The organism is Streptomyces sp. MS19, assembly GCF_047200595.1.
GTDB lineage: Bacteria > Actinomycetota > Actinomycetes > Streptomycetales > Streptomycetaceae > Streptomyces.
The window spans coordinates 1-54,341 of record NZ_JBJZOH010000030.1; the positions used below are offsets into that span (position 1 = coordinate 1).

Sequence of the window (54,341 nt, forward strand, 5' to 3'; positions counted from 1 at the left end):
CGCACGCACCGGACTACGCGGCATCACCCAGGGCGTCCGCGGCCTCGGCCAGCTCCTGCGGAGCATGGCGAGGGGCGGGGACGACCTGATCTGCCGCACCGACCCCGTGGACATGGCCACCGGCGAAGTGGTCATGGACGCGACCGACATCGAACTCCCCGGCGTCCTCCCGCTGATCCTCACCCGGCACCACCGCAGCAGCATGCGGCAGGGCCGCTGGTTCGGCCCCTCCTGGACCTCGACGCTCGACCAGCGCCTCATCCTGGACGACACCGGCGCGCGCCTGGTCACCGAGGACGGCCGCGTCCTCGACTACCCGCGCCCGCTGCCCGGCGCGCCCGTCCTCCCCGTCGAAGGCCCGCGCTGGGAACTGACCTGGGACGGCAGCCCCGCCACCCCCCTGACCGTCCACCGCCACGACACCGGCCGCCTCCTGCGCTTCGCACCCGTCCCCGGCCGCAGGGGCGGCGAACTGCCCCTCACCGCCATAGCCGACCGCAACGGCAACGAGATACGCATCCGCCACGACGATCATGGCGCCCCCACCGACATCGTGCACCACGGCGGCCACCACATCGCCGTCACCACCACCGGCCGCCGCATCATCCGGCTGACGCTGCTCAGCGACCCGGCGCACCCCGTTCTCCTGCGCTACGCCTACGACACCCATGGCGACCTGTCCGACGTCACCAACACCTCCGGCCTCCCCCTCACCCTCACCTACGACGACCACCACCGCCTCACCGGCTGGCGCGACCGCAACAGCACCTGGTACCGCTACGCGTACGACGACGCCGGCCGCTGCGTGGCCACCACCGGCCAGGACGGCATCCTCTCCAGCCGCGTCGCCTACGACACCGACGCCCACCGCACCCTCTTCACCGACGCCCTGGGCAACACCACCACCTACCAGTTCGACGACTGCCACCAGCTCCGCACCGTCACCGACCCCCTCGGCAACACCACCCAGCACACCTGGGACCGGTACGACCGGCTCCTCACCCACACCGACGCCCTGGGCCACACCACCGCCTACCGCTACGACGAACACGGCTCGCTCGCCGCCGTCGTCCGCCCCGACGGGCACGAGGTCACCGTCCGCGCCGACGCACGCGGCCTGCCGGCCGAGGTGACCGACGCGGACGGCACGGTCTGGCGCCGGGCGTACGACGGGCGCGGCAACCGCACCGAACTGGTCAATCCGGCGGGCGACCGCACCGTGTACCGCCACGACGGACGCGGCGCCCTCCTCGCCGTCACCGACGCCGCCGGCGCCACGACGGCCGTGCGCTGCGACGCCGCGGGACTGCCGGTGGAGGTCACCGACCCGCTCGGCGCCGTCACCCGCTACCGGCGCGACGCGTTCGGCCGCCCCACGGAGATCACCGACCCCCTGGGCGCCGTCACCCGCCTGACCTGGACCCCCGAAGGCCTCCTCGCCCGCCACGAATCCCCGCTCGGCGCCACGATGGCCTGGGAGTGGGACGGCGAGGGCAACTGCACCGCGCACACGGACGAGACCGGCCGCACGACCCGCTTCACGTACGGCCCCTTCGACCTCGTCCGCACGCTCACCGAACCGGACGGCTCCGGCTGGGAGTTCCGGTACGACGCGGAGACCCGCCTCACGCAGGCGCGCGGCCCGCACGGCCTGACCTGGGAGTACACCTACGACGCGGCGGGCCGCCCGAGCGCCGAGACCGACTGGGACGGCCGCCGGGTCACCTACGAGACGGACGCAGCCGACCGGCTCGCGGCGCGCGTCAACGCGGCGGGCCAGCGCATCACGTACACGTGGGACAGCCTCGGGCGGCTCGTCGGCAAGACGGGCGACGGCGTGGACGCCGCGTTCACCTACGACCCCGCCGGGCGCCTGCTCGCCGCACGGCACGGTGGCGTCGGCCTCACCAGGACGTACGACCCGCTCGGCCGCACGCTCACCGAGACGGTCGACGGCCTGCGCACCACCCACACGTACGACCCCCTCGGCCGCCCCCTGACCCGCACGACGCCCAGTGGACACACCAGCGCCTGGCACCGCGACGCCGCCGGGCAGCCGGAGCGCCTCGTGACGGCGGGGCGGGTCGTCGCGTTCGACCACGACGCGGCGGGCCGCGAGACGCGGCGGCGCCTCCCGTTCCCGGCGGCCCTCGACCACGAGCTGGACGCGGCCGGCACCCTCACCGCCCAGACGCTCACCGGCCCCACCGGCTGGCGCCGCGCCCACGAGTACCGCGCGGACCGGCTCCTGACCGCCGTCCGCGACTCACGCGGCGGCGCCGCCTCGTTCACCCTCGACCCGGCGGGCCGTGTCACCGCCGTGGACGGACCGGCGGGCGCGGAGGGCTACCAGTACGGCACCGCGGGCCGCCTCACCTCCGCCACGCGCACCGCGCCCCCGCCCGGCGGCGGCGCCACCGACTACCGGCCCGTGACACTGACCGGTACCCGCGTGGAGCGCGCCGGAGCCGTGCACTACACGTACGACGCCGCGGGCCGCGTCACGCGCCGCCGCCGCAAACGCCTCTCCGGTGCCGACGAGACCTGGGCGTACGCCTGGGACGCCGAGGACCGCCTCACCTCCGTCACCACCCCGGACGGCACCGTCTGGCGCTACCTGTACGACGCCCTCGGCCGCCGCGTCGCCAAACACCGCCTCGCACCGGACGGCTCGGTCGCCGAGGAGACCCGCTTCACCTGGGACGACACGACACTCGTCGAGCAGACCACGGCGGACGGCGCCGAACGGACCTCGCTGACCTGGGACTACAGCGGCCACACGCCGCTGGCGCAGACCGAACGCGCCTCGCCCGACGACACCGACGGCCGTTTCTACGCCATCGTCACCGACCTGGTGGGCGCCCCCGTCGAACTGCTCGACGACGGCGGCGCGACCGTATGGCGTGCGCGGCGCACCCTGTGGGGCGCGGACGACGACGGCACGCCCTCACCCACCCCGCTGCGCTTCCCCGGCCAGTACGCGGACGCCGAGACGCAGTGGTTCTACAACCTGCACCGCCACTACGACCCGGACATCGCCGCCTACACCACGCCCGACCCGCTCGGCCTCATCGCCGCCCCCGACTGCTACGGCTACGTCCCCAACCCCACGGCGTGGACCGACGTCCTCGGGCTCATCCCCTGCAACCTGAACCGCTACGTCTCCCGCCTGTTCCACTACACGAACGAGACCAGCCTCCAGCGCATCCTCGCCAGCCGGCAGATGTGGCCCTCCCTGCGCGCCACGAACCCCAAGGACGCCCGCTACGGCGACGGCCAGTACCTCACCGACATCGTGCCCGGCACCCGTACGCTCGGGCAGTTGTCCTACGCGTTCCTGCGCGTTCCGTGGGCCGGCCGCAGGTTCACCCATTACGTCGAGATCGACGTGCGGAATCTCGACGTCATGCAGTCCACCGACCGTCCGGACGTCTTCGTGATTCTCAACCAGGGTAATCTCGACCTCACCGGCCGGATTCTCAGCAGTGGGAGGAGCACCTAGGGGTGCGGTACTGGAAGGTCTACTGGCACCACGACTTCACCGCGGAGCCGGTCGCCATCTACAGCGAGATCGGCCCCGACGACGGGGAATCGCGCCGGGTGGAGGAGTTCAGGGGCGGCCGTACGGGGTGGGCGGACGAGCGGCGCGAGCACGGCGGCACGTCGCTCGCGGACGTGCCGTTCGGGGACATCGAAGAAGTGCGGGCGCAAGCGGAGTTCACCGCTTTCGTCATTCTCCGCGAGGAATTCGAAGGCGCCTGGAAAAGGGCGATGGGAGAATCCGCGTGAGGCTCGCGGCATGACGGTCGAGGAACGCGCAGGCGATCTCTTCTCCGCCGCCACGCTCGCGGACGCCGACGCCCTCGCGCACGGTGTCAACTGCGCCGGAGCCATGGGCCGTGGCATCGCCGTCGCCTTCCGCGACCGCTGGCCCGCGATGTACGAGGACTACCGCGCCGCGTGCCGCGACGGCCGTCTCGTGCCCGGCGCCGTCCTCCCATGGCGGGCGCCGGACGGCCCGTTGGTCTACCACCTCGGCACCCAGAAGCACTGGCGTTCCCCGGCGCGGCTGCCCGACGTCCGCGCCGCCGTCGCCGCGATGGTGGCGCACGCGGCCGGGCACGGCGTGCGCCGGATCGCCCTGCCACGCGTGGCGGCAGGGCTCGGCGGCCTGCCGTGGGAGGACGTCCGCGCGGCTCTGCGCGAGGAGTCGGCCGCCGCGCCGGTCGTGCTGCTGGTCGTCACACCAGCGGGTCAGTAGACCCGCACGCGCCAGCGGTCGGCGGTGTGCCGGGCGCGGGTGGCGGAGTCGGTCATCGTGATGCGGTCGCCGTCCACGGAGGCCACCCAGCCGTAGACCGCGCGGTCCGGCAGATCGACGCGGACCACGTCCTCCTCGCCGATGTCCTGCTCGACGGGCCTCGTCCAGCGCGTGTCGCACTCGGCGCAGTGGTACGCGACCAGCGCCCGCCCGTTCCGTTCGACGGGCTCGCCGGGCGCCGGGTCGTGGCCCAGCCCGCCCCTGCACCGCGCCAGCCGGCGGCGCTCGCGCCATGTCCCCATGGGGCGACGGTACGGGGCGGCGGGACTCAGACGGAGAACGAGGCGTACATCCCGTGCCCGTCGCGCTCGGCGGCGCGCGCGATGGTGCGCAACTCGCCGATGACGCCCGCCAGTTCGTTCGGGTCCTCGGGCATCACCCAGTTCTCGGACGCCGCCCAGCGCGCGGCCAGGGGCAGCAGCGCGTCGTCGGCGAGGGCGGACAGGACGGTCACGTCCTCGCCGTGCAGCCGCAGCAGCGGCGCCGTGCCCTCCTCCGGCGGCTCGTCGTCGGCGTAACGGGCCACACCCTCCTCGGCCGTGAAGTCCCGCCCGCGCGCCAGCGCGCACAACTCGCCGAGCAGCACGACGGGATCGACCCACTTCACCTCGGTCTGCGGCACGCCGGTGCTCTCCGGGCCGTTCACGACGCAGGCGGCGGCCTCGTCGGGCGTGGCGGCGAAGTAGCGGAAGTACTGCCCCATTCCAACCTCCCAGCTCCCCGGGTGCGGCGGTTCCGCGCCGCGTTCACTTCTCCCGGGTGCCCGGAACAGGCGGATCTCACCGCGTCCGCGACCGGTTCCGCCACGCGGATCACGCGCCGGCGGTCACCGCGTCCAGCAGCGCGTCGACGCGGTCGGCCAGGTCGGGGCCGGGCACGAAGCCCCCGTCGCCGCCGAAGTACTCCGCGATGCCGGGGATCGACACGGTCGGCTCGGCCACCCGCAGTCCGACGCGGCCCAGCACCGGCCGCAGCATCTCCAGCGCCGGCGCGCCGCCGGACGGCCCCGCGCTGTAGCTGACCAGCCCGGCCGGCTTGTCGCGCCACTCGCCGTAGAGGGTGTCGATCGCGTTCTTCAGCGGCGCGGTGTAGCCGCCGTTGTACATCGGCATGACGATCACGAACGCGTCGGCCGCCGTCACCGTCGCGCTCCACTCCTTCGTGGAGGCGTGGACGTACCGGCCCTCGGAGGGCAGTTCCGGCTCGTCGAGGAGCGGCAGGTCGATGTCGCGCAGGTCGATCAGCTCGGGCGCCAGCTGCGGGCGGGCCTGCGCGAGGCCGGTGATCCAGCGGGCCAGCGGCCGTCCGGCCGATACGTGGCGGGTGCTGGCGGAGAGGACGTGCAGGGTGCGGACCATGGGGGGTTCCTTCACTTCTTCCGAGAGGGTCAGGCGGGTGCGGCGGGCGGCACGGTGAGGCGGCGCAGGGCGAGCTGCGTCAGCGGCCCGATGGCCAGCGCGAACAGCACGGTGCCGACGCCCACCGTCCCGCCCAGCAGCCACCCGGCGGCGACGACGGTGATCTCGATGCCCGTGCGCGCGGCCCGTACCGAGACGCCCCGCGCGGCGAGGCCGGTCATCAGCCCGTCGCGCGGCCCGGGGCCGAGGCCGGCGCCGACGTAGAGACCGGTCGCCACCGCGTTCAGCACGATGCCCGACAGCAGCAGCGGCGCGCGCACGGCGAGGGCGTCGGGCTCGGGGAGCAGGGCGAGCGCGGCGTCCGCGACGACGCCGACGACCAGCACGTTCGCGATCGTCCCGACGCCGGGCCGTACGCGCAGTGGTATCCACGCGAGGAGTACGAGCGCCCCCACCGCGTTGACGACCCAGCCGAACGGCACGCCGGTGCTGTCGGCGACGCCCTGGTGCAGGACGTCCCACGACGGGACCCCGAGCCCGGCCGACAGCATCAGCGCCACGCTGACGCCGAAGAGCACGAGCCCGCCGAACAGGCGCACTGTTTGTTGACGTGTCACGCAAACACCGTACGGCCGATATAGGTGACATGTCAACCAGGCCGGGCGTACGCTTGTCCCGTGACCTCATCCCCCCGCTGGCTGACCCCCGAGGAGCAGAGCGCCTGGCAGGCGTACCGCCGCATGACGCTGCTGCTCAACGCCCGCATCTCCCGCGAGCTCGCCGACGACTGCGGCCTCTCCGACCCCGACTACGACGTCCTGTCCACCCTGGGCGAGAGCGCCGACAGCCGCCGCAGGGTCAACGAGCTCGCCGACCGCATGCTGTGGTCCCGCAGCCGCCTCTCCCACCACCTGACCCGCATGCAGCAGCGCGGCCTCATCGCCCGCGAGCACTGCGTGGACGACGGCCGGGGCGCCCTCGTCGTCCTCACCGCCGAGGGCCGCCGGAAACTGGAGCAGGCCGCGACGGGCCACGTGGAGGCCGTCCGCCGCCACTTCATCGACCTCCTCACCCCCGAGGAGATCACGGCCTTCACCACGATCGGCAACAAGATCACCACCCACCTCACCACCCCCGAGACGACCTGACCCCCCACCGGGTCGGTACGTGGAGCCGGTCGCCGGACGGCGCCAGCCGGGTGTGCCAGGCCGTCAGAGCCGGCCGGCCGAGCGCGGTCCACCGAGCGGCGTGCCGTACCACGTCGTCGGCGAGCCGCCGCGCGCCGGACGACGGCAGGAGGACGCCGTCCGGCCGGAGGTAGACGGCGGCCGGCGGCTCCCCCGGGCTCGTGAGCGCGCACCCGGCGTGGGCGCCCCCGGCGCAGGTGGTCCTGCCGTCGTGGAGAGCGAGGTAGAGCCACAGGTCGATGTAACTGCTGTGCGGATCGAGTTCGGCGACGGTGCGCGCGGCGGCCGGGTCGGGCTCCGGCAGGGCCGTGCCGGTGGCCGAGGGGGAAGGGGCGGCGCGCTCGTACAGGGCGCCGGTGGCGGCCATGAAGTCGGCGGAGGCCAGGAGTACGGCCCGGGGCTGTCCGCGGTCGATGGTGACCCGGGTCAGGGGGTGCAGTCCGCCGAGAGCCAGCGGGGCGACGATGACGCCTCCGGGGGCGAGCTGCCGCAGCCAGGCCGTCGCGATCCCCGCCACTCCGCAGGTGACCACGATCCGGTCGTAGGGGCCGCCGTCCCGACGGCCGGCCAACCCGTCGCCGGTGTGGACGGTGACGCCGGTCGTGCCCGTCGCGGCCAGGGCGGACCTGGCCTCGTCGGCGACGACTGCCGACGCCTCGACCGTGACGACGGGCGCTCCGGTGATGTGGCGGACGAGGGCGGCGTTGTATCCCGTGCCGCTGCCGATCTCCAGGACCCGGTGACCGGGCTGGAGATCCGCCCTGTCCAGCATCCTGGTCACGACGGACGGTTGTGACGCGCTGGAGTACGTCCCGGCCGCGTCGCCCGGCAGGTGGGTCATGATGCCCCGGTTGGCGTAGGCCAGACCCAGCAACTCGGCGGTGGGGGCCGTCGGATCGGCGGCGATCCGCGTACCACCGGAGTAGTAACCGGGGATGAAGGCATGGCGCGGCACGGCGGCGACGGCCCGGCTCACCGCTTCGCTCCGCACGGCCCCCTCCCCGCGAAGGGAGGCGACGAGCGCGGCTGCGCGCGGACGCCAGCCATCGGTAACGGTCACATGTGCTCCCAAGGGTGATGAAAACGGATGGGTACATACATGCGGCGCGGATCGGCGGGCTCACCCGCAGGCTGTCCTTCCCCCTCGACCCACGCGTGCACCATCGCGGTTCCGGGACGGACGCCGACGACCAGCACGGGCACAGCGCCATATGCGGCGCGGCAGTACAGCAGGGCGGCGAGCGACCGGGGCAGGCAGGCGCTGGTGCCTCCCAGGGCCAGCCGGACAGTTACGACGGCCGCGACGGCATGCGCGGCCTGGCCCGATGTCGCGGGCCGGGCTCCTGCCATCACGGCGCGGACGACACGCTCCGGGTGTCGCGCACACCGGGTGGCCACGACAGCGGCCCCCCACGCGCGTAACCGCTGGCGGGGAGTGAGGCCGATACGGGGCGGCAGCGCGACCGGATGGCTCACCGGACCACCCCGGCTTGACGCAGGGGCGCCAGACAATGGGCGAGGTCCGCCCGCAACCGCTCACGGGGAACGTGCGGCCACCGGCGGAACAGCGCCTCCTCGGCGGCAGTTGCCGATCCCCCTTCCACGAGGGCGGCCAGTGCGGTGGCCGCCGGGGCGTTGAGCAGCCACACGGTGCCGTCGCCGGTCACCAGAGTGGCCCGCCCGCTGGCGGGGTCCGCGACCCATCGGACGTCGGCGGCGATCATCCGTCCTCCCGCGAATGGAGATGGCGGCCCAGGGCGCCGCGCGCCCAGACCTCGGCCTGGAGCGTCAGCGCGACCAGGAGGTCGTCAGGGCCGCCGGCGCCCCACTGCGCGAGGGGCGCTGTCAGCGGGCCGGGGTCCACCAGGCCCAGCTCCACTAGAACGCTGCTGCCTTCCAGCAGCTCAACGGCCGCACGCCGGTGCTGGCGCGCCGCAAGGTCGTCCCCGGCGCCGTAGCCGCCCTTGGTGCGACGGGTCAGGGATACGTCCGGCACGATGCCGCGCATCGCGGCCCGCAGCAGCGGGCGGACTTCGAACGGTGACGTGCGTTCTTCGGCACGGCAGCCCAGCACCGCCTCGATCACCTGGCGGTCGGCGAAGGGGTATCCGATCCGGAGGTCCGTTCTGGCGAGGGCGGCGGCGGCCTGGAGCCGGTTGAGCCTCGCCAGGGCACGGACCGCCGCTACGGCGGTGTGCTGGTGCGGCCGGTCGTGCAGGGGGAGAGGTCCCGCCTGGGCAAGGGCCTGTTGCAGCGCGTCGCGGCCCTGCTGGGACAGCCACCGGGGAAGCGTCGGCGGGGCCTCCCAGCCAGGCGTGCCCCTGCGCCGTGGGCTCAGCGACAGTGCGAGCCAGCGCTCGTAGGGTCCTGGGTGTGCCGCCTGCGCGCGGAGCCGGGCCGGGGGTGCGTTCCACAGCGCCGCCCAGCCCGCCAGATGCGCACGGGCAACCAGACGGTTGCGCCGCCGGGTGTGGTGCAGATACGGAAGCGCGGTCAGCATCACCTCGTCGCCGCCTTTTCCGCTCAGCAGCAAACGCGCACCGGTACGGGCGACTGTGCGCCACCAGCCCACCGACCGCCGAGGCGACAGCCCTGTCGGGCCTGGCGCATCCATCGGCAGTACGTCGCCGAGGCCGTCGAGAGGGGCGGCGATGGCCTCGGGACCTGCCAGGTGGTGCCGGGCCTCCGGCATTGCCGCAGCGGCGAGTTCCGCCCAGTGCACGTCGTCGGTCGGATCCGCTGCTGCGCCACGGGTGAACAGTTCCACGCGTGCACCGCACTGTCCGTAGGCGATCGAGGCGAGTGACGTGCTGTCCATGCCGCCCGACAGCTCGCATCCCACCGTTCCCCGGTCCGGTACCCGGACTGCGACCGCCCGTTTCAGGGCCGCCCGCAGAGCCGTAGCGGCCTCCCGCACAGGCAGTTCGTCGTCCGGAGGTGTCCACCACTTGCGGGAGGTGATCCGGCCGTCGCCGTCGATCCGCACCGACGACCCCGGCGGAACGCTGCTCACCCTGGTGAAAGCGCTCGCGCCGGACTCAGAGAGGGCCAGGGGCGCCGCCGGCGAAAGGAGTGCCGACGCCAGGAAACCGGTGTCCGGCCGACCGTCACCCAGCGCTCCTGCCAGCACCGCAGCGTCGGACCCCACCACCGGGCAGCCGTCGATCCGTGCGGTGAACGCCTGCCGGATGCCCGCCACGTCTCCTGCCACCCATGATCCACCCGCCACGACAGCGATCGCGTGGTAGCAACCGCTGAATCCCGTCAGGGCGTCTTCCGGCGCATGCCCCCGGGAAATCAACCCCGCCGCCCGGGTCAGCTCTCCGGCCGACGCGTCATGGTCGCCGCACAGCATGACGCCCACGTCCCGCCCGTTCGCCATGGACAACGGCCGTGCGGCGCGGCCGACAACCACGATGTCCCGGCCGAGTCGGCCAAGGAGCCCGCTGCCCGGATCGGCGGCTTCCAGCGCACGACGGGCTCGCGGTGCTGCCGGGTGCCGACCCGGCAGCACCGCGAACCATTCAGCGGATGGAACCGGCACAACCGCTGCCTTCTGGCTTGTACTTGGTGGTCCAGTAGTCACCGTCGTCGGACTCGCCGTCGCTGTAGCTGCCGGCGGCCAGCTCGGTCAGCGTGCCCATCCTGGTGGCACTTGGCGGCTCGTACTCCTCGCTCGGTCCCTGCTCCATGCCGCGCTCTCCTCAGCGGTTGACATCACGGCACCGGAAGTCGGCACCGCAGACACCCTCCACTGTGACCGTCGATGCACGGTGAGTGAATCTTCAGGGCGTATCAGTCCACCTCCCGATACTGCGCCGGGTGATACGGGACGTAGCAGTCGTGTATCAGCGGACGCCCACCGCCGTGCCCAGGATCGCTGCCAGCTTCCGCATCTTCGACGTGGTGGCGTTGCTTGAACCGACCTTCTGTGCGATGACACCGGGAAGGCCCTGGTGCCGTGCCCACCCGGGGGCGGAAGAGCACACGTCGAGCAGGGTGTCCAGGGCAGCGTCCGGCTGGCGGGTGTCGGCCTGAGCGAGTGCCACGTCGAGCAGCAGGCGGTGACGCGCCGAGGGGGTGAGGGCCGACGTGTCGCCGATCTCCCTGTAAAGACTCAGCGCCTTGGCCGGACGCCCGGAGGACACGCTGATGCCGATTGCCTGTGCGTTCACCGTGGCCGGCCCGAAGGCCGTCCCGTTGACGGCGACATCACGGCCCATCCGCGCAGCGACCGCCCTGCCGTGCGAAAGCATGTCCTCGGCGGTGTCCACGTCTCCCGACCTGGCCGCCACAACGGCGCCGAACGTGACGTGCCACCCGTAGGTCGCGAGATGCGCGGCGTCCCGGTCGCTGTAGCGTGGCTCGATCGTTTCGAACGAATGCCTGGCCGCTACCGCAGCCTGGTCCAGCCGGGAATCCCGAAGACAGATCCAGGACCTCCCCGACGCGATCATGGCCTCCCGCACGATGTCGCCGGAGCGCTCGGCCTGGGCTTGCGCGTGCCCGATGCCTGCGTAGGCGAGGTCCCGGGCACCGAACTGATTCGCCACGTAGGCGGCGAGCCGATATGCGTCGGCGAGCAGCCCCCGTGCCGCTCCTTCCTCTCCCGGGCGAGCCCCTCCCACGGCAACCGCCGTCTCTCTCAGCGCCGGAGCGACCCGTGTTCCGGCGCCGATGAAGTCACCGGCGCGATAGCGCTCCCAGGCGGAGGCCAGCCCGAGCGCCACCTCCCGGGGCGCGATGGGCTCCACGTCGAGACCGACTCCGACCGCCGTGTCGTGAACGGCCGTGGACAGCTCCCGCAGCATCGCGCGATCTCCTCCACGCATCGCCCGCCGGGGCGCCTGCTGCCCGAGGATCACCGACACGTCCGTGTGCAGTGCCGACGAGATGCGCATCAGCGTCGTGAGGCTGACGCCCAGATCCCGCTCGGCCTTGCGGATCGTCGCGACCGATACCCCTGCGGCTTCGGCCAGTTGCTCCTGCGTCAGCTCCGCGCCCCGCAGCAGCTTGATGCGCTCGCCGTCCGAGTAGCCACTCCACTGCACCATGCAGTCCTCCTGCCCGAGGGTCGCCGTCCTCGCAAGGTACCCGCTGAACCGACCCCGGCGGGATGGACGGTCAACTCGGTGCGGACTGCTGATCGGTGAGTGGGGCCGGTGTGGTGGGAGTGTCTGTGGTGCGGGGGCGGCCACGATGCGTTGGAGAACGCCGGTGCTCACCCGTGCGTCGCCGTGGGCGACATCGGCGGCCCGGACGCGGCGCCGACGCGGACAGATTGAGCCTGCTGCACCGCATGGATCTGTACCGTCAGGTCGATGGAGTTGGTGGCCACGCGCCACGTCGCGCCCCCTGCGACCGCCGGAGCGGCGTGGGACAACGGGGCGAAGAGCCCGGCCCCCTTCGACAACCGCCCGACCTGGGACAACTGGAACAAGAAGAAGTAGCCGTGCCGCCGGCGGCGCCCCGGGGTGCCGGCGACCGAGGCACCGCGCCGAAAGGCTTTTGATGGACACGCGCACGATCCGCCGTACCAGCGTCGCTCTGCCCGCCCTGGACGAGCCGGGCCTCCGCCTCTCCCACGTCACCTCGCTGGAGGGCGGTCGTGGCCGCGTGGCGGAGTTCCACTACGCCGACGCCGATCTCAGGACCCTCGACCTGGCCGACACCCACCTGCTGGACGGGCGGATCACCGGCCTCAGGGCCCCGCGCGCCCGGCTGGAGGGTCTTCGCGTCGACTCCCTGGAACTCTCCGGCTGCGAGCTGGCCTCCTTGCAGTGGACCAACAGCAAGCTGTCCCGTGTCGTCTTCCGCGACTGCAAGCTGATGGGCGCCGTACTGGAAGACATCACGCTCGACAACGTCCTGTTCGAGAACTGCAAGCTCGACTACAGCACCCTCGCCCGGGTCCGGGCCGCCGGGCCCGTGATCTTCACCGGGTGTTCCCTGCGAGAGACCACCTTCTCCGCCGCCGACCTCGGCGCTGCCACGTTCGACGGATGCGACCTGCGACTGACCGAGTTCGACGGCGGGAGCTACCGGGGCACGGACTTCCGGGGCAACGACCTCTCGCAAGTCCGCGGTCTCGCCTCCCTCAAGCGGATCATCATCGACCGGGCTCAGACACTCCAGATGGCCGAAGCCCTCGCCGCGGAGCTGGACGTCACGTTCGGCGAAGCCCTCGACGACAGATAGTCCCGCACCCCGCGACTCCTCGGCGGAGCGGTGGACAGAAGGAGTCAGACCCGGAACCCGTTGTGCGGTGTGGCGCGTTCCCAGACGGCTTCGAACGCGGCTGCGCAGAACGTCGCCACATCCGCCCGGCGGTCGAGTTCGGGCCCTGCGGAGCCGCCGTCGCCGTCGAAGTGGTTCCACAGGATCACAGCGCCGTCGAAGAGCCAGAAGTCGTTGCCCGGCAGCGCCAGGTCGGACGCGTGGCGGCGGGGCAGCCATCGGACGCTCTCCCCGGCCGCCACGTTCTGGTAGGTCAGTGCGTGCTCGTAGCGGATGTACTCGCTGACCGGTTCGGAGACGATGCGAGCGCGGCGGAACGCCACTCCGCGCGCCGTGGCGTCGCGCACCCAGGTGTGGAACTCGTTCCACCAGGTGGCGGGTTCGCTCGCGGGGCGCCATCCGGCACGCCACTGGGCGAACTCCGCCGCTTCCTCATTGATTCCGTACGCGTCGCGCATCTCCAGATGCACGGCCGATCGGCGCGTGTCGGCCAGCAGGTCAAGGAACGCCACGTCGGTCTGCGACATCACAAGCCTCTCGGAGGACCGGCACCATGCGGAGGGGAACCCGCACCACCGCCTCCGTGGCGGGGATCGGTCCCGTCCGCATGCATTGGGCCAACAGCGTATCGCTGGCCTTCCAGCCCTGGATCACGATCTCCTGAGCGTCGTCGTCCACCCAGGCCGTAGGGCACTGAGTCCCGGTCGTGTTGGGGTCCTTGGCGATGAAGTGCAGTGTCATACGGACATAGCCGCCTTCCACCTGGTTCCGATATGTTCCACAAGCGTCTTCCTCGGAAGCGCGGGCGGTCAACGGCGCACGGTGGCCCGGAACCTGCTCTGACGGAGCACGGATCTCCCCGGCGCGCCCCCTGCCGCCCCCACTCAAGGAGTGATGCCGCCGTACGGAGCAGTTGGCTGCCCGGACGTGTCCGGTCAGGGGCGGGAATCGGGAGTGGGGGAGGGAGTGTGGTGGTGCAGGGCGGTCGCGATGCGTTGGAGGACGCCGGTGCTGACGCGTGTGTCGTCGCGGGCGGCCTCGGCGGCCCGTGCGCGGGCTACGGCGCGGACGGATTGCGCCTGCTGCACCGCGCGGATCTGGACCGCCAGGTCGGCGAGCGTCCTGGACGACATCCGCAGTTCCACGCGTTCCGGAGGCCGGCGCCCGGCCGCGTCATGGGCGATGCCGTCCAGCACCAGCATGACGTCCAGCTCCGGACGCTCACCGGTGCGCAACGTTCTCTCGTCGAGCAGGACGACGCTCAGGCCGGGCACCCGCATCTCCTTCATGGCTTGTTCACAGGTAGATCTGGCGTTCGCAGGAGGCGCAGCGCCATTCGCCGTCCGTGCCCCGGCCGAGGACCGGGTGGGAGCAGGGGCGTGAGATCGGTACGTGCGCCGGGATCTGCAACGGCGGGGCGGTACGGGACGGGAGCGCGGGGCCCCTCCCGTAACGCTCCGTCAGGAACGCCAGCTCGGCCAGGCACCCGTCGCACGCGTACACGTCCCCGCGCGCGTCGGGCGTGCTGACCGTTCCGAGGCGCAGGACGCTGACCTCCTCGCGGCGGCAGTACAGCCAACAGCGGCCGGACGTCCACGCGTTGCCGTCGCCGAGCCGGGCGATGGTCACCGCAGCGCCTCCGTCAGCTTGCGCGCGGTCTGCGGGTTGCACCTCCCGAGATCGACCAGCGGGGGGAGCGGCGGCGCCGACGTACGTGACCACGTCGATGCCGAGCGACGGCAGCGTGATGCCGTGCTCCGCGAGCGCGCTCTCCAACTCCTCGACAACGGCGACCACCTCGCGCCGCCGCGCCTCGTCATCCCTGGACATCGGTATCTGTCTCCTCGGATTCACTGCTCAGTGTGCCGATCGGCACACTGAGAGTGTCCCGCGCGAAGTACGCTCGACCAGGGGTGGAACGCAGACGTCCTGCCATGTCTAGGAACGGAGTTCCCATGACCACGGAGCTGGAGTACGAGGAGAAGCGCGACCCCGCCGTCTCGACACTGGCCTACTTCGGCAAGGAGCTGAAGCTGTGCCGCGACGGGGCGCGGATGTCGCAGCAGGAGTTGGCCGAAGAGGTCCCCTGCCACCACACGCTGATCAACAAGATCGAGACGGCCGTCCGCATCCCGTCCCTGCACATCGCGCAGACCTGCGACCGGGTCTTCGACACCGGCGGCACATTCGAGCGCATGTGGCCGATCGTCATCAAGTACGCGTTCCCGAGCTGGTTCCGGCCGTTCGTGGACCTGGAGGAACAGGCATCGGTCATTCGCAATTTCGAGCTGGTCGTCGTGCCGGGGCTGCTGCAAACCGAGGCGTACGCGCGCGCGATTCTGTCCACCGGCCGACTGGAGAACCTGGAGGACGTCGTCGCGGCCCGGATGCAGCGCCAGCACATTCTCCACCGCATCCACCGTCCCCGCCTGTGGGTGATCATGGAAGAGGCGTGTCTGCGTCGGCCGGTGGGTGGGCGGGACGTCATGTACCGCCAGATTCAGCATCTGATCCGTGCCTCGGAAGAACCTCGTACGGTTATCCAGGTTGTCCCGAGCAGGGTCGCCGTGCACGCTGGGATCGCTGGCCCGTTCTCCTTGCTCAGTTTCGAGGACAAGTCCCCTGATGTCCTGTACTCCGACGGATTCCCCCAGGGGCACATCCGCGCGCTTTCGGAGGATGTTGCCATCGCGGAATGGGCCTACGATCTACTCAGAGCCGATGCTCTCTCAACTGCCGAGTCCGTCAAGCTGATGGACAAGATCGCGAAGGAACTGTACGCATGAACCGCACCACCAGCCCGCGTCCGGTCTGGCGCAAAAGCCCCTATTCGTCGAACAACGGCGGCGACTGCGTGGAGATTGCTGGTGGTGCTACTGGGGTTGTGTCCGTACGGGACAGCAAGATGGTGACAGGCCCTGTGCTGGAAATCCCGTCTCCGTCGTGGGCGGGTTTCATCCGCTCGGCCAAGTGACGCGGAGGCGATCATGGTTGAGCGTCAGCAGCCGGTGTGGCGGAAGAGTTCCTACTCCTCGAACAACGGCGGCAACTGCGTCGAGGTCGCCGAGGGTGTGCCGGGGGTTGTGCCGGTGCGGGACAGCAAGGTTGTGCAGGGGCCCGTGCTCGCGTTTCCCGTGGAGACGTGGCGTGCGTTCGTGGGCGCCGGGTGCGCTGATCCGTCGGTGTAGAGCGTCGCTCCCGTCGTGTGGCGGGCCGCCGGGGTTGGATGGGCGGGTCCGTATCGCCGCACGGGGACGCGAGGTAGCACCGTGAGGACCCCGCCTGACTGGCTCGTCGCCCTCTCCTGGGTGTCGCTCGGCGTCGCGTTCGCGTGCGCCGGATGGATCTTGTACGACACGTACGGGCGCGGGCGCCGTCAGCGGATGCGCGTGATGGAGGCGGTCTGGCCGGTGACCGCGCTGTACTTCGGCCCGGTCGCCGTCGCCGCCTACCACGCGTTCGGCCGCCCCGGGGCGGCGCGGCGGCCGCCGTGGGCGTCCACCGCGCTCGGGGTCTCCCACTGCGGCGCGGGGTGCACGCTGGGCGACGTGATCGCCGGGTTCGCCGTCTTCGCCGTCGGCGCGGAGATCGCCGGGCACAGCCTCTTCGCCGAGTACGCCGGCGACTTCACGCTCGCGCTGCTCCTCGGCATCGCGTTCCAGTACTTCGCCATCGCGCCGATGCGCGGCCTGTCGCCGCGCGCCGGGCTCGTCGCCGCCGCGAAGGCGGACGTGCTGTCGCTGACGGCCTTCGAGATCGGGCTGTTCGCCTGGATGGCGCTCCAGTACTTCGTCGTCTTCCCCGCGCCGCACCACGTCTCGCCGGACAGCCCGGTCTACTGGGCGGGCATGCAACTCGGCATGATCGCGGGGTTCTTCACGTCCTGGCCGGTGAACGTGTGGCTGATCAGGCGGGGCATCAAGGAAGCCATGTGACCTCGCGGCGCCCGGTTCCGGCCGGGCCGGTGCCCGCGTCGGCGGGGCACCTACGATGATCGGCATGTCACACGAAGAGCGCCCGTCCTCCGTCTGGCCGGTCCTGCACTACGACGACACGAGGGCTGCGCTGCGCTTCCTCGTGGACGTGCTGGGTTTCGAGGAAGTCGTCGCGGCGCCGGACGAGCACGGCGGCATCGGGCACGCCGAGCTGCGCCGGCCCGGCGGCGGTGCGCTGGTGTTCGGCTCGACCCGGCACAAGGACAGCGTGCACGGGCGGATGCGGGCGGGGAGCAGCGCGGTGTACGTGGTCGCCGAGGATGTGGACGCAGTGCACCGGCGGGTGTGCGACGCGGGCGGCGACGTACTCGAACCCCCGCACGCCACCCGCTTCGGGTCGGGCGCCGAGGCGTACGTGTGCACCGTCCGGGACCCGGAGGGCAACCTGTGGACCTTCGGCACCTACCGGGGCCCCGCGGAGGAAGGCCGCACGCCTGGCGGGGTCAGTGGCCGCCGGTGAGCGCGCCGGTGAGCCTGCCGTGGAGGTCGGCGCTCGGCGCGTTCAGGCCGGTGATCTCGACGGTCTTGCCGCGCTGGGCGTACTTGGTCTCGATCGCGTCGAGGGCGGCCACGGATGAGGCGTCCCAGACGTGGGCGGCGGACAGGTCCACGACCACCTTCGCCGGGTCGCCCGCGTAGTCGAACCGGCCGACGAGGTCGTTGGAGGACGCGAAGAACAGCTCCCCGGTGACCCGGTAGACGACCGTCGTGCCGTCGGGGTCCGTGACGGCGGTGACCTCGGCGAGGTGGGCGACGCGCCGGGCGAAGACGACCATGGCGGTGAGGGAGCCGACGACGACGCCGATGGCGAGGTTGTGGGTGGCCACCACGGCGACCACGGTGACGGCCATGACGCCGATCTCGCCGGCCGGCATCCTGCGGAGGGTCCCGGGGGCGGTGGAGTGCCAGTCGAAGGTGGCGAACGACACCATGACCATGACGGCGACGAGGGCGGCCATGGGGATGTCGGAGACGACCGGGCCGAAGACGACGCACAGCACCATGAGGAACACACCGGCGAGGAAGGTGGACAGGCGGGTACGGGCGCCGGAGACCTTCACGTTGATCATGGTCTGGCCGATCATGGCGCAGCCGCCCATGCCGCCGAAGAAGCCGGTGACGATGTTGGCGACGCCCTGGCCGATGGACTCGCGGGTCTTGTCGGAGCGGGTGTCGGTGATGTCGTCGACCAGCTTGGCGGTCATCAGGGACTCCATCAGGCCGACCAGCGCCATGGCGAACGCGTACGGGGCGATGGTGGTGAGGGTGTCGAACGTGAACGGCACGTCCGGCAGGCCGGGGACGGGCAGGGAGGAGGGGAGTTCGCCCTTCTCGCCCACGGTCGGTACGGCGACGCCGGCCGCGACCGTGACGACGGTGAGGACGACGATGGACACCAGCGGGGCCGGGACGACGGTGGTGACCTTCGGGAAGAACACCAGCAGCGCCAGGCCGCCGGCGAGCAGCGGGTAGACGGCCCACGGGACGTCGTGCAGCTCCGGCACCTGCGCCATGAAGATCAGGATGGCGAGCGCGTTGACGAAGCCGACCATCACCGAGCGCGGGATGAACCGCATCAGTTTCGCCACCCCGAGCGCGCCGAGGGCGACCTGGAAGACGCCCGCGAGGATGACGGCAGCGATCAGGTGGCCGAGGCCGTGCTCCTGGTTCAGGGGGGCGATCACGAGGGCGACGGCGCCGGTGGCGGCCGAGATCATCGCCCGCCGTCCGCCGACGACCGAGATGACGACGGCCATGGTGAAGGAGGCGAACAGGCCGATCGCGGGATCGACCCCCGCGATGATCGAGAACGAGATCGCCTCGGGGATCAGCGCGAGGGCGACGACCAGGCCCGCCAGGACCTCGGTGCGCCAGACCCTCGGGTCGGAGATCCAGTCGGGCTTCAGGCCGCGCAGGCGCGCGGCCGGGGACACGGCGGGGGTGGCGGGCGTGGCGGGCGTGGCGGAGGACAAAGGAGACGTGACCTGTCGTGCTCGGGCGCACCCCGAGGGGGTGTGCCGGGGTGTGCCGGGATGTGCGGGAGGGCGGGAGGAGCCGGGCTCACTCGCGGGGGCGGAGCGTCACGGCGGGCAGACGGCGGCGCCGGGCGGCATGGGCTCGCGCACGCTTCTCTCCGGCGGGGAACGGATCTTCGCCGGAGGCGTCGTCGGCCCCGGCACGGCGGTGGCGGGGCGGGCGGGACGCCGCGCTCACCACCACCCCGGCGACTCTACCCTAACGTTAGGGTAGGGATCGGCGGTGCCCGCCCGGGATGGGGACGCCGACGACGCGAAGGGCCGGAGGGCGGCACGGGCATGGACGGCGGACACATGCGGATCGGCGAGGTCGCCGCGCGTACGGAACTGTCCCTGCGCACCATCCGGCACTACGAGGAGGTCGGCCTGGTCGTCCCCTCGGCCCGCTCCCGGGGCGGCTTCCGGCTCTACACCGAGGCCGATGTCGCCCGGCTCATGGTCATCCGCCGCATGAAGCCGCTCGGCTTCACCCTGGACCAGATGCGCGACCTGCTGGCGGCCACCGACCGTCTCGACGCGGACGGCGCGCTCGGCGCGGGCGAGCGCGCGGCCCTGCTGGAGCGCGTACGGGCCTACCGGCAGGCGGCCGTCGAGCAGGTGGCGAGGCTGCGGGTCCAGCTCTCCCGTGCCGAGGACTTCGCCGCGACCCTGGACGCGCGTCTGGAACGCGACGCCCCGGCGGCCGGCCGGGACTGAGGCCGTCCGCGCCGGGCGCGGCCCAACTGATGTCACGTCACCGTCAGGCCACGAACGGGTCGTTCCCCCTCCCGATGTCAGTGCGGGTTTGTAAGATCCGTCGCGGTGGTGCGGGAGACGAAGGGGGCACACCGTGACATTCGCGTTGACGCTGGCCGATCCGGAGGGCGATACCTTCCCCTGTCCGGCGTCCCCGGTGATCGTCCGCGCGCAGCGGCGCAGCCTGCGCGTGCGGCTCGGCTTCATCGCGCTCGCCTGGGCCGCGAACGGGGCGATGCTCGCCGGGGTGACGGCGGGGCTGCTCGTCGGTGAACCGTTCGTCCCGGCGTCCGGCACGGGCCCGCTCGTCCCGCTGAGCACCTATCTGCTCCTGCCGATCCTCACGATCGTCAGCATGACGGTGGCCGGAGAGGCCCAGAAGCGCATCTACGGCTACAGCGTCCACCTCCTCCCCGGCACCAGCCACAACAGCTTCGCCCCGCGTTGGGGGCGGCCCGTCAACCGCTGCACCGCCGCCGCCGGCTGCCTCGCGGGCCTGGCGGCGGCGCTCGTCCTGCTGCCCTGGGACGCGTGGGCGGACGCAGCGTGGTGGCGGCAGGCACTCGCCGTGCTGCTCTTCGCCGTGTTTGTCGCGGGAGCCCTGCTCACGCTGCGGTCGCAACTGCCCCGTGTGCGCCTCTTCCGCGAGCGGCACGAGGCGGAGCAGCGGCGGTTCCGGGCGGTCCTCGACGGCGGTGCGCGGTCGGTCGCGCGTGTCACCCGCGTCGAACGCACCGGCCAGTGGCTCGACTCCCTGCCCGTCTTCCTCCTCGGACTGACCTGGCCGACACCCGACGGCCCGCGTGACGTGACGATACGCATCACCGAGTACCCCTGCTGGGCGCCCGTCCTGGGCAACGAGTTCGACGTCTGGTACGACCCCGGGGCGCCCGGTGACGACAGTCGCGTCCACCTGCGCCGCCGGCTCATAGGCCAGCGGGTCCCCGACCGCCCCGAGAGCTTCCGCGCCCCCGCCGTGGGCGACTCGGGCGCCGGGCCCGTCACCCCGCGCTGGATGCCGTCCACGCCCGTCCCCGGCTGGGCCGCCGAGCGCTGGATCTACGCCCTGCTCGCCCTGCTCGGCGCCGCCGTCGCCTGCGCCGCCACGGCCCTGACACCGACCGCGTTCCCCGGCATGCCGGGCATCGCCTGGCTCTGCCTGGCCGTGGAGAGCGGCGCGCTCCTGGCGAACGCCGTGCTGTGGCTCGCGTTCGCGACGCGCCGCCCGCGCTTCGCGCACGGCGCCGACCTGGCGTGGATAGCCGCCCTGCCGTTCCTCACCGCCTTCGGCTACGCGCCCGCCGTCCTCGGCGCGGACCCGGTCTGGCGCTTCGACTTCGACCGGGACGTGGAGGTCCTCACCTCCTGGCTCTACGGCGGCACGATCCTCGCCGCGCTGCTCGCCTTCCTCCTCACCTTCGCTCTGGTCGCACGGTCCCACCGGATGCTCAACGCGGGCGTCAGCGCGCCGCCCGAGGAGATCGAGGAGGCACTGCGGCACCACGACCCGGCGGCCATCGAACGCCTGCGCACCCGCTACGGCTACCTCGCGGGCGGCGTGCAGCTCATATGAACACCGCACCCGGCGGGCCGCACAGGTGACCGGCACGGCGGAGTGTCGGGCGTGCCTCCGCGCAAACGCCGCCCGCTGCGGCGATGGTGCGAGCGATGAACCACAGCAGACGCCGATTCCTCGGCACGGCCGCCGCCCTCGGCCTGTCCGGCGCCGGATTCAGCACCGCGCGCGCCTGGGCCGCCCCCCGCTTCGCCGCCGACCCCTTCGCGCTGGGCGTCGCCTCCGGCGACCCGCTGCCGGGCGGCGTCGTCCTGTGGACGCGCCTCGCCCCCGACCCCCTCGCCCCCGACGGGCGCGGCGGCGTGCCGGACGGCCGGGTCGCCGTGTCCTGGCAGGTCGCCGAGGACGAACGGTTCACGCGCGTCGTCCAGCGGGGCACCGCGCAGGCCGTTCCGGAACTTGCCCACTCCGTCCACGCCGAGGTCACGGGACTCACGCCGGGCCGCGACTGGTTCTACCGCTTCCGCGTTGACGGCAGCGGCGACATCAGCCCCACGGGCCGCACCCGCACCGCCCCCGCGGCGGGCACGTCACCCGCCGCCGTCACGTTCGCGTTCGCGTCCTGCCAGTGCTGGTACGAAGGCTTCTACACCGCCTACCGGCACATGGCCGCCGAGGACCTCGACTTCGTCGTCCACCTCGGCGACTACCTCTACGAGTACGGCGTCGGCGCGAACGGCGGCGTACGCGGCATGACGCTCGACGCGTCGTTCCAGCACGAGACGTACTCCCTCGCCGACTACCGCAACCGGCACGCGCTCTACCGCCTCGACCCCGACCTCCAGGCCGCCCACCTCGCCTTCCCCTGGATTCTGACCTGGGACGACCACGAGGTGGAGAACAACTGGGCCGGGGACACCGCGCAGATCGACAAGGACGGCTTCCCCGACGACGACCCGGCGAGCTTCCGCGCGCGCAAGACGGCCGCGTTCCAGGCGTACTACGAGCACCTGCCGCTGCGGCTGCCGCAGAAGCCCACCGGCTCCTCGGCGCAGCTCTACCGGCGCCTCGCGTTCGGCGACCTGCTCGGCCTGCACGTCCTCGACACCCGCTCGTACCGCGACGACCAGGTCTGCGGCGACGGCACCAAGCCCGGCTGCGACGCCGAACGCTCCGACCCGGCCCGCACGATGCTCGGCCCCGGCCAGGAACGCTGGCTGCTCGACGGCCTCGAATCCTCCGGCGCGCGGTGGAACGTCCTCGCCAACCAGACGCTCGTCGCCCAGGTCGACCACGACCCCGACCCGGCGGTGGTCTCCTCGGGGCTCGACATGTGGGACGGCTACGCCGCCGCCCGCGACCGGCTCCTCGGCGGAATGCACCGGCGCGGCGTGCGCAACCCCGTCGTCCTCACCGGCGACATCCACCGCAGCGTCGTCGCCGACCTGAAGCTGGACTTCGACGACCCGGACTCGCCCGTGGTCGCCACCGAGTTCGCCGGGACGTCGGTCAGCTCCGGCGGGGACGGGACGGCGATGGACACGTTCGGCTTCGACTGGATGGCCCCCGGCGTCAACCCGCACCTGAAGTGGCACAACTCCCAGCGCGGCTACACCGTCTGCCGCGCCGGCGGGAACGAGTTCACGGCCGACTACCGCGTGCTGCCGTACGTCAGCAGCCCCGGCGCGGGCGTCACGACACCCGCGCGCTTCGCCGTGGAGGACGGGCGGCCCGGCGCGCAGCGGATCTGACCCGGCGCGCGGTCCCGCCGGGGGACCGCGCGCCGTTCAGGACGCCAGGAACGCCGCCGTCACGTCCGGCAGCCGCGCCGGGTCGGCCAGCACGTCGATCGCCGCGATCCGGCCGCCCGTGACCGTGAACGCCATGACGGACAGCGGCCGTCCCCGGTGCGTGACGACCACACCGGCCGCCCCGTTGACCAGCGCCGGACGCGCCGCCTCCGCCAGCGCCCGGAACACGACCGCCTGCCCCGCGACCTCCCGCACGCCCCGCAGCACCACCGCGCGCCCCCCGCGCGCCGCGCCGTTGTCCGACCGCAGCACCACGTCGGGCGCCAGCACCGCGAGCAGCGCCGCCAGGTCGCCGTCCCGCGTGGCGGCGAAGAACGCGTCCACCGCCGCACGCTGCCGCGCCCCGTCCCGCACGCGGCGCCGCGCCCGGCTCGCGAGCTGCCGCGCCGCCGCCGGGGACCGCTCCACCAGCGGCGCGATCACGTCGAACGGCACGGCGAACATGTCGTGCAGCACGAACGCGACGCGCTCACCGGGCTCCAGCGTCTCCAGCACCACCATCAGCGCCAGCCCCACGGCGTCGGCCAGCAGCGCCGCCTCCTCCGGATCGCTCCCCTCCGGCGCGGCGATCAGCGGATCGGGAACGTGGACGCCGAGCGGCTCCTCCGGGTGCCGCTCCCGCGACCGCAGCACGTTGAGGCAGACGCGGGCCACGACCGTCGTCAGCCAGGCGGCGAGGTTGCGCACCTCGCCCGGCTCCACGCGCCCGAGCCGCAGCCACGACTCCTGCACCGCGTCGTCCGCCTCGCTCAGCGAGCCGAGCATCCGGTACGCGACCGAGCGCAGACGCGGATGTTCCGCCTCGAAACGGCCCGCGAGCGCGTTTTCTCCGTCCACCGTGTCACACATCTTCCTTCCGGGGTGTCGTCACTGTAGATCCCCTTCACCAGCACCTCGGGAGGAACCATGACCGCGCCCATCCTCGTCACCGGCGGCACCGGCACCCTCGGCCGGCACGTCGTACCGCGCCTGCGGGCGGCCGGGCACGAGGTACGCGTCCTCACCCGGCACGCGCGCCCCCCGGAGGACGGCGTCACGTACGTCACCGGCGACCTGGCCGCGGGCACCGGCGCGGCGGCGGCCGTCGAGGGCGTCACCACCATCCTCCACCTCGCGGGCGACGCCAAGAACAACGAGGCCGTGACGCGCCACATCGCCGTCGTCGCCGCGGTGGCCGGGGTGAAGCACCTGGTCAACATCTCGGTCACCGCCGCGGAACACCTCCCGCTCGGCTACTTCCGCTCGAAGCTCGCCGCCGAGCGGATCCTCGCCGCGTCGGGCGTGCCGTGGACGAACCTGCGGGCCGCGCAGTTCCACGACTTCGTGCTGAACGCCTTCCGCCCCATGGGCAAGCTGCCCGTCTTCCCCGCACCGCGCGCCGTGCGCCTCCAGCCCGTGGACGCGCGGGACGTCGCCGACCGGCTCGTGGAACTGGCGGCCGGCGCGCCGGACGGACAGGTCCGCGACCTCGTCGGGCCGCGCGAGTACACCATGGCCGACCTGGCACGCGGCTACCTCGCGGCCCGCGGCAAGCGGCGGCCCCTGCTGCCGGTGCCCTTCCCCGGCGCCGCGGGCCGCGCCTACCGGGCGGGCGCCAACCTGTCGCTCGACGGCGCCGACCGGGGCACCAGGACATGGGAGGAGTTCCTCGCCGCACGGCCGTGGTGACGCGCGGCCCGCGTTCGCGCCGGGCGGAACGGCCACGGGGGCCCGCTCCGCCCGGCTGCTCCTACCCTGAGGGGGTGAGCAGCGACGCAGCGAACCCCGCCCTCCGTCCCGCCTCCCCGCCGGCCCCGCCCCCGGCCAGGGAACCGCTGTGGCGCGACGTCGTCGGCGACGTCCTGCGCCGCGAACGCCGCGCCCAGGAACGGACCCTGAAGGACGTCGCCGAACGCGCCCGCATCTCCATGCCCTACCTCTCCGAGATCGAGCGCGGGCGCAAGGAGGCGTCCTCCGAGGTCCTGGCCGCCGCCGCCCGCGCCCTCGGCCTGACGCTCGCCGAACTCCTCGCGCTCGTCCACCGCGAGATCATCCGCCTCGCGCCGCCCCGGCCGGACGAACGGCGGCGCGCGGCGGCCTCGTTCACCACCCCCGCCCCCGTCACAGCGCTGCGCGCACGCCCGCTCGGCCGGGGCGACGTACGGCTCGCTGCCTGAGCGAGCGGCGCGTTCAGGCGGCGGCGGGCCTGCGCCGGCTCAGCACATGGTCGGCCAGCCCGTACGCCACCGCCTCCTCCGCCGTGAACACACGGTCCCGGTCGGTGTCCGCGCGCAGCCGCGCCACGTCGTGCCCGGTGTGCCGCGACAGCACCTCCTCGACCTGCGCCCTGATGCGCAGCATCTCCTTGGCCTGCACGCGCAGATCGGCGACCGTGCCGCGCTGCCCGCCGCTCTGCGGCTGGCCGAGCAGGACCCGCGCGTGTTCCAGGACGATCCGCCGCCCCGGATCACCCGCCGCCAGCAGCACCGCCGCCGTGGACGCCGCCTGCCCGACGCAGATCGTGGAGATGGGCGAGGTGACGTACGACATCGTGTCGTAGATGGCCATCAGCGACGTGTACGAGCCGCCGGGGGAGTTGATGTAGACGGCGATCTCGCGGTCGGGGTTGTCGGACTCCAGGTGGATCAGCTGCGCGATGACGACGTTGGCCACGCCGTCGTCGATCTCCGTGCCGAGGAAGATGACCCGCTCGGACAGCAGCCGGCTGTAGACGTCGAACGCCCGCTCGCCCGACGACGTGCGCTCCACCACCGTGGGGATCGTGTACTGGCTCATCAGAAACCCGCCCTCCGCTGCGCCGTGCCCGGACGGATGTCGTCCATCGACACCACCACCTTGTCCACCATCCCGTACTCCCTCGCCTGCTCCGCCGTGAACCAGCGGTCCCGGTCGCTGTCGCGCGCGATGGCCTCCTCGCTCTGACCGGTGTGCTCCGCGATCAGGCGCTCCATCGCGGACTTGGTGAACTCCAGGTTCTCCGCCTGGATCGCGATGTCCGACGTGCTGCCGCCGATGCCCGCGCTCGGCTGGTGCATCATCACGCGGGCGTTCGGCAGCGCGTACCGCTTGCCGGGCGTCCCCACGGTCAGCAGGAACTGGCCCATGCTGCCCGCGAACCCCATGGCGAGCGTCGCCACGTCGTTGGGGATCAGCCGCATCGTGTCGTAGATGGCCAGCCCGGCCGTGACGGAGCCGCCGGGGGAGTTGATGCACAGGGTGATGTCCGCGCGGGGGTTCTCGGCGGACAGGAGCAGCAGCTGCGTGCAGATGCGGTTGGCCGAGACCTCGTCCACCTGCGTGCCGAGGAAGATGATGCGCCGGGTCAGAAGCTGCTCGGCGAGATGGTCGTCGAAACGCGTCGGAGCCGTCTCGTCGTCATCGGCCGCGCGCGGGGGGACGTACGGGTGTGGGGCTGGCGTCATGGGCCGGTCCTCCGTTCGAGAAGCTGTCCCCACCACCCTCGGCCCGGCCACCCCCCGCACGAAGCGATCTCTCCCCTCGGCAGATCAGCCGACAGCAGAGCCCGCCCACCCGTTCGCTGCGATTGTTTCGGATATTGCGTTCATTTCGTTCTGCTGCGACCATGGAGAGCGGAAACCGGTGCGTACGGCTTCGGAAGGTGATGATGGTGCACAGATCGGATATCCGTTCGGCCGAGCTCTCCGCGGAGCAGACCGAGGCGGCCGGTGCCGCACTCTCCCATGTGCGGAGCTACCTGGGGCGCCACCGGGACCTCGCGCCTGTCCGCGTCACCGTCGAGGACGGGGAGCCGGAACTGCTCGAACTCCCGCGCGAGGCGGTGGACCTCCTGGCGACCATCCTGGCGCACATGGCGGCCGGTCGCGGCGTGTCCGTCGTGCCCACGAACGCGGAGCTGACCACCCAGCAGGCCGCCGACCTGCTGAACGTCTCACGGCCCTTCCTGATCGGACTGCTGAAGGCCGGCGAGATCGAGTACCGCACGGTCGGCACGCACCGGCGGATCACGGCTTCCTCCTTGATCGCCTACATGCGCGAGGACGACCGCCGACGCCGCGAGGCAGCCGACGAACTCACCCGCCTCGGCCAGGACATGGGACTGATCTGACACATGCCCCTGGTGGCGCTGTACGACGCGAACGTGCTGTATCCCAGCACTCTCCGGGACCTGCTCATCCGTGTCGCCCAGGCCGGTCTGGTGCAGGCCAAATGGACGGACGCGATCCTGGACGAGGTCTTCCGCAACCTGACGGCCAAGCGCCCCGACCTGGATGCGCGGCGGCTGGAGCGGACCAGGCAGCTGATGTGCGCGGCCGTGCGGGATAGCAAGGTCGTGGATTACGAACCGCTGATCGACGCGGTCACCCTTCCCGACTCGGGCGACCGGCACGTTCTCGCCGCTGCCGTGAAGGCCAGGGCGCAGACGATCGTCACGTTCAACCTCAAGGACTTCCCGGCCGCCCGGCTCGCGCCCTGGGACATCGCGGCCTCCCATCCGGACGCTTTTCTCGAAGCGCAGGCCGATCGCGCTCCCTCGGTCGTGTACGGCGCGGTACGGCAGATCGCCGACAGCCGCAGACGGCCCCCCGGCACGGTCGACGACGTACTCGACAGCCTGAGACGTGAGGGGATGCTGGCGACCGTGGCGGCACTCGGAGGCGGTTCCTCGTGACAGCGCCTCGCCCGTTCGCCGGACCACGCCGCCGCGATGCGCGGCGATGCAAGAAGTTCAGACGGTGTGCGGGGCGGGGCACTCTGGGTGTCGTCCTCGATGACGGACGCTGCGCCCAGCGCGGCCGAAAGTGTGCGGGGGGTGCTTCGTCCGTTTGGGGGACCCCCGCCGTGAGGGCGGCGGGGGTGTGGGGGGCGGCTCAGCGGGTGTGGGTCGGCAGGCCCACGGGGCACGAGAGGCCCGTGCCGCCCAGGCCGCAGTAGCCGGCTGGGTTCTTGTCCAGGTACTGCTGGTGGTAGCCCTCGGCCGGGTAGAACGTGTGGTCCGCGGCGGGGTGGATCTCCGTGGTGATCGCGCTGTAGCCGGACTGCTCCAGTACGCGCTGGTACGCCGCGCGCGACGCCTCTGCGGCGGCCTGCTGGCGCGGCGAGTGCGTGTGGATCGCCGAGCGGTACTGCGTGCCTATGTCGTTGCCCTGCCGGAAGCCCTGCGTCGGGTCGTGCGACTCCCAGAACACCTTCAGCAGGTCCTCGTACGACACCACGTCCGGGTCGAAGACGACGCGGACCGTCTCGGTGTGCCCGGTCAGGCCGCTGCACACCTCCTCGTACGTGGGGTGCGGGGTGAGGCCGCCCTGGTAGCCGGCGAGCGTCGTCCACACGCCCGGCGTCCGGTAGAAGCGCCGCTCGGCGCCCCAGAAGCAGCCGAGGGCGAAGTCCGCCGTCTCCAGGCCCTCCGGGTGGGGGCCGGCCAGCGGCGTGCCGAGGACGGTGTGGGTCCCCGGTACGCCGGACAGCGGCTCGTCGCGGCCCGGCAGAGCCTCCTCCGGGGTGGGGAGGCGGTTCTTGTGTGCCCGCGTGTACAGCATGGTGGTCCACTCGCTCCTTGCGTGGCGCTCCGGTCGGCTTTCTGTTCTATTGTCGCGCGATCGCGAGGGCGCGGAACGCCGTGTACTCCCGCACCGGCTCCCCGCCCGCCACCCACGGCATGGCGCCCACGTACCCGTCCACCGCGCGCACCTGCTCCGCCGCCTCCGGGTACCGCTCCGCGCGCACGAGAAACCACAGCAGCAGATGCCGCACGTGCGGCGCCATCGGGTGATCGGCGGGCGCCGCGTTCAGGGCGAACTGCGCCCCCTCGATCGCGTCCCTGATCACCGCGCCCTGGAACATGCCCGGCGAGTACTGCATGTCGGGCAGGTGGTTGTGCACCGCGAACAGCGGCAGCGCCGGAAGCAGGCTGCCCGGCCCCGCCGCACCCGCCGCCGCCCGCGCGAAGCCCTCCGCGTCCGCCCGCGACCCGTGCCACTGCTCCGACAGGTACGAGATCGCCGCGATGTGCGCCCCCATGTGCTGCGGCGCCCGCGCCGCAAGCCCGGCCCACAGCGCGTCGAAGTCCTGGCGGCCGCCGAGACCGCGCGCCGCGTAGAGGTTGACGATGCCCGGCACCGGGTCGTCCGCCGCGGCCAGCCGCGATGCCTCCGCGCACACCGCCGCGGCCTCCTCCAGGATCACCCGCCGCTCGCCCGCCGCCCCGTCACGCAGCGCCTCCCACACGAGGAACTGCGCGTACAGCTCCGCGCCCCCCGCCTCCTCCGGCTCCTGCGCGCGCCACATGCGCAGCCAGCCCGCGTCCGTGCCCTGGCCGGTCGCGCGGTGCCGCGCCAGCTCCAGGGAGGCCGCACCGGCGAGCGACTGGACGCGCTGCCAGCGCAGCTCCGGCTCGTCCGTCAGCGCCAGCAGCTTGCCCACCGGGCGCCAGTCCTGTGTGCGCTGCGTCTCCTCCAGGGCGGCGATCAGGTCGTCGTCCGGGCCCGGCAGACGGATGTCGAGCTGGTCGGCGGGCACGAGGCCGCCCTCGTGGCCCGTGTCGGCGTGGCCGGCGTGGCCGGCGTGGTCCGCCTTGTCGAACGAGACGGGGCCAGGACGCCGCGTCATGGCGTCCGCCGTCGCGGCGGCCCGTTCGAGATCCTGGCGTTCCCTGCGCCTGCGCAGCGCGGGCATCACCACGACGCCGAAGATCACGGCGATCGCGAACAGCAACATCAGGGCTTCCATGGCGGTGGCGGCTCTCCGTCGTCGTTGTGGACAGTCCTCGGTGCGGTGTGCGCGGCGGCGTGCACGGCTCGCGGCGCACGGACTCCACCGTACGGCCCACTACCGTGGTGCCATGAACGAGCAGCACAGCGCGGAACGCTTCGAGACGCTGGCCATCCACGCCGGGCAGGAACCCGACCCCGTCACCGGCGCCGTCGTCCCGCCGATCCACCAGGTGTCCACCTTCAAGCAGGACGGCGTCGGAGGGCTGCGCGGCGGCTACGAGTACAGCCGCTCCGCCAACCCCACCCGCACCGCCCTGGAGGAGAACCTCGCCGCGCTCGAAGGCGGCACGCGCGGCCTCGCGTTCGCCTCAGGGCTGGCCGCGGAGGACTGCCTGCTGCGGACCGTGCTGCGGCCCGGTGACCACGTGGTCCTGCCGGACGACGCGTACGGCGGCACGTTCCGGCTGATCACGAAGGTCGTGGAGCGGTGGGGCGTCGCCTGGTCCGTCGCCGACACCGGCGACCCGGCGTCCGTACGGGCGGCGCTGCGGCCCGAGACGAAGGTCGTGTGGGTCGAGACCCCGTCGAACCCGCTGCTCGGCATCACCGACATCGCGCTCGTGGCGGAGATCACGCGCTCGGCGGGCGCGCGGCTCGTGGTGGACAACACCTTCGCCAGCCCGTACCTCCAGCAGCCGCTCGCGCTGGGCGCCGACGTCGTCGTGCACTCGACCACCAAGTACCTCGGCGGCCACTCCGACGTCGTGGGCGGCGCGCTCGTGACGGCGGACAAGGGCCTCGCCGACGAACTGGCCTTCCACCAGAACGCGATGGGCGCGGTCGCCGGGCCGTTCGACTCGTGGCTGGTGATGCGCGGCATCAAGACGCTCGCCGTCCGCATGGACCGGCACAGCGCGAACGCCGCCCGCGTCGTCGAGATGCTGACCGCGCACCGCGCCGTCACCCAGGTGCTCTACCCGGGGCTCGCCGAGCACCCGGGGCACGAGACGGCGGCGAAGCAGATGCGGGACTTCGGCGGCATGGTGTCGTTCCGCGTCGCGGGCGGCGAGGAGGCGGCGGTCGCGGTGTGCGACCGGACGCGGGTGTTCACGCTGGGCGAGTCGCTCGGCGGCGTCGAGTCGCTGATCGAGCACCCCGGGCGGATGACGCACGCGTCGGCGGCCGGCTCGGCCCTGGAGGTGCCCGGCGACCTGGTGCGGCTGTCCGTCGGCATCGAGGCCGTGGACGACCTGCTGGACGACCTGGCGCGGGCGCTCGGCTGACACGCCCCGCCCGTGACCCCGCCCGCCCCCAGCCGGGCGGGGTAACGCCCGCCGCGCCCCGGAACAACAAGAGGTGAACGGGGATGTGGCCGTGGCGAGGGAGACGCACTGTGACGCGGGTGCTGGTCATCGACGGCGGCGACGCGCGTGGCGACGCCGTGACGGAACTGATGCGGCGGGAGACGTACGAGGTCGTGGCCGTCGGATCGGGGCGTGCCGGGCTGGTGGCGTTCGACCGGTGGCGCCCCGACATCGTGCTGATCGACCCCGCGCTGCCCGACGTGCCGGGCATCGACGTGTGCCGTGGCCTGCTGACGCGGGCGGGCGGCGCCGGTCTCATCGTCATGAGCACCTGTGACGACGACGAGACGGAGCGCGTCGTCGGCCTGGAGCTGGGCGCGGACGACTATGTGGGGGCGCTCTGCTCACCCCGGGAACTGCTCGCGCGGGTCCGCGCGGTGCTGCGGCGGCGCAGGGAGTACGGGGCGCACCGGGCGCAGTCGTCCGTACTGGAGGCGGGCCCGGTCCGGGTGGACGTGGAACGGCACGTGGTCGTGGTGGCGGGGCGGCGGACGGAGCTGCCGCTGCGGGAGTTCGACCTGCTCACGCTGCTGCTGCGGCACGAGGGGCGCGTCGTCACCAGGCCGCAGCTGATGGACCGGGTGTGGGGCGTGGACTACGTGGGGGACACCAAGACGCTCGACGTCCACGTGAAGCGGCTGCGGGAGAAGATCGAGCCGGTCCCCTCGCAGCCGCGGTACCTGCTGACCGTGCGCGGCGTCGGCTACAAGATGGTGGACTCCTGACCCGGGCCCGCGAGGAGGAGCCACACCCGGCGGGCTGCCGGGTCCACCAGGTCGGTCGTCACCGCCAGCTCGTCACCCGGCTCCACCCGCGGCAGCTCCCCCCACCAGACGGCCGGTACCAGCCCCTCGACGCCGCAGGGGAGCAGGACGCGGATGCCGGACGGCGCGACCCGTGTCACCCGGCCCGTGAACCGCGCGCCGAGCCGTTCCGCCAGCCAGGGCAGCGGGTCGGGGCGCAGGGCGCGCCGCGACAGGGACACCAGGCCGCCCTCCGCGTCGACGCGCAGCACCTGCACGGTGACCCGCTCCCGCACGCACACGACACCGGCGGGGTCGCCGCACGGCGTCCACGCCAGCTCGGGGACCCTGATCAGGCCAAGGGCCGGGCCGGGCGGCTGGCCGTCCAGCACCACGGACGCGCCGGACGGCGCCAGGGCCGTCACCGTCCCGCCGTGCACCGCGCCCAGGCGCAGGCCCCGCAGGAACGCCTCCGCCTCCGTCGCCACCACAGGCTGCCGGCTATCCGGGCGGGCGGTCGCTGTCGGTGGCGACGGGGGCCCGCCCGGTCGCCGGGGCGTTCTGCCAGTCGCCGATCGCCGCGTTGAACCGCGTCAGCAGCACGGTGAACTCGGTGCGCTGCTCCGGCGTCCAGTCCTCCGTCAGCAGCGACATCAGCTGCCGCCGCGACGCCCTGACCTCCTCCAGGCGCGCGCCCCCCGCGTCCGACAGCCGCAGCACGACGGCCCGCCCGTCGTCCGGGTCGGCGTCGCGCAGCACGAGTCCCGCGTCCACGAGCGGCGCGACCTGCCGGGTGACCGTCGAGGAGTCGATGCCCATCCCGGCGGCGAGCGCCTTCACACCGGTGGGCCCGTTCTGGTCCAGCCTGCTGAGCAGCAGGTACGCGGCGCGGTCCATGGCGCCCCTGGCCGGTCCCGAGCCGGCCAGCCTGGTCTGCTCGGCGCGGCGGGCGAAGACGGCCACCTGGTGCTGGAGCGCGTCGAGCAGGATCGGGTCGGCGACCTCCCGGGGGAGGTGCGCTGATGCGGTGTCGTCAGGCGTCATGGTCCGGGTCTCGGGTCCGTCTCTCGAACGCGCGGGGTCGCGCGGGCGCGGGGGAGGGGCGTGCGGACGGGCTGTCCGCGGCCGAGCCACAGCGTACTTGGCGGCGCCGACAGGCGGGCCGTCAATGAGCCAACCCGTCAGGCCCTCCCGGCTTCCGGCCTGCGACACTGGCGGCATGCCCGTGAAAGACCACCGGCCCGTGCCGGGCCCGGACGACGTCCTGGCCGCCAGGCGGACCCTCGCCGGGGTCGCCCGGGTGACGGCGCTGGAGAGCAGCCGCTACCTGACCCGGCTCGTGGGCGCGCCCGTCCACCTCAAGTGCGAGAACCTCCAGCGCACCGGCTCGTTCAAACTGCGCGGCGCGTACACCCGTATCGCCGGGCTCACCGCGGAGGAACGGGCGCGCGGGGTCGTCGCGGCCAGTGCGGGCAACCACGCGCAGGGCGTCGCGCTGGCGGCGTCGCTGCTGGGTGTGGAGTCCACGGTGTTCATGCCCGTGGGCGCCCCGCTGCCGAAGATCGCGGCGACGCGGGAGTACGGCGCGCAGGTGCGGATGACCGGTCAGGTCGTGGACGAGACACTGGCGGCGGCGCAGGAGCACGCGGAACGGACGGGCGCCGTCTTCATCCACCCCTTCGACCACCCGGACGTGGTCGCCGGGCAGGGGACGCTGGGCCTGGAGATCCTGGAGCAGTGTCCCGAGGTGGGGACCATCGTGCTGGGCATCGGCGGCGGGGGACTGGCGGCGGGTGTGGCGCTCGCGGTGAAGTCGGTACGGCCCGACGTGCGGGTGATCGGGGTGCAGGCGGCGGGATCGGCCGCGTACCCGGCGTCACTTGCGGCGGGGCGCCCTGTGGCGCTGGACAGTGTGGCCACCATGGCGGACGGCATGAAGGTCGCCAGGCCGGGGGATGTGCCGTTCCGCATCGTCGCCGACCTGGTGGACGAGGTGCGCACGGTGAGCGAGGACCAGCTGTCCGCCGCGCTGGTGCTGTGCCTCGAACGGGCCAAGATGGTCGTGGAACCCGCCGGTGCCAGCCCGGTGGCGGCGCTGCTGGCGGCGCCGGGGACGTTCGGGGACCGGCCGGTCGTCGCCGTGCTGTCCGGGGGGAACGTCGATCCGCTCGTCCTCCAGCGCACGCTGCGGCACGGCATGGCCGCGGCGGGCCGTTACCTGTCGCTGCGCCTCACCGTGCCCGACCGGCCCGGGGCGCTCGCCGCGCTGCTCGCGGAGCTGTCCGTGGCGGACGCGAACGTCCTCGCCGTCAACCACCTGCGGACCGACCCGCGCCTGGCGCTGGGTGACGCGGAGGTGGAGGTGCAGCTGGAGACGCAGGGGCAGGACCACTGCGCGCAGCTCACGGCGGCCCTGACGGCGGCGGGCTACCGCATCTTGAACTGACCCAGCCTGAACTGACCCAGCCTGAACTGACCCAGCCTGAACTGACACGGCCTGGACTGACGCGCCCCCCGCACCGGGGCGCCGTCGCGTTGCCGGACGGGTCAGTCCTGTCCCCAGCGTTCCTTCAGGCGGTCCACGCTGTCACGCAGCGCCGAGTGCTCCGCGCCGTCGGACGAACCCGCGATCTCGTCCTTGTGGGAATCCATGGTGCCGAGCACGGCGAAGTCACGCACCGACCGCGCCTCGCGGGTGCCGCCGTCGATCAGGGCGGCGGCGCCCGAGCTGTCCTGCCAGGTGCGGCTCAGCAGGTTGTCGCGGAACTCCTCGTCGTCGAGCAGCTGCTGCGCACCGGTCTCGCTGCGCGCCGCGTTGCGCAGCACGTCGCTCGCCCCGGTGAACGCCGGGCCCCCGCCGTCGCGCCCGTCGCGGTGGCGGTCCTCCCAGTCGGCCTGGATCTCGACGGCCGTCTTCGCCGTGTTCATGGCCCAGCCCTCGTGCGGCGGGACGGTCGCCTCGGCCAGCAGGTGCCCGACGGCGTTGAGGTTGCGCACGTTCTCCTCGGTCGCGCCGATGCCGGGATCGATCATGAAGTCCGTCCAGTACGTGTCGTGCCGGCCCTGCCAGTCGAAGCGAGGGTCCCCGAGCAGGTTCCAGGCGTTGGCCACGTTCCGCACCGCCTCGCGGTCGAGGGCGGCCGCCCCCGGGGACATGGCGGTCGCGTCGGGCTGGAGTTCGCCCAGGCCGACGACGCCCTTCCGGCCGAGCTGGTTGAGGAAAGCGCTGAGGTACGTCTTCTCCTCGGGGCTCAGCTCCTCGCCCTCCCCGAGCCGGCCGGCTCGCGCCGTGATCTCGCCGAGGACGCTCGTGAGGTCGGCGAGTTTGCTCCGGTCGGCCCCGTGGGCGAGCTCCCAGGCGACGCCGCGCGCGGCGTGCTCGGCCATGAACGGGGACGTCCACAGCTTCAGCGGGCCCTCGGTCAGCCGGTAGCCGTGGCCGATCAGCTCGGCGCCGTAGTCGAGCAGCTTGGCCTGGTACCCGTCGATGTCGCCGCGCACCTTCTCGGCGGCGGTGGTGACGGGGTCCGTCATGCGCTCGACCATCCGCTTCTCGGCCTCCTCGCGCCAGCCCCGCATGATGCCCTCGACCGACATGGACTCGCCCTCGTTGCCCACCCGGCCCCGCACCGAGGACTCCTGGGCGTATTCGAACGCGGCTTCCATGTTCTCGATGTGGGTCTGGGCGTCGCGCACGGCCTCCTTGCGGGTGTCGTCGAGCCCGCCGTCGCCGTAGACGGTCTCGTGGACGCGCTTCTCCGTGTCCACCGCCAGGTTCATGACCCGGACGAGCAGGTGCACGACGTCGTCCAGACCGCCGTCGCCCTGCTGGAGGTCCCGGTCGGTGACGGATATGCGCTCGCCCATGCCGATCAGGGGGTCACCGTCGGCCGTCCCCGCCTCACCGGCCCGCTGTGTCGCGATCCTGGCGAGGTCGGAGGCCGTGCCCGCCTCCCCGGCGGCCCGCGCGTAGACGGTGGCGTGCTCGGCCATCTGTCCCGGGTTGATCTCCTCGATGAACCGGTCCGTGTCCGCCCACGGCGTCTTGCCGATCTCGCCTTCGAAGAATGCCGGCCATGGGCTGACACCCCAATGGGCCTCGTTGTCCGCCATGCGTCCTCCCTGAGGGGTTCATGAGCCGTGCAGGCTTTGCTTCCGTGCACAACCGAACGTGTGTGCCGATCGTCGGTCATCCTAGGGACTCCGATGACATGTCACCAAGCGCTTCGGGGTGATCCGCCGACCGCTCGCGGGGCGTCACTGCGCGCGTGTGGCGGGGAGTTGCGGCGCGCTCGGGCTCCGGGGCCGCGGAGGGCGCGCGCCATCGGTGCCGCAGGCGAACGGGCGCCACCTCCCGCCGCGCACAACCGGGACGATCGCCCCGGCAAACCCTCGCTGCCCCCATTCCGCGCCGCCCGGCGGGACTTCGGGGAAAGATGACCCGAATGAGCTACTGTCGCGATGTATCGCGATGATCTAGAGTGGCGGACGCGCCCCGCAGGGGCCACCGTGGATATCCGCCCACCCACGCGCCACCGGGCGGACAGGGCCACCGAGGAGACAGGGCCACCGAGCAGACAGGGGGACAGCAGACATGGCAGGCGCCATCCACGCCGAGGGTCTGGTGAAGACGTTCGGCGACGTCAGGGCGCTGGACGGCGTCGATCTCGACGTGCCGGAAGGCACCGTCTTCGGCCTCCTGGGGCCGAACGGCGCGGGGAAGACGACGGCCGTACGGGTGCTCACGACGCTCATCCGGCCGGACAGCGGCCGTGCCGAGATCGCCGGGATCGACGTGCTGACCCGGCCGGACGAGGTGCGCCGCTCCATCGGCCTGTCCGGCCAGTTCGCCGCCGTGGACGAGTACCTGACCGGCCGGGAGAACCTGGAGATGGTCGGCCAGCTCTACCAGCTGACGCGGCGGGACGCGAAGCGCAGGGCGGGGGAACTGCTCGACCGCTTCGCGCTCGCCGAGGCGGGCGACCGCACGGCCAAGACGTACTCGGGCGGCATGCGCAGGCGGCTCGACCTGGCCGCCGCCCTCGTCGTCAGCCCGCCCGTCATGTTCATGGACGAGCCGACCACCGGTCTCGACCCGCGCAACCGGCAGGCGCTGTGGGACGTCATCGAGGAACTGGTCGGCGGCGGGACGACGCTGCTGCTGTCCACGCAGTACCTGGAGGAGGCCGACCACCTCGCCGACAGCATCGCCGTCGTGGACCGCGGCCGGGTCATCGCGCGCGGCACGTCCGACGAGCTGAAGACCCAGACCGGCGGCGACGTGGTCGAACTGGTCGTCCACGACCGCGCCGACCTGGGCACCGCCGAGGAGGTCCTGCGCCGGATCGGCGACGGCGACACGACGCTCGTCGAGCACACCCGCAAGCTGGGCGTCCCGGTCTCGGGCGGCGCCAAGTCGCTCGCCGAGGCGATCCGCGAACTGGACGGGCGCGGCGTCGAGATCGACGACATCGGCCTGCGCCGCCCGACACTGGACGACGTGTTCATCTCCCTCACCGGCCACTCGGCCGACGACATGGAGATTTCGAAGGACTCGACCCGGGCGGCCGCCCGCCGCACCCCCCAGGGCGACGGCGGCGCCGACGGCAACGCAAGCGGCACGGAGAAGGGGGAGGACGCGCAGTGAGCATCACCAAGGAGGACACCACCTTCCGGCCCATGCCGAGGACGGGTGAACGCATCGGCTTCCGGCAGGGGCTGCACGACTCGCTCGTCGTCGCCAAGCGCAACCTGCTGCGGATGCTGCGCATCCCCGAGGTCGTCGTCTTCAGCCTCATCCAGCCCATCATGTTCGTCGTGCTGTTCAGCTACGTGTTCGGCGGCTCCATCAGGATTCCGGGCGCCGGGGACAGCGCCAGTGCCTACCGCGAGTTCCTGATGGGCGGCATCTTCGCCCAGACGGTCACCTTCGCCACGGCCGGCGCCAGCGCGGGCATCGCCGAGGACATGCAGAAGGGCATCATCGACCGGTTCCGCTCCCTGCCCATGGCGCGCGGCGCGGTCCTGACGGGCCGTACGTTCGCCGACCTCGCGCAGACGGCCGTGATCCTCGCCGTCCTGGCCGTCGTCGCGCTGCTCGTCGGCTGGCGCGTGCACAACGGCCCGCTCGACACCCTGGCGGCCTTCGGGCTGCTCCTGCTCCTCGGCTACGCGTTCACCTGGATCGGCGCCCTCATCGGCCTGTCGGTGCGCTCACCCGAGGCCGCGACGTCCGGCGGGCTCGTCTGGCTCTTCCCGCTGACCTTCGTGTCCGTCGCCTTCGTGCCCTCCGAGAACATGCCGGGCTGGCTCCAGCCCGTCGCCGAGTGGAACCCGTTCAGCGCCACCGTCCTCGCCGTCCGCGACCTGTTCGGCAACCTGCCGCCCGGCTACGAGGCCCCGGACGCCTGGCCCATGCAGCACCCGCAGCTGGCGACCCTGCTGTGGTCCGTCCTGATCATCGTCGTCTTCCGCGCCCTCGCGGTCCGCAAGTACAAGCGCGCCACCGGCTGACCGCCCCCGGTCGCCTTCCGGCCCCGCCCCGCCGTGAACAAACGGCCCGCTACAACGACTTGGTCTCGGTACGCCTCGGAAGTGGCGTGAAGTGACGGGAGGTGGGCAAGGGGCCGGAAAAGTGACCGAGGGGGAATGCGATGCCGGTCCGCACACATCTGTACCAAGAGCGACTGCCACACGAACGGCACCTGGCCGACCTCGACGGCATGCTGGCGCGCGCCGTCGAGGCGGAGGTCCGCCGCTCCGACGGCCGGGTGGACGGTGCCCGGCTGCTCGACCGCGTCCGCTCGGCGCTGCCGGAGATCGTCCGCCCCGCCGAGGAGGAGTACGCCGCCTACGCGCGCGCCGAGGCCGAGAGCGCGCCCACCCGGCTCGGCGAACGCTTCGGCGCCCGCGCGCTCGGCGGCACCGCCGCCGGGGCCCTGGCCTCCGGCCTCGCCGCCCTCCTGCTCGTCGGGGGCATCGACTCGCCCGCCACCGCGTTCGCCGACGCCGTCATCGTCATCGCCGCCGCCTTCGCGGGCTTCTCGCTCCAGGCCGTCGTCGCCCACCTGTGGACGGCCGAACGCAGCGCGGGCAGCCGCAACCAGCCGGGCGGCGTCGAGCAGCTCCGCCTCGCGTGGCGCAACGCCGTGGAGGTCCGCGGCCTGCGCCCGTTCCTCGAACAGCAGCGCGCCGTCGCGCCGCGCCGCGAACCGCTCGCCACCGCCGGTGCGTCCGGCGAGCAGGACGCGCCCGAGCCCGCCGGGGCACCGCCCGCCGCCACCGGCGACCCCGGCGCCCGCCCGCAGCGCCGCCTCGCGCCCCACCGGACCAGGGACCGCGGCGGCGCCGCACGCACCCGCGCCGTCCTCGCCCGCTCGTTCGACCGCCTCCCGGACCGGGGCGACCCGTTCATCGGCCGCCGCGCGCAGCTCACCCGCATCGTCCAGTGGGTCGGCCGCGACCGCGCGGGCACCGACACCCGCCCCACCGTCGTCGTCCTGCACGGCCCCGCCGGATCGGGCCGCACCATGCTCGCCCGCTGGGCCGCCCACGAGACGCGCGAACTCTTCCGCGGCGCCTGCCTCGTGGACCTGCGCGGCCAGAGCGAGGACCCCCTCCCCACCCGCGACGCGCTGCTGCACCTGATGAACCGCCTCGGCGCCCCCCGCGACCAGCTGCTCTTCCGCGAGAGCGGCGGACAGCGGGGCAGGGAGAACGCGGGCCCGAGCGAGGACCCCGGCAGGCTGCGCCGCCTCGCCGAGCGCTACCACCAGCACCTCACCGGCCTGCCCGTCGTCGTCATCCTGGACGACGCGACCGACCCCGAGCAGGTCGCCACCCTCGTCCCCGAGCGCTCCGACTCCCTCGTCCTCGTCACCGCGGCCGAACCCCTCGCGCTGCCCGCCGGCCTCCCCGCGACCGTCCACCACCTGGAGCTGGGCCCCCTCGACACCGCCGCCGCCGAGGAACTGCTGCGCGCCTCCGTCACCGAGACCGGCACCAGCGCCGCCGCCCCCTACGACGAGGACGGCTGGCGCCGCCTCACCGAGCTGGCCGAGGGCCGCCCCCTCCTGCTGCGCCTCCTCGGCGGCGCGCTCGACCACCTCCCGCCCGGCCGGCTCGCCGACGACCTCGCCGCCACCACAGGCACCGACCCCGCGGGCACCGACCCCGCCGAACGGGCCCTCCTCCTGCGCTACGCCCAGCAGCCCGAGGACGCCCGCCGCCTCCTGCGCCGCCTCGCCCTCGTCGGCCGCGCCAGCCTCGGCGCGCGCGCCGCCGCCGCCCTGCTCGACGTCACCGAGCAGGAGGGCGCCCAGGGCCTCGCCGCCCTCACCCGCGCGGGCCTGCTGCACGGCGTACGCGGCGACCGCTACCGGCTGCACGACCTCGTCCGCCGCTTCGCCCGCGCCCGCCTGCACGCCGAGGAGACCGACGAGGACCGCTCCGCCGCCCAGGAACGCCTGATCCGCAGCTACGCCGAGCTGGCGGACACCGTGCTCCGCCTCGTGGACGGCAAGACCTCCACCCGCGCCGACACCCTCCCCGCCGCCGCCGGCGGCCACGGCTTCGGCTCCCTCGACTCCGCGCTGCGCTGGCTCGACGAGGAGACCAGCTTCATCACCGCCACCCTCAGGCACGCCGACCCCCGCGTGGACCGCGACGCCGTCCAGCACCTCCTCGGCGCCCTGTGCGACCACTGCCTGCTGCGCGGCGACCTCTACCGCCTCGGCGAGCTGAACGAGCTGGCGCAGGCGCTCGGCCAGGGCCTGCTGACCCGTTCCGTCCAGTGGCGCACCGGCGTCGCCGCCCGCCAGCTCGGCGAGCTCGACCGCGCCAACTCGACGCTCAGCTCCGTCGTCTCCTCCTACCAGCGGGACCACCACGACGCGGGCACCGCCCGCGCCCTGCGTGACCTCGGCATCACGCTCCAGCACCAGGGCCGCCTGGACGAGGCGGGCGAGAAGCTCCGCGAAGCCCTCGCCCTCCAGCCCGCCGACTCCCTCCCGGGCGACCGGGCCTGGACCCTCCACGCCCTCGCCGCCGCGGAACGCGAACGCGGCCGCCTCCGCACCGCCCGCACGATGCTCTCCGAGGCCCTTCACCTCCACCAGGGCAGCGGCAGCGTCCACGGCGAGGCGTGGACCCGCTTCGGACTCGGCCAGACGCTGCTGCACGGCGGCGACGTCCCCGCCGCCGAGCGGGAGCTGCGCCTCGCGCTCGACCTGTACGACCGCTCCCGCGACGTCCGCGGCGTCGCCTGGGCGCGCACCGAGCTGGGCCTCGCCCGCGTCCACGCCGGTGACCCGGCGGCGGCCGGGGAGCAGCTGCGCGAGGCGCTGGCGCGGCACCGGGAGACGGAGGACGCGCGCGGCGAGGCGTGGACGCTCTACGCCCTGGGCCACGCCCTGGAGGAGTCCGGCGACCCCGCCGGGGCGGTCAGGGCGCTGGAGAGCGCGCGCGGCATGTTCAGCCGCATGCGGGACATCTACGGCCTCGCCTGCGCCCGCCACCACTCGGCGCGCGTGACGCGCGACATGCGCGCCGCCGCCACCGGTTCCCTGCGCAACAGCGGCTTCGCCCGGCAGCTCCTCACCGACGCGTGCCGCGACTTCGAACGGGCGGGCGTCCCCCACGGCGCCGCCTGGTCCCGGCTCGAACTGGCCGTCGTCGACGCGGGCAACGAGCGGTACGGCCAGGCGCTCGGCCTCGCCGACGAGGCGCTCGCCGCCTTCACCGAGGGCTACGGCGAAGGGCTCCCCGACCGGCGCGGCGCCGACTGGGCGCGCTTCCTGCGCGTCACGCTGCTGCCGCTCGCGTCACCCGGCGGCTCGGTCGTGGGCCAGGCCGTCGCCGAACAGGAGCTGGCCGACCTGCTCGCCGACGACCACCCGCTGCGCGACCCGCGCCTCGCCGACGCGGCGCGCAGCTACGCCGTGCTGCTGGAGCGCGGCCAGGGCCCGGAGGAGGGATGGACGGCATGGCGCCTGGGCATGGTGCCGGGCCGCGCCGCGCGTGACGTCTTCGGCGTCGGGGAGTGACGGCGGCGGCCACCGGCCGCCGCACGCCAGATCCCGGACATCCGAAGACGAGAAGTGTTCATCCGGTGACCACGGGTGACCGCGGGTGACCGCCGGTCAGGCCGCCGTCCGCGCCCTCAGGACGCGCGCGACCCCGTACCGGCCGGCTCGCCGTCCAGCGCGCCGCGCTCCGGCTCGTCCTCCGGCACGCTGATCCGGCCCAGATGCCTGCTCATGGACTTCAGCAGGATCCACACGCCCACACCCAGCACGGCGAACACGATGAAGCCCAGCACGCCGGGCGTCACCGTGTACTCGTTCAGGTCCTTCGAAGCGAGGGGCAGCCACGCACTCACATCGTCCATGACGTCAATTCTGTCGGATACCCGCGAAGAGGTCCGACTCGGGTAGGGATGTATCGACACGGGAGACGGCCAGCTCGTAGTCCTCGGTCGGCCAGATCTCCTGCTGGATCTCCATCGGCACCCGGAACCAGCCGCCGTCCGGGTCGATCTGCGTCGCGTGCGCGATCAGCGCCTTGTCCCGTACGGGGAAGTACTCCGCGCACGGCACGCGCGTCGTCAGCGTCCGCTCCGGCATGTCCGACTTGTCCCAGCGCTCCAGCCACTCGGCGTACGGCGACTCCAGGCCGCGCGCCAGCAGCGCCTCGTGCAGCACGACGGTCCGCTGCCGGTTGAAGCCCTGGTGGTAGTACAGCTTCAGCGGCTGCCACGGCTCACCCGCGTCCGGGAACCGCCCCGGGTCCCCGGCGGCCTCGAAAGCGGCCATCGAGACCTTGTGGGTCATGATGTGGTCCGGGTGGGGATAGCCGCCGTTCTCGTCGTAGGTGAGGATCACCTGCGGACGGAACGCGCGCACCAGCCGCACCAGCCGCTCGGTCGCCACGTCGAGGTCCGTCAGCGCGAAACAGCCCTCCGGCAGCGGCGGCAGCGGGTCGCCCTCCGGCAGCCCGGAGTCCACGAAACCGAGCCACTCCTGCCGGACGCCCAGGATCTCCCGGGCCTCCGCCATCTCCTTGGCGCGGACCTCGTGGATGTGCTCCTCGATGTACGGGTCGCCCTGGAGCTTCGGGTTCAGGATCGAGCCGCGCTCCCCGCCGGTGCAGGTGGCGACCATCACCTCCACGCCCTCGGCGGCGTAGCGCGCCATCGTGGCGGCGCCCTTGCTCGACTCGTCGTCGGGATGGGCGTGCACGGCCATGAGCCGCAGCTTCTCTGTCACCAGCTCGGTCCTCGTCATCTCGTTCCGACTGCGCCTTCTATAGTGACTGATGGACCGGGCCGGCTATTCCGGGTGTCCCCAGGGGTTTCCCGCGGCCCGCCCGGCACCCGTCCCACCCGCGTCCGTCCGGCGAGGAACGTACGACATGGCTGAAGCGCGCGCAGGGCTCCCCGAGGGCCGGTACGGCCGCGACCCCTCGGCCGACGCCCGCACCGACCGGCGCCTCAGGGCGACCGGTCTCGTCCTGCTCGCCGTGCTGCTCGCGTTCGTCGGCTGGGCGGGCTGGTCGTACATCTCGGGGCAGCCGGTCACCGGCGAGCTGACCGGTTTCGACGTCGTCTCCGACGCGGAGATCGACGTCAACCTCCAGGTCCGCAAGCCGTCGGACACCGACGGCGTGTGCACCGTCCGCGCGCAGGCCGAGGACGGTCTTGAGGTGGGACGGGCCGACTTCCGCTTCGACGACGACACGGACAGCGTCCACCGCACCGTGACGCTGCGCACCACGGGACGGGCCACCTCCGCCGAGCTGCTGAGCTGTTCCGAGGCGGACGGCGGACGATGACCACCGGCCCGGCCGCGCGGCCGGCGCGCCGCCCCGGTGAAAACCGGTGGCGGTTTCGCGCGCGGCAGCGGAGGGTAATCCTTCCGCACACCGATCGTCGTTGTTAGAGTCAACAGTTCGATCGTTGTTTCGCCCGCCCAGGAGCGTAGCCATCCGGGACGGGCTTCGTTTTTATGTTCCCCGTTCCATCCCCCATCACGTACCCGAGGAGCACCTGTGACCCAGACCAGCGACACTGTCACCTGGCTGACCCAGGAGGCGTACGACCAGCTGAAGGCAGAGCTGGATCACCTGTCGGGTCCCGCGCGCATCGACATCGCCAAGAAGATCGAGGCCGCCCGCGAGGAGGGCGACCTGAAGGAGAACGCCGGCTACCACGCCGCCAAGGAGGAGCAGGGGAAGATGGAGGCGCGCGTGCGCCAGCTGACCCAGCTCCTGGAGACCGCGCAGGTCGGCGCCGCCCCGGCGGACACCGGCGTCGTCGCCCCCGGCATGGTCGTGACCATCGCGTTCGACGGCGACGAGGACGACACGATGGCGTTCCTCCTCGCCTCGCGCGAGTTCGCCACCTCGGACATCGAGACGTACTCCCCGCAGTCGCCGCTCGGCGCCGGGGTGCTCGGCAAGCAGGTCGGCGACGACGCGGAGTACACGCTCCCCAACGGCCGCACCGCCCATGTGAAGGTCCTCGCGGCGAAGCCCTACCAGGCCGCCTGACCCACCCCCGTCCCTGCCCCGACGCGGGCGGGACGACGACGGTACGGGCCCGGCGGCGCGCCGGAGCGGGCGGCGGAGCGAACGCCCCCGGCACGCGGGACACACACCACCGGGCCACCGTCCCCCTTCGCCGCCACGTGGCGGCCCGCCGGTCACGGACCGGCCCCCACAGCCCCGTACCAGGAGCCCTGTGACGGCCGTGCGCCGTCCGCGGGGGGTCTCAGCCTTCCGCGGACGGCGGGGCCGGGGCGTCGTGGTGGACGTGCAGCTCGCCCTCCATGACGGTGTACGCGGTGGCGTGGTCGCGCGCGGTGTTCGTCTGCGCGGGGCCCGGCGCCTCGGCGCCGGGCTCGGCGGGCCCGGTGGACGGACGCGCGCCGACCGTGTTGCGGTGACCGGCCACCACCGGGCCGTTGGCGTCACCGCCGATGCTGATCGTGAACCGGTCGCCCTGGGAAGGCGGCATGGTGGGTTCTCCCTTCGCTGGCGGGCCTGGTCTGGTCCGGTCGGATCAGGACAGGCGGGTCCAGGTGTCGCTTCCGCAGCTGAAGCACTCCCACGACCCGTCGGACCGTTCGGTGGTCAGGACGTCGGCGCTCGCGCCGTCGGCGGCGAGCGAGATCGTCATGTCGGCCTCCCCCAGGGTCGTACCGCAGGTCGTGTCGTCCCACACCGGCATCGTGCCCCGGTAGCTGCCGGAGCCGCCGGTGATCTCCACGACGCTCGAATCGCCGCAGGTGCCCTGCACGTTGAACCGGTACGCGCCGTCCCCCGCCTCGGCGATCCGGAAGACGTTGCCCATCCCGTCCTGCCAGACCCCGGCCAGTTCGCCGGACGCCGACGAGGCCGGGCCGCCGGACGATCCGTCGTCCTGCGCCTGCTGGTAGAGGCCCACGCCGATGACGATCGCCGCGATCGCGCCGATCACGGTGGCGACCAGGCCCGCTCCCATGGCGCCCGTCCCCACCGCGCCCGTCCCGGCGGCGGTGCCGCCCCCCGTGGCGGCACCCCCTGCCGACGCCGTGGCGGAGGAGTGGGCGGCGGTGGCCGCCGGTGTCGCCGGATCGGCGGGGAAGGGCGGGGCGGCCCACGCGTCCGCGCCGGGCGGCGGCCCGGGGTTGACCGCCGACGCCGTGGAGGGGTCGGGGGCGCTCCAGGTCGCCGTGCCCGGGTCGGGTTGGGGTGGTGGTGCGGTGGTTCCCGGGTCGGTCCACGTGGTGGTGCCCGGGTCGGGTTGGGGTGGTGGCGCGGTCGTCCCGGGGTCGGTCCACGTCGCCGTGCCGGGGTCGGGCTGGACGGGCGGCGGCGTGTACTGCTGCGCGTCGAGCGCCGCCCGCACGCCCGCGTCGTCGCCGAGCTGCCGCCACAGCACCACCGCCTCGGCCAGCAGCGCCGCCGCCACCACGCGCCGCCCGATGAGGAGGCAGCGGATGGCCTTCTCGTGGGTGAAGTACGCCGTGGCCGCCGTGTCGCCCGCCCGCCGCGCGGCGTCGTGCCCCTGGTCGAGCAGCCGCCCCCAGACGCCGAAGCGCAGCGACTGCGCCAGGTAAGGGGACACCGCACGCGCCAGCCGTACGGCCAGGTCGGGGCGCCCCTGCCGCTCCGCCAGCGCGGCGGCCAGCTCCAGCGCACGCCCGTGGTCCGCGACCTGGGCCGGTGTGGTCGTCGGCAGTTCCGCCCAGCGGGCGAAGTGGTCGCACAGCCGGTCGGCGGGGTACGCCTCCGGGGACCGGCGCAGGATCTCGGGCACGACGTCGGCGGCGCTCCGGTAGCCGCGTTCCGCCGCCGCCAGCAGGCCGAGCCGTGCCAGCCGGACGCACACCTGCTCCGCGCCCGGAACGCCGCACAGCGCGCCGACGTGCACCGGGTCCAGCCCGGCGCCGTTCAGCGTCGCGAACAGCCGCAGGGTGCGGACGGACGCCGCGTCGAGCCGGTCGAGCAGCAGCGGCAGCAGGCCCGTGACCGCGGCGGGGCGCGGCAGCGTGACCCCGCCGGACGCGTCGGGCGCGGCGAGGCCCGCCGCGCGCAGCAGGAACAGGGGCCGCCCGAGGGACAGCGCGCACAGCTCGTCGGCCGCCGCCCGTTCGCCCTCGGGGAGCGGCTGCTCCAACTCCCGCTCCAGCAGGCGGAGTCCGGACGCCGAGTCGAGACCGCGCAGCTCCAGGTGACCGCTCTCGCCGGGTAACGAGCGCTCCTGGGACGCGAAGACGAACGTCGCGTCGGGCGCGGCGTCCGCGAGCAGCCGCAGGCCCTCCGGGGCGGGGTCCCCGCCGTCCCCGCCGTCCACATAGACGGTGACCCGTATCCCGGCCATCAGGCGCCGCAGTTCGGGCCCGGTCGGCGCGTAACCCGGCGCGTCGTAACAGGCTTCGAAGACCTCCTGGGCCAGATCCCCCGGCTCCCGGTGGGCCGCGTCGAGGAACAGCACGCCGTCCGGGCCGGGTTCGAGGTGGTGGGCCGCGTGCCGCAGCAGGGTGCTCTTGCCGACGCCTGGCGGGCCCCACACCTGCACGAGCCCGTGCGCGAGCAGGGCGTGCCGCAGTCCCGCCAAGTCAGCTCCGCGGCCGACCGGTTCGCGCTGCCGCCGGGGGAGGAGCGCGACGCGGCCGCGCCGCACGGGCGTCGGCCGCCGCTGGGGCGGGAGGACGTTCACCGTCGAACCGTGCGCGTCGATCACCACGTTGTGGTTCCCCGCGATGAACGTCCCCGTCGCGTCGCCGCCGACGTGCACGCGGTGGTCGCTGCCGCCGCCTTCCGGCGTGTCCCCGTCGTTGCCGTCCGTCTCTGCCATGGCCCTCCCCACTTCCCTCACCCGTTGACTCCGCCTGGCACGCTAGCGGCCGACGTGCGCCGGAAAACCGTCGTACGACTGTTTCCGCGCATTTGCTTTACACACGGTCAGGGCCGCGGGCCGAAGGCGATGGCGTTCAGGCGGGCGAGGTCCTCCACCCGCACGGTCCGGTAGCCGGTGGAGATCACCCCCGACTCGCGGAGCCCGCGCAGCACCTTCTGCACGGTCGGCTCGGCGGTGCCCGAGAGGGTCGCCAGCTCCGGCTGGGTGAGGGGCCAGCGGATCACCGCGCCCGCGCCCGACCGTTCGCCGTGGGTCAGCACGATCTGGTGCAGGACGCGGGCCAGCCGGGTCGCGGCGTCGCAGCCGGTGAAGTCGACGCGGCGGGCGTTCGCGACGCGCAGCTTCGAGACGACCGACGCGTTCACCGCCTGCGCGATGCCCGGGTCGCGGCGCGTGCAGCCGAGGAACTCCTCCTGGCTGACGACCCGCGCGACCACAGGCCCGCACGCCGTGACCGTCGCCGACCTGGGCCCGCCGTCCGCCGCCGCCAGCTCCCCGACCAGGTCGCCGCCCATGCGCACGGCCAGCAGCGCGTCCCGGCCGTCCGGCGTCAGCCCGGTCGCCTTCACCACGCCCGTGAGGAGGACGAGGACGAACGTGGTCCGTTCCCCCTCGCGCATCAGCACACGGCCCGCCTCGTACCGCGTGCGCGCGCCGAGCGCGAGGAGCCGGTCGCGGGCCGGCCCGGCGAGCGAGCCGAGCAGGCTCGACGGCGGCCAGGACCGGCCGCGGCCTGGCGTCGTGCCGTCCATGCGTCCCCGCCTCCTGCCTCCCGCCGTGCCACATCGGGCCGATCCAGTATTGCGACGGGATGCCGCCCGTTCAATCGGGGCAGGGTGGGAGCACGCGCACGACGGGCGCACGACGAGGAGGGGCCGTATGGAAGACGTGCCGGAATACCGGGCGTTGCTCGCGGTGGACATCGCGGGCTCCGCGGGCCGCGGCGACGTGGCGCTCCGGCAGATCCGCGACGCGCTGGGGACGGCCCTGCGCGAGGCGTTCGCCCGCAGCGGGATCGACTGGGGGGCCTGCCTGCGGCACGACCTCGGCGACGGCGTACGGGTCGCCGCGCCCGCCGGGACGCCCAAGACGCGCCTGCTCCACCCGCTGGTCCACGAACTCACCGCGCGGCTGCGGGCGCACAACCGGCTCGCCGGGCCGCTCACCCAGGTCCGCGTCCGGATCGCCCTGCACGCCGGGGACGTGTACGTCGGGCCGGACGGCACGGTCGTCGGCCGGCCGCTCGAAGTCCTCGCCAGGCTGCTCGACTCGGTCCCGGCGCACGCCGCGCTGGAACGCGAGCCAGGGGCGACGGCGGCGCTGCTCGTCTCGCGCCACTTCCACGAGGACACGGTGCACCAGGGGCGGCCGGGGATCGACCCGGGGGCGTTCCGGCGGGTGGCCGTGCGGGAGAAGGAGTTCAGCGCGGACGCGTGGCTGCACGTGCCCGCGTACGAGGCGCCCGCGTACGCGGCGGAGCCGTCTCCGGAGCCGGTGCGGGCGGGGGAGGGCGGGGCGGCGGGCGCGCCGCGCATGATCAACAAGGCGTCGGGCCACGGCGCCGTCTACGCGGTGCAGAACGGCACCATGAACATCGGGCAGAAAGGCTGAGGGGGAGTCCCGTGACCGACGAACTGACGCTGCTGGCCGAGGCGGGGGCCCTGGCCGTGGTGACGACGATGGGCACCGACCTGTGGCACGGCACAAGGGAGGCCGTCCTCCGGCTCTTCCGCCGGGGCGACCCCGAGCGCGGCGACGCCGTCGCGGCCCGCCTGGAGGAGGACGCGGCCACGGTGCGGGACGCGACGGTCCCGGACGACGCCCGGCGGGCCCTGGCGGGCGTATGGACCGTCGAACTCGCCGCGCTGCTGCTGCGCGAGCCCGCCTGCCGCACGGCGCTCGCCCGGCTGACCGCCGACGTCGGAGCCGCGCCGGCGGGCGACGGGCGGGCGGCGTCCACGCTGGAGCAGCACAACACGGCGCGCGACTCCGGCACGGTCTACGCCGTCCAGCAGGGCGACCTCCACACCGGCCGGGCCGGCTAGGTGTTCTGACCCGTGTCGTTCGGGTCTTGCCTGGCGCGCGCCGCCGGTCACCGCGCCTCGCCGCGTTGCCGCATCGCCCGGGTACGCCCGGTACGCGTGGCGATCCGGTGCCTCGCGACGCACGGCGTCCGACGACGCGGACCGATCCGCCACGATCCGGACGACACGACCTCACGGGACAGAACACCTAGACGGCGGGGTCCGCGTCCGCGTCCGTGTCCGTCCCCGGTCCGGTGTGGAGGACCTCGCGGGCCTGCTCGGCGGCGCGGGCGATGCTCTCGCCGACGAAGTCGAGGAAGCGGGCCATGTTCTCCAGCCGGACGGCGGCCGGGGTCCCCGGGCCGAGGACGGCGACGCCCTGCCGCGCGGTCTCGACGAGCCGGGCGTTCGACCTCGCGCTGTCGAGCATGGCCTGGAACCAGACGTCGTTGTCGGAGATGTACCGGTCGCGGCGGCGTTCGTCGCGCTCGCGGCGGACCAGGCCCTGGGCCTCCAGGTAGGCGATGGCCTTGAAGACGGACGCGGGGCTGACCTGGAGGTGGCGGACGAGTTCGGCGGCGGTGAGGCTGCCCTCGTCGGTCGTGTAGAGGCAGGTCAGCACCTTGGCGCCCATCTTGGGCACGCCGGTGGCCATCAGGACGGTGGTGAACGTCTCCTCGTACTCCGCCACCGCGTCCGGGTCGCGCCCGTGGGTCCGGGCGGGCGCCTCGGGGCCCTGGGGGGCGGGCTGCCTGCGGCGGCGGGCGCGGCGTTCGGTGGCGCGGTGGGCCAGTTCGGCGCGGTAGGCGGTGGGGCCGCCGTTGCGCATCACCTCGCGCGTGACCGTCGAGGTGGGGCGGTCGAGGGCGCGGGCGATCTCGGCGTAAGCGAGGCCGTCGGCCAGTCCTGACGCGATCTGACGGCCTCGAACTCGCAGAGCCGCGCGATCTGCCGGACGGTCATGGTGGTCGTCCGCAGCACCGTCGCCCCCGACCAGCAGCCGGCGTTCGGGCAGGGCACGCATCAGCGCGACGCCGAGTTGCCCGGCCAGGTGGTTGCAGCACGTCCGCGACCGGTGCAGGGCGCTGGTCCGGCTGCGCTCCCTCAGGGACGTGATCGGCAGCGGAGGCGCGATCAGCGCGAGGGCGTCCGGTCCCGAGAGCCGGCAGAACCGGCTGCGGCCGCACCGCTCGACCGTCACCAACTCGCCGTCGCGGCGCCGCCCCCGCCCTCCTCCGCGAGCACGCTCCTGGCTCCTCGCCTCCTCCGGCACCCCGTACCCGGTCCTGCCGGCCGCCCTCGTCGCGACCGCCGCGATCATCGAGTCCGCCCCCACCGAGGGCGCGATCCTCGCCGCCACAGCCTTCTTCACCGGCGTACCACTGGCAGCGTCAACCAGCCGCCACACACACCCGCACATGACCTGCTCCTCCCGGTCGTGCGGCGGAGGCGAGGTGCCGACGCCGCTACAGCCAGGTCGTCGCCAGCCAGGTGGTGGCGGCCGAGGCGGCGATGAGTGCGAGATTGAGCGCGATCCGACGGTCTCCCCGGCGGAGGTGCACCCCGGTCGCCAGGATCTGCAACACCACGAAGCCGATGGCCGCGACCAGCGCGAGCCCGGTCGCGATCCCGGTCACCGGGGGCAGGATCAGCCCGGCGGCATCGAGGACCTCCACCGCTCCGATGGCCCTGACGACCGGCATGGGCGTGCTGTCCACCCAGGCCATCATCGGCTGCACTGGCCGACCCGCCTGGACCTCGTCCGCGCCTCGGTCGGCCGGATCTGCGGTACGACCGAGCACCCGCAGCCGACCGGCGACCTGCGCGCGGACCTGATCCGCGGCCTGCTCGACTTCGCCGGCGACCTCTCCGAGGGCCACCTGACCCGCGTGCTCGGCGGCGTCTTCGAACGCGCCGGGACCGACCCGGCCGTGGACGAGATGCGCCAGCAGCTCTACGCCGAGGGAGCGCACTCCCTGGAGGCGATCCTCGGCTCCCACCTGCCGGAAGAAGCGGTCGCCCCCTGCGTGGCCCTGCTGGCCGGCGGCGTACTCGTCCGCGTGGCCCTCCAGGGCGCACCGGCGACACGCGACTTCATCGAAGACCTGGTGGACAGGGTTCTCGCCTCGACAGAGCAGCGACGATGACGCCACGGGACACGCGGCACACGGCAGCGGCTCCAAGGCCCGCCGGCCCGGCGTCGGCCACCCTGCAAGAGTTTAGCGTTCGCTATACTCGCCCGTGTGGACGGTCAGTGGGAGATTTTCCTGGTCGATGAGGTGCGTGGCTGGATCGAAGGGCTCGACGACCAGGCGCATGCTCGGGTCGTCCAGGCGCTGGACGCCCTGGCGGAGGGGGGTCGGGGCTGGGCCGTCCTTTGGTGGACACCATTCGTGGCTCGGCATTGGCGAACTTGAAGGAGTTGCGTCCCGGCACGGTGCGTATTCTTTTCGCCTTCGATCCCTGGCGGACCAGCATTCTGCTGGTCGCAGGGGACAAATCCGGGCGATGGAACGAGTGGTACCGGGAGGCCATCCCCCTGGCGGAAGCGCGTTACGAGACCTACGTGAAGGAACGAGCTCAGGAAGAAGGAGAAGGACCATGAGCGGTTACACGCGCTGGCAGGACATCCGCGCCGAGCACGTCGCACGTGCCGGAGGTGAGGAGGCCGTGCGAACCGGTAAGGAGGAACTTCTCGCGGAGATGACCGGCCGTCGTCTGTCCGAACTACGGCGTGCCCGAGGACTGACCCAGCAGGAAGTGGCCGACCGTATGGGTGTCACCAAGGGACGTGTGTCGCAGATCGAGAAGGGCCACATCTCCGGTCAGGACGTCCTTGCCCGATTCGCCGTGGCCCTGGGCGGACGCCTGCACCAGGCGATCTACTTCGATGACGGAGACATCGCGGCCATTGCCTGAGACATGTGGAAAGGCCGTTCGTCCTGCCATGGGTTGCCACGCTATGGGGTCTGCGGCGCAGCCTGCTCGATGCATTGTGGGAGAGTGGCGGTATGAATCGACTGGCCAGCTCCCGGTCGCCTTATCTTCTCCAGCATGCCTCCCATCCCGTGGAGTGGTGGCCCTGGGGGGACGAGGCGTTCGCCGAGGCCAAGCGGCGTGATGTGCCTGTTCTGCTGTCGGTCGGGTATGCCTCGTGTCACTGGTGTCATGTCATGGCGCGGGAGAGTTTTGAGGACGCCGGGGTCGCGGCGTATCTCAATGAGCGGTTTGTCGCTGTCAAGGTGGACCGTGAGGAGCGGCCTGATGTGGATGCCGTCTATATGACGGCGGTCCAGGCCGCGACGGGGCAGGGCGGGTGGCCGATGACCGTGTTCATGACGGCCGAGGGGGAGCCGTTCTGGTTCGGGACCTACCTGCCGCCGCGGCCCGCGCACGGGCTGCCGTCGTTCCGGCAGGTGCTCGAAGGTGTCCACGCGGCGTGGAGCGAGCGGCGTGGTGAGGTGGACGGTGTCGCGGCCAGGATCGCCGCCGATCTGGCGGGCGCCGAGCGTGAGTACGACGCGCCGCGTCCGCCCGGTGCGGAGGAGCTGGCGGCGGCGGTACGGGAGCTGGCGGAGCAGTTCGACGCGGAACGCGGTGGGTTCGGCGGCGCGCCCAAGTTCCCACCGGCGATGACGCTGGAGTTCCTGCTGCGGCACCACGCCACCACCGGCTCGGCCGAGGCGCTGCACATGGTCGAGCGGACGTGTGATGCCATGGCGCGCGGCGGGATCTATGACCAGCTCGGTGGAGGGTTTGCCCGGTATGCGGTGGATGCCGAGTGGGTGACGCCGCACTTCGAGAAGATGCTGTATGACAACGCGCTGCTCGCGCGGGTGTACACCCACCTGTGGCGTGCGACCGGTGCGGCGTGGGCCCGTCGGATCGCGCTGGAGACGGCCGACTTCATGGTCCGCGAACTGCGCACCCCGCAGGGCGGCTTCGCCTCCGCGCTCGACGCCGACAGCGAGCTGCCCGGCGGCGGCCACGAGGAGGGCGCGTTCTACACGTGGACCCGCGCGCAGCTCGCCGAGGCGCTGGGCGAGGGTGATGCCGTACGGGCCGCCGCCGCGTTCGGCCTCACCGGCGACGCGCCCGTGCTGCGGCTGCCGCACCCCGCCGCCGCGCCGCCCGACGACCTGCGCGGCCGGCTGCTCGCCGCCCGCGCCCTGCGGCCGCGCCCCGAGCGCGACGACAAGGTGGTCACCGCGTGGAACGGCCTGGCCGTCGCCGCGCTCGCCGAGGCCGGCGCCTGCTTCGACCGGCCCGACCTCGTCCACGCGGCCACCGAGGCGGCCGTGCTGCTCGCCGAGCTGCACATGGACGGCGCGGGCCGCCTGGTCCGTACGTCGCGCGACGGCGGCGCCGGGACGAGCCGGGGCGTGCTGGAGGACTACGGGGACGCCGCCGAGGGCTTCCTCGCGCTGCACGGCGTGACGGGCGACCCCGTGTGGCTGGCCCGCGCGGGGGCGCTCCTGGAGACGGTGCTGACACGTTTCCGCGGCCCGGACGGCGCGCTCTTCGACACCCCCGACGACGGGGAGCGCCTGATCAGCCGCCCACAGGACCCGTCCGACGGGGCCACCCCGTCCGGCTGGACGGCCGCCGCCGGGGCGCTGCTGTCGTACGCCGCGCTGACCGGCAGCGACCGGCACCGCGCGGCGGCGGAGACGGCGCTCGGGATCGTCACGCCGCTGGCGGGCCGGGCGCCCCGGTTCATCGGCTGGGGGCTCGCCGTCGCCGAGGCGGCGCTCGACGGGCCGCGGCAGGTGGCGGTCGTCGGCCCGCCGGGCGACCCGGCGACGGCGCTGCTGCACCTGGCGGCGCTGCGGGCGACGGCGCCCGGCGCGGTCGTGGCGCTCGGCGGCCAGGGGGAGCAGGAGAACGCGGCGCCGCTCCTCGACGGCCGCACCGCGCGCGAC

The 54,341-nt window shown here is 73.2% G+C and carries 60 protein-coding genes and 1 pseudogene (1 of these 61 running past the window's edge); 32 read left to right on the plus strand and 29 right to left on the minus strand.

Annotated features, from left to right (window positions below; genetic code table 11):
• The 3 genes from ACL02R_RS22925 to ACL02R_RS22935 all read left to right on the plus strand — a co-directional run.
• A partial coding sequence (locus ACL02R_RS22925; RefSeq protein WP_412798857.1) for an HYD1 signature containing ADP-ribosyltransferase family protein occupies positions 1–3,502 on the plus strand: 3,502 nt, incomplete at its 5' end.
• 2 nt (positions 3,503–3,504) lie between these two features.
• Positions 3,505–3,789: a DUF6881 domain-containing protein gene (locus ACL02R_RS22930; protein WP_412798858.1), complete on the plus strand. Its 285-nt coding sequence runs from the start codon at positions 3,505–3,507 to the stop codon at positions 3,787–3,789.
• A gap of 10 nt (positions 3,790–3,799) precedes the next feature.
• On the plus strand, positions 3,800–4,261 hold the full coding sequence (locus tag ACL02R_RS22935; protein ID WP_412798859.1) for a macro domain-containing protein: 462 nt from the start codon (positions 3,800–3,802) through the stop codon (positions 4,259–4,261).
• On the opposite strand, the gene ACL02R_RS22940 is transcribed toward ACL02R_RS22935, so the two are convergent.
• From ACL02R_RS22940 to ACL02R_RS22955, 4 genes are all read right to left on the minus strand, one after another.
• The gene (locus ACL02R_RS22940; RefSeq protein WP_412798860.1) at positions 4,255–4,563 is read right to left on the minus strand and encodes a hypothetical protein; all 309 of its coding nucleotides are present in this window, start codon (positions 4,561–4,563) and stop codon (positions 4,255–4,257) included. The genes ACL02R_RS22935 and ACL02R_RS22940 overlap by 7 nt on opposite strands.
• Positions 4,564–4,589: 26 nt before the next feature.
• On the minus strand, positions 4,590–5,024 hold the full coding sequence (locus tag ACL02R_RS22945; protein ID WP_412798861.1) for a hypothetical protein: 435 nt from the start codon (positions 5,022–5,024) through the stop codon (positions 4,590–4,592).
• Positions 5,025–5,133: 109 nt separating this feature from the next.
• The gene (locus ACL02R_RS22950; protein WP_412798862.1) at positions 5,134–5,679 is read right to left on the minus strand and encodes an NADPH-dependent FMN reductase; all 546 of its coding nucleotides are present in this window, start codon (positions 5,677–5,679) and stop codon (positions 5,134–5,136) included.
• 29 nt (positions 5,680–5,708) lie between these two features.
• Complete coding sequence (locus ACL02R_RS22955; protein ID WP_412798863.1) at positions 5,709–6,296, minus strand: YczE/YyaS/YitT family protein; 588 nt, start codon at positions 6,294–6,296, stop codon at positions 5,709–5,711.
• Between the two features lie 60 nt (positions 6,297–6,356).
• Between ACL02R_RS22955 and ACL02R_RS22960 the strand changes: the two genes are divergently transcribed.
• A complete protein-coding gene (locus ACL02R_RS22960) occupies positions 6,357–6,827 on the plus strand; it encodes a MarR family winged helix-turn-helix transcriptional regulator (protein WP_412798864.1) in 471 nt (156 codons plus the stop codon).
• Here the strand turns inward: ACL02R_RS22960 and ACL02R_RS22965 are convergent.
• The 6 genes from ACL02R_RS22965 to ACL02R_RS22990 form a co-directional block, all read right to left on the minus strand.
• Positions 6,805–7,857, minus strand: coding sequence for a protein-L-isoaspartate O-methyltransferase family protein (locus ACL02R_RS22965; protein ID WP_412798865.1), 1,053 nt, complete (start codon positions 7,855–7,857; stop codon positions 6,805–6,807). The genes ACL02R_RS22960 and ACL02R_RS22965 overlap by 23 nt on opposite strands.
• A gap of 65 nt (positions 7,858–7,922) precedes the next feature.
• Complete coding sequence (locus tag ACL02R_RS22970; protein WP_412798866.1) at positions 7,923–8,342, minus strand: lasso peptide biosynthesis B2 protein; 420 nt, start codon at positions 8,340–8,342, stop codon at positions 7,923–7,925.
• Positions 8,339–8,590, minus strand: coding sequence for a hypothetical protein (locus ACL02R_RS22975; protein ID WP_412798867.1), 252 nt, complete (start codon positions 8,588–8,590; stop codon positions 8,339–8,341). The genes ACL02R_RS22970 and ACL02R_RS22975 overlap by 4 nt, the downstream gene beginning before the upstream one ends.
• Positions 8,587–10,410, minus strand: a complete 1,824-nt coding sequence (locus tag ACL02R_RS22980; protein WP_412798868.1) for an asparagine synthase-related protein — start codon at positions 10,408–10,410, stop codon at positions 8,587–8,589. The genes ACL02R_RS22975 and ACL02R_RS22980 overlap by 4 nt, the downstream gene beginning before the upstream one ends.
• Positions 10,391–10,558, minus strand: a complete 168-nt coding sequence (locus tag ACL02R_RS22985) for a hypothetical protein (RefSeq protein WP_412798869.1) — start codon at positions 10,556–10,558, stop codon at positions 10,391–10,393. The genes ACL02R_RS22980 and ACL02R_RS22985 overlap by 20 nt, the downstream gene beginning before the upstream one ends.
• A gap of 156 nt (positions 10,559–10,714) precedes the next feature.
• Positions 10,715–11,920: a helix-turn-helix domain-containing protein gene (locus ACL02R_RS22990; RefSeq protein WP_398840170.1), complete on the minus strand. Its 1,206-nt coding sequence runs from the start codon at positions 11,918–11,920 to the stop codon at positions 10,715–10,717.
• A 267-nt stretch (positions 11,921–12,187) separates the two neighbouring features.
• Between ACL02R_RS22990 and amcA the strand changes: the two genes are divergently transcribed.
• Both amcA and ACL02R_RS23000 read left to right on the plus strand, forming a co-directional pair.
• Entirely contained in the window at positions 12,188–12,316 is a 129-nt protein-coding gene (gene amcA / locus ACL02R_RS22995; protein ID WP_412798870.1) for a multiple cyclophane-containing RiPP AmcA, read from the plus strand.
• 61 nt (positions 12,317–12,377) lie between these two features.
• Positions 12,378–13,064, plus strand: a complete 687-nt coding sequence (locus ACL02R_RS23000) for a pentapeptide repeat-containing protein (RefSeq protein ID WP_412798871.1) — start codon at positions 12,378–12,380, stop codon at positions 13,062–13,064.
• 44 nt (positions 13,065–13,108) lie between these two features.
• Here the strand turns inward: ACL02R_RS23000 and ACL02R_RS23005 are convergent, their stop codons facing one another.
• The 3 genes from ACL02R_RS23005 to ACL02R_RS23015 all read right to left on the minus strand — a co-directional run bounded on the left by ACL02R_RS23005 (position 13,109) and on the right by ACL02R_RS23015 (position 14,933).
• On the minus strand, positions 13,109–13,630 hold the full coding sequence (locus tag ACL02R_RS23005) for a DUF6879 family protein (RefSeq protein ID WP_412798872.1): 522 nt from the start codon (positions 13,628–13,630) through the stop codon (positions 13,109–13,111).
• A gap of 408 nt (positions 13,631–14,038) precedes the next feature.
• Positions 14,039–14,377, minus strand: a complete 339-nt coding sequence (locus tag ACL02R_RS23010; RefSeq protein WP_412798873.1) for a hypothetical protein — start codon at positions 14,375–14,377, stop codon at positions 14,039–14,041.
• 22 nt (positions 14,378–14,399) lie between these two features.
• Positions 14,400–14,933 (minus strand): hypothetical protein, encoded by a 534-nt coding sequence (locus tag ACL02R_RS23015; protein ID WP_412798874.1) that lies wholly within the window; start codon positions 14,931–14,933, stop codon positions 14,400–14,402.
• 125 nt (positions 14,934–15,058) lie between these two features.
• Here ACL02R_RS23015 and ACL02R_RS23020 point away from each other — a divergent pair, with 125 nt between their 5' ends.
• The 5 genes from ACL02R_RS23020 (at position 15,059) to ACL02R_RS23040 (ending at position 17,558) form a co-directional block, all read left to right on the plus strand.
• A complete protein-coding gene (locus tag ACL02R_RS23020; RefSeq protein ID WP_412798875.1) occupies positions 15,059–15,889 on the plus strand; it encodes a helix-turn-helix domain-containing protein in 831 nt (276 codons plus the stop codon).
• Positions 15,886–16,077, plus strand: coding sequence for a DUF397 domain-containing protein (locus tag ACL02R_RS23025; RefSeq protein WP_412798876.1), 192 nt, complete (start codon positions 15,886–15,888; stop codon positions 16,075–16,077). The genes ACL02R_RS23020 and ACL02R_RS23025 overlap by 4 nt, the downstream gene beginning before the upstream one ends.
• A gap of 13 nt (positions 16,078–16,090) precedes the next feature.
• Positions 16,091–16,291, plus strand: a complete 201-nt coding sequence (locus ACL02R_RS23030) for a DUF397 domain-containing protein (protein ID WP_412798877.1) — start codon at positions 16,091–16,093, stop codon at positions 16,289–16,291.
• Between the two features lie 81 nt (positions 16,292–16,372).
• A complete protein-coding gene (locus ACL02R_RS23035) occupies positions 16,373–17,038 on the plus strand; it encodes a DUF4396 domain-containing protein (protein ID WP_412798878.1) in 666 nt (221 codons plus the stop codon).
• Between the two features lie 64 nt (positions 17,039–17,102).
• Positions 17,103–17,558 carry a VOC family protein gene (locus ACL02R_RS23040; protein ID WP_412798879.1) on the plus strand — a complete coding sequence of 152 codons (456 nt, stop codon included), beginning with the start codon at positions 17,103–17,105 and terminating at the stop codon, positions 17,556–17,558.
• Here the strand turns inward: ACL02R_RS23040 and ACL02R_RS23045 are convergent.
• Positions 17,542–19,032 carry a SulP family inorganic anion transporter gene (locus tag ACL02R_RS23045; protein ID WP_412798913.1) on the minus strand — a complete coding sequence of 497 codons (1,491 nt, stop codon included), beginning with the start codon at positions 19,030–19,032 and terminating at the stop codon, positions 17,542–17,544. The two genes, ACL02R_RS23040 and ACL02R_RS23045, sit on opposite strands and share 17 nt — an antisense overlap.
• Before the next feature lie 381 nt (positions 19,033–19,413).
• Here ACL02R_RS23045 and ACL02R_RS23050 point away from each other — a divergent pair, with 381 nt between their 5' ends.
• From ACL02R_RS23050 to ACL02R_RS23060, 3 genes are all read left to right on the plus strand, one after another.
• Positions 19,414–19,830, plus strand: a complete 417-nt coding sequence (locus ACL02R_RS23050) for a MerR family transcriptional regulator (protein ID WP_412798880.1) — start codon at positions 19,414–19,416, stop codon at positions 19,828–19,830.
• A 133-nt stretch (positions 19,831–19,963) separates the two neighbouring features.
• Entirely contained in the window at positions 19,964–21,442 is a 1,479-nt protein-coding gene (locus tag ACL02R_RS23055; RefSeq protein ID WP_412798881.1) for a hypothetical protein, read from the plus strand.
• A 95-nt stretch (positions 21,443–21,537) separates the two neighbouring features.
• Positions 21,538–23,136, plus strand: a complete 1,599-nt coding sequence (locus tag ACL02R_RS23060; RefSeq protein ID WP_412798882.1) for an alkaline phosphatase D family protein — start codon at positions 21,538–21,540, stop codon at positions 23,134–23,136.
• Positions 23,137–23,172: 36 nt separating this feature from the next.
• On the opposite strand, the gene ACL02R_RS23065 is transcribed toward ACL02R_RS23060, so the two are convergent.
• Complete coding sequence (locus ACL02R_RS23065; RefSeq protein ID WP_412798883.1) at positions 23,173–24,033, minus strand: sigma-70 family RNA polymerase sigma factor; 861 nt, start codon at positions 24,031–24,033, stop codon at positions 23,173–23,175.
• Between the two features lie 69 nt (positions 24,034–24,102).
• Between ACL02R_RS23065 and ACL02R_RS23070 the strand changes: the two genes are divergently transcribed.
• Positions 24,103–24,864: an SDR family oxidoreductase gene (locus ACL02R_RS23070; RefSeq protein WP_412798884.1), complete on the plus strand. Its 762-nt coding sequence runs from the start codon at positions 24,103–24,105 to the stop codon at positions 24,862–24,864.
• A gap of 74 nt (positions 24,865–24,938) precedes the next feature.
• Entirely contained in the window at positions 24,939–25,352 is a 414-nt protein-coding gene (locus ACL02R_RS23075) for a helix-turn-helix domain-containing protein (protein ID WP_412798885.1), read from the plus strand.
• A gap of 13 nt (positions 25,353–25,365) precedes the next feature.
• Here the strand turns inward: ACL02R_RS23075 and ACL02R_RS23080 are convergent, their stop codons facing one another.
• On the minus strand, positions 25,366–25,971 hold the full coding sequence (locus ACL02R_RS23080) for a ClpP family protease (protein WP_412798886.1): 606 nt from the start codon (positions 25,969–25,971) through the stop codon (positions 25,366–25,368).
• Positions 25,971–26,618 (minus strand): ClpP family protease, encoded by a 648-nt coding sequence (locus ACL02R_RS23085; RefSeq protein WP_412798887.1) that lies wholly within the window; start codon positions 26,616–26,618, stop codon positions 25,971–25,973. Before ACL02R_RS23085 ends, ACL02R_RS23080 begins: the two co-directional genes overlap by 1 nt.
• Before the next feature lie 206 nt (positions 26,619–26,824).
• Between ACL02R_RS23085 and ACL02R_RS23090 the strand changes: the two genes are divergently transcribed.
• Both ACL02R_RS23090 and ACL02R_RS23095 read left to right on the plus strand, forming a co-directional pair.
• Entirely contained in the window at positions 26,825–27,283 is a 459-nt protein-coding gene (locus ACL02R_RS23090; RefSeq protein ID WP_412798888.1) for a helix-turn-helix domain-containing protein, read from the plus strand.
• A gap of 3 nt (positions 27,284–27,286) precedes the next feature.
• Positions 27,287–27,847: a PIN domain-containing protein gene (locus ACL02R_RS23095; protein WP_412798889.1), complete on the plus strand. Its 561-nt coding sequence runs from the start codon at positions 27,287–27,289 to the stop codon at positions 27,845–27,847.
• A gap of 199 nt (positions 27,848–28,046) precedes the next feature.
• On the opposite strand, the gene msrA is transcribed toward ACL02R_RS23095, so the two are convergent.
• Together msrA and ACL02R_RS23105 are read right to left on the minus strand one after the other, a co-directional pair.
• Positions 28,047–28,715, minus strand: coding sequence for a peptide-methionine (S)-S-oxide reductase MsrA (gene msrA, locus ACL02R_RS23100; RefSeq protein ID WP_398840191.1), 669 nt, complete (start codon positions 28,713–28,715; stop codon positions 28,047–28,049).
• 46 nt (positions 28,716–28,761) lie between these two features.
• A complete protein-coding gene (locus ACL02R_RS23105) occupies positions 28,762–29,892 on the minus strand; it encodes a hypothetical protein (RefSeq protein ID WP_412798890.1) in 1,131 nt (376 codons plus the stop codon).
• Positions 29,893–30,016: 124 nt separating this feature from the next.
• Between ACL02R_RS23105 and ACL02R_RS23110 the strand changes: the two genes are divergently transcribed.
• Together ACL02R_RS23110 and ACL02R_RS23115 are read left to right on the plus strand one after the other, a co-directional pair.
• The gene (locus ACL02R_RS23110; RefSeq protein WP_412798891.1) at positions 30,017–31,171 is read left to right on the plus strand and encodes a cystathionine gamma-synthase; all 1,155 of its coding nucleotides are present in this window, start codon (positions 30,017–30,019) and stop codon (positions 31,169–31,171) included.
• 110 nt (positions 31,172–31,281) lie between these two features.
• Complete coding sequence (locus tag ACL02R_RS23115; protein WP_412798892.1) at positions 31,282–31,977, plus strand: response regulator transcription factor; 696 nt, start codon at positions 31,282–31,284, stop codon at positions 31,975–31,977.
• Here the strand turns inward: ACL02R_RS23115 and ACL02R_RS23120 are convergent.
• Positions 31,956–32,486 carry a S1 RNA-binding domain-containing protein gene (locus ACL02R_RS23120; RefSeq protein ID WP_412798893.1) on the minus strand — a complete coding sequence of 177 codons (531 nt, stop codon included), beginning with the start codon at positions 32,484–32,486 and terminating at the stop codon, positions 31,956–31,958. The genes ACL02R_RS23115 and ACL02R_RS23120 overlap by 22 nt on opposite strands.
• A gap of 10 nt (positions 32,487–32,496) precedes the next feature.
• On the minus strand, positions 32,497–33,039 hold the full coding sequence (locus ACL02R_RS23125; protein ID WP_412798894.1) for a MarR family winged helix-turn-helix transcriptional regulator: 543 nt from the start codon (positions 33,037–33,039) through the stop codon (positions 32,497–32,499).
• Between the two features lie 175 nt (positions 33,040–33,214).
• Between ACL02R_RS23125 and ilvA the strand changes: the two genes are divergently transcribed.
• Positions 33,215–34,441 carry a threonine ammonia-lyase gene (gene ilvA, locus ACL02R_RS23130; RefSeq protein WP_412798895.1) on the plus strand — a complete coding sequence of 409 codons (1,227 nt, stop codon included), beginning with the start codon at positions 33,215–33,217 and terminating at the stop codon, positions 34,439–34,441.
• A gap of 101 nt (positions 34,442–34,542) precedes the next feature.
• Here the strand turns inward: ilvA and ACL02R_RS23135 are convergent, their stop codons facing one another.
• Positions 34,543–36,108, minus strand: a complete 1,566-nt coding sequence (locus ACL02R_RS23135; protein ID WP_412798896.1) for a hypothetical protein — start codon at positions 36,106–36,108, stop codon at positions 34,543–34,545.
• 481 nt (positions 36,109–36,589) lie between these two features.
• On the opposite strand from ACL02R_RS23135, the gene ACL02R_RS23140 reads away from it, so the two are divergent.
• The 3 genes from ACL02R_RS23140 (at position 36,590) to ACL02R_RS23150 (ending at position 42,038) form a co-directional block, all read left to right on the plus strand.
• Positions 36,590–37,642 carry an ATP-binding cassette domain-containing protein gene (locus tag ACL02R_RS23140; protein ID WP_412798897.1) on the plus strand — a complete coding sequence of 351 codons (1,053 nt, stop codon included), beginning with the start codon at positions 36,590–36,592 and terminating at the stop codon, positions 37,640–37,642.
• 32 nt (positions 37,643–37,674) lie between these two features.
• Positions 37,675–38,508, plus strand: coding sequence for an ABC transporter permease (locus ACL02R_RS23145; protein WP_412798914.1), 834 nt, complete (start codon positions 37,675–37,677; stop codon positions 38,506–38,508).
• A gap of 140 nt (positions 38,509–38,648) precedes the next feature.
• Positions 38,649–42,038, plus strand: coding sequence for a tetratricopeptide repeat protein (locus ACL02R_RS23150; RefSeq protein ID WP_412798898.1), 3,390 nt, complete (start codon positions 38,649–38,651; stop codon positions 42,036–42,038).
• Positions 42,039–42,154: 116 nt separating this feature from the next.
• Here the strand turns inward: ACL02R_RS23150 and ACL02R_RS23155 are convergent, their stop codons facing one another.
• Both ACL02R_RS23155 and mca read right to left on the minus strand, forming a co-directional pair.
• Positions 42,155–42,382 (minus strand): hypothetical protein, encoded by a 228-nt coding sequence (locus ACL02R_RS23155; protein WP_412798899.1) that lies wholly within the window; start codon positions 42,380–42,382, stop codon positions 42,155–42,157.
• A 4-nt stretch (positions 42,383–42,386) separates the two neighbouring features.
• Positions 42,387–43,259, minus strand: a complete 873-nt coding sequence (mca, locus tag ACL02R_RS23160; protein WP_362966253.1) for a mycothiol conjugate amidase Mca — start codon at positions 43,257–43,259, stop codon at positions 42,387–42,389.
• A gap of 145 nt (positions 43,260–43,404) precedes the next feature.
• Here mca and ACL02R_RS23165 point away from each other — a divergent pair, with 145 nt between their 5' ends.
• Together ACL02R_RS23165 and greA are read left to right on the plus strand one after the other, a co-directional pair.
• Positions 43,405–43,824 carry a DUF4307 domain-containing protein gene (locus tag ACL02R_RS23165; protein ID WP_412798900.1) on the plus strand — a complete coding sequence of 140 codons (420 nt, stop codon included), beginning with the start codon at positions 43,405–43,407 and terminating at the stop codon, positions 43,822–43,824.
• A gap of 216 nt (positions 43,825–44,040) precedes the next feature.
• The gene (gene greA / locus ACL02R_RS23170; RefSeq protein ID WP_412798901.1) at positions 44,041–44,541 is read left to right on the plus strand and encodes a transcription elongation factor GreA; all 501 of its coding nucleotides are present in this window, start codon (positions 44,041–44,043) and stop codon (positions 44,539–44,541) included.
• Between the two features lie 220 nt (positions 44,542–44,761).
• Here greA and ACL02R_RS23175 read toward each other — a convergent pair whose 3' ends face one another.
• The 3 genes from ACL02R_RS23175 to ACL02R_RS23185 form a co-directional block, all read right to left on the minus strand.
• A complete protein-coding gene (locus ACL02R_RS23175; protein ID WP_412798902.1) occupies positions 44,762–45,007 on the minus strand; it encodes a hypothetical protein in 246 nt (81 codons plus the stop codon).
• 45 nt (positions 45,008–45,052) lie between these two features.
• On the minus strand, positions 45,053–47,332 hold the full coding sequence (locus ACL02R_RS23180; protein ID WP_412798903.1) for an ATP-binding protein: 2,280 nt from the start codon (positions 47,330–47,332) through the stop codon (positions 45,053–45,055).
• A gap of 107 nt (positions 47,333–47,439) precedes the next feature.
• Positions 47,440–48,147 carry a Crp/Fnr family transcriptional regulator gene (locus ACL02R_RS23185; protein ID WP_412798904.1) on the minus strand — a complete coding sequence of 236 codons (708 nt, stop codon included), beginning with the start codon at positions 48,145–48,147 and terminating at the stop codon, positions 47,440–47,442.
• 127 nt (positions 48,148–48,274) lie between these two features.
• On the opposite strand from ACL02R_RS23185, the gene ACL02R_RS23190 reads away from it, so the two are divergent.
• Both ACL02R_RS23190 and ACL02R_RS23195 read left to right on the plus strand, forming a co-directional pair.
• Complete coding sequence (locus tag ACL02R_RS23190; protein WP_412798905.1) at positions 48,275–49,006, plus strand: hypothetical protein; 732 nt, start codon at positions 48,275–48,277, stop codon at positions 49,004–49,006.
• Between the two features lie 11 nt (positions 49,007–49,017).
• The gene (locus ACL02R_RS23195; protein ID WP_412798906.1) at positions 49,018–49,440 is read left to right on the plus strand and encodes a hypothetical protein; all 423 of its coding nucleotides are present in this window, start codon (positions 49,018–49,020) and stop codon (positions 49,438–49,440) included.
• A gap of 187 nt (positions 49,441–49,627) precedes the next feature.
• On the opposite strand, the gene ACL02R_RS23200 is transcribed toward ACL02R_RS23195, so the two are convergent.
• Entirely contained in the window at positions 49,628–50,356 is a 729-nt protein-coding gene (locus tag ACL02R_RS23200) for a MarR family transcriptional regulator (RefSeq protein ID WP_412798915.1), read from the minus strand.
• 529 nt (positions 50,357–50,885) lie between these two features.
• Positions 50,886–51,227, minus strand: coding sequence for a DoxX family protein (locus tag ACL02R_RS23205; RefSeq protein WP_412798916.1), 342 nt, complete (start codon positions 51,225–51,227; stop codon positions 50,886–50,888).
• On the opposite strand from ACL02R_RS23205, the gene ACL02R_RS23210 reads away from it, so the two are divergent.
• The 4 genes and pseudogenes from ACL02R_RS23210 to ACL02R_RS23225 all read left to right on the plus strand — a co-directional run.
• Positions 51,201–51,566 (plus strand): TetR-like C-terminal domain-containing protein, encoded by a 366-nt coding sequence (locus ACL02R_RS23210; RefSeq protein ID WP_412798917.1) that lies wholly within the window; start codon positions 51,201–51,203, stop codon positions 51,564–51,566. The genes ACL02R_RS23205 and ACL02R_RS23210 overlap by 27 nt on opposite strands.
• Before the next feature lie 96 nt (positions 51,567–51,662).
• Positions 51,663–52,024 (plus strand): annotated as a pseudogene (locus ACL02R_RS23215) (type II toxin-antitoxin system RelE/ParE family toxin).
• Positions 52,021–52,338: a helix-turn-helix domain-containing protein gene (locus tag ACL02R_RS23220; RefSeq protein ID WP_412798907.1), complete on the plus strand. Its 318-nt coding sequence runs from the start codon at positions 52,021–52,023 to the stop codon at positions 52,336–52,338. Before ACL02R_RS23215 ends, ACL02R_RS23220 begins: the two are co-directional and overlap by 4 nt.
• A 92-nt stretch (positions 52,339–52,430) precedes the next feature.
• Positions 52,431–54,341: the 5' portion of a thioredoxin domain-containing protein gene (locus ACL02R_RS23225; RefSeq protein ID WP_412798908.1), read on the plus strand. Its footprint extends 96 nt past the window's final position; the window shows 1,911 of its 2,007 coding nt (coding positions 1–1,911); the start codon lies at positions 52,431–52,433; its stop codon lies beyond the right edge, outside the window.

Coding starts and splice junctions, on each gene's coding strand:
- ACL02R_RS22935 (WP_412798859.1), top strand. CDS start 3,800: ATGACGGTCGAGGAACGCGCAGGCGATCTCTTCTCCGCCGCCACGCTC.
- ACL02R_RS22940 (WP_412798860.1), bottom strand. CDS start 4,563: ATGGGGACATGGCGCGAGCGCCGCCGGCTGGCGCGGTGCAGGGGCGGG.
- ACL02R_RS22945 (WP_412798861.1), bottom strand. CDS start 5,024: ATGGGGCAGTACTTCCGCTACTTCGCCGCCACGCCCGACGAGGCCGCC.
- ACL02R_RS22950 (WP_412798862.1), bottom strand. CDS start 5,679: ATGGTCCGCACCCTGCACGTCCTCTCCGCCAGCACCCGCCACGTATCG.
- ACL02R_RS22975 (WP_412798867.1), bottom strand. CDS start 8,590: ATGATCGCCGCCGACGTCCGATGGGTCGCGGACCCCGCCAGCGGGCGG.
- ACL02R_RS22985 (WP_412798869.1), bottom strand. CDS start 10,558: ATGGAGCAGGGACCGAGCGAGGAGTACGAGCCGCCAAGTGCCACCAGG.
- ACL02R_RS22990 (WP_398840170.1), bottom strand. CDS start 11,920: ATGGTGCAGTGGAGTGGCTACTCGGACGGCGAGCGCATCAAGCTGCTG.
- amcA (WP_412798870.1), top strand. CDS start 12,188: ATGGAGTTGGTGGCCACGCGCCACGTCGCGCCCCCTGCGACCGCCGGA.
- ACL02R_RS23000 (WP_412798871.1), top strand. CDS start 12,378: ATGGACACGCGCACGATCCGCCGTACCAGCGTCGCTCTGCCCGCCCTG.
- ACL02R_RS23005 (WP_412798872.1), bottom strand. CDS start 13,630: ATGTCGCAGACCGACGTGGCGTTCCTTGACCTGCTGGCCGACACGCGC.
- ACL02R_RS23015 (WP_412798874.1), bottom strand. CDS start 14,933: ATGTCCAGGGATGACGAGGCGCGGCGGCGCGAGGTGGTCGCCGTTGTC.
- ACL02R_RS23020 (WP_412798875.1), top strand. CDS start 15,059: ATGACCACGGAGCTGGAGTACGAGGAGAAGCGCGACCCCGCCGTCTCG.
- ACL02R_RS23025 (WP_412798876.1), top strand. CDS start 15,886: ATGAACCGCACCACCAGCCCGCGTCCGGTCTGGCGCAAAAGCCCCTAT.
- ACL02R_RS23030 (WP_412798877.1), top strand. CDS start 16,091: ATGGTTGAGCGTCAGCAGCCGGTGTGGCGGAAGAGTTCCTACTCCTCG.
- ACL02R_RS23040 (WP_412798879.1), top strand. CDS start 17,103: ATGTCACACGAAGAGCGCCCGTCCTCCGTCTGGCCGGTCCTGCACTAC.
- ACL02R_RS23050 (WP_412798880.1), top strand. CDS start 19,414: ATGGACGGCGGACACATGCGGATCGGCGAGGTCGCCGCGCGTACGGAA.
- ACL02R_RS23060 (WP_412798882.1), top strand. CDS start 21,538: ATGAACCACAGCAGACGCCGATTCCTCGGCACGGCCGCCGCCCTCGGC.
- ACL02R_RS23070 (WP_412798884.1), top strand. CDS start 24,103: ATGACCGCGCCCATCCTCGTCACCGGCGGCACCGGCACCCTCGGCCGG.
- ACL02R_RS23080 (WP_412798886.1), bottom strand. CDS start 25,971: ATGAGCCAGTACACGATCCCCACGGTGGTGGAGCGCACGTCGTCGGGC.
- ACL02R_RS23085 (WP_412798887.1), bottom strand. CDS start 26,618: ATGACGCCAGCCCCACACCCGTACGTCCCCCCGCGCGCGGCCGATGAC.
- ACL02R_RS23095 (WP_412798889.1), top strand. CDS start 27,287: ATGCCCCTGGTGGCGCTGTACGACGCGAACGTGCTGTATCCCAGCACT.
- msrA (WP_398840191.1), bottom strand. CDS start 28,715: ATGCTGTACACGCGGGCACACAAGAACCGCCTCCCCACCCCGGAGGAG.
- ACL02R_RS23105 (WP_412798890.1), bottom strand. CDS start 29,892: ATGTTGCTGTTCGCGATCGCCGTGATCTTCGGCGTCGTGGTGATGCCC.
- ACL02R_RS23110 (WP_412798891.1), top strand. CDS start 30,017: ATGAACGAGCAGCACAGCGCGGAACGCTTCGAGACGCTGGCCATCCAC.
- ACL02R_RS23125 (WP_412798894.1), bottom strand. CDS start 33,039: ATGACGCCTGACGACACCGCATCAGCGCACCTCCCCCGGGAGGTCGCC.
- ilvA (WP_412798895.1), top strand. CDS start 33,215: ATGCCCGTGAAAGACCACCGGCCCGTGCCGGGCCCGGACGACGTCCTG.
- ACL02R_RS23135 (WP_412798896.1), bottom strand. CDS start 36,108: ATGGCGGACAACGAGGCCCATTGGGGTGTCAGCCCATGGCCGGCATTC.
- ACL02R_RS23140 (WP_412798897.1), top strand. CDS start 36,590: ATGGCAGGCGCCATCCACGCCGAGGGTCTGGTGAAGACGTTCGGCGAC.
- ACL02R_RS23145 (WP_412798914.1), top strand. CDS start 37,675: ATGCCGAGGACGGGTGAACGCATCGGCTTCCGGCAGGGGCTGCACGAC.
- ACL02R_RS23150 (WP_412798898.1), top strand. CDS start 38,649: ATGCCGGTCCGCACACATCTGTACCAAGAGCGACTGCCACACGAACGG.
- ACL02R_RS23155 (WP_412798899.1), bottom strand. CDS start 42,382: ATGGACGATGTGAGTGCGTGGCTGCCCCTCGCTTCGAAGGACCTGAAC.
- ACL02R_RS23165 (WP_412798900.1), top strand. CDS start 43,405: ATGGCTGAAGCGCGCGCAGGGCTCCCCGAGGGCCGGTACGGCCGCGAC.
- ACL02R_RS23175 (WP_412798902.1), bottom strand. CDS start 45,007: ATGCCGCCTTCCCAGGGCGACCGGTTCACGATCAGCATCGGCGGTGAC.
- ACL02R_RS23180 (WP_412798903.1), bottom strand. CDS start 47,332: ATGGCAGAGACGGACGGCAACGACGGGGACACGCCGGAAGGCGGCGGC.
- ACL02R_RS23185 (WP_412798904.1), bottom strand. CDS start 48,147: ATGGACGGCACGACGCCAGGCCGCGGCCGGTCCTGGCCGCCGTCGAGC.
- ACL02R_RS23190 (WP_412798905.1), top strand. CDS start 48,275: ATGGAAGACGTGCCGGAATACCGGGCGTTGCTCGCGGTGGACATCGCG.
- ACL02R_RS23220 (WP_412798907.1), top strand. CDS start 52,021: ATGAGCGGTTACACGCGCTGGCAGGACATCCGCGCCGAGCACGTCGCA.